Below are 53016 nucleotides of genomic sequence, written 5' to 3' on the forward strand. Positions count from 1 at the left end.
AGGCGAACAGGGTCATTTTAAGTAACATAGCGGGATGAAAGGCTGGACGACCTGTGTGAGAAGTTTCTTCCAATAGAACGGATGAAGGAATAGTATCCACAAACTGACTAATCAGACGAGCCTCATGAGTAGCAGGTAAGTCCCAAGCAATATTTAATTCCAAACTAAGCTGATTTGTGTTATACTGTTTATACATTTTCATGCCTTTCTAGTTGTTTTGTGGTTATTATAATTATAAAGCATGAAATGGAAAACGAGCAACTCCTAAGTGGAATTGCTCGTTTTTTATATGTGAGAAGCTAGTTTTTGCCCAGCCTCTTTTTGATTATATGATACTTGTCCCTAACACATTAAATCTTTTTCGCATCAATCTCCGACCTCTTCACTATTATCCCTTAATTCTATTCAAGTACTCCTGATAGGTTTCTGTCTCCATCAATGCCTTTGCATTTTCCACTCGAGCCTTCGTTGGGGGCTTAGTCCCCTCTAGTGGATAGGGTCTGCCCAGCTCACGCCACTTAAATTCGCCAAGGTTGTGATAAGGTAACACCTCAAAACGTTCGACATTTTTTAATGTTTTAACAAACTTACCAAGTTCAATCAAATCCTCATCTCGGTCAGTCAAATTTGGTACCAGGACATGACGAATCCAAACAGGCTTACCAATGTCTGATAGATATTGAGCACATTCTAAAATAGTCTTGTTACTATGACCTGTCACAATGCGGTGTTGCTCAGGATTCATTTCCTTAATATCAAGGAGCACCAAGTCTGTTACTTCCATAAGCTGACTATATTTTTCCAAGTAGCGCTCTGTCTTACGGAAAGTCAACGCACAGGTATCCAAAGTAGTGTGAATCCCTTTTTCTTTTGCAAGGGTAAACAGAGCAATTAAAAAATCAATCTGGATGGTTGCTTCACCACCTGAAACGGTAATACCCCCTTCTTTTCCCCAAAACATACGAAAACGCAGGGCTTCATTCAAGACATCTTCTGCTGTTCTCTCAGTCGCTGCTGGATTGACCAGATCCCAAGTATCTGGGTTATGGCAATACTGGCAACGCATGTGACAGCCCTGCATAAAGACTACAAAACGTACCCCTGGGCCATCAACCGAACCAAAACTCTCTGTTGAATGAACCAAACCTGTCACTTTACGATAATCAATTTCTGTCATCATCTCATCCTCATCATTTTATAAGACTAGTATATCACAAAAATGAAAACGCTTCTATCATTTACTTTCTTTCTTTCATAACTATCACCTTCCTTAAGAAGAAAGCTAAAAGACTAGGTTGCCCTAGTCCTTATCAGTTTCTTCTTTCTCCAGTGGTGTAATCAAGAGTTTTAATTTTGTTACGCGACCATTTTTTACCTTATCGTTAATAAGAACTAGATGGTGATCTTTACTATCTACTTCAAAGGAAACCTTCTCGTCTTGGCTCGGAATGGTACCGACCCCTGTCAGATAATAACCAGCAATCGTATCAACGTTATCACTTTCCAACTCCATCTCAAAATGCTCATTGAAGTCATTTAAGGTCATATTTCCTTGAACGATATAAGTGTTGTCAGCAATTTCTCGGACAAAAATTTCTGTCTTATCGGTCTCATCATCGATTTCCCCGACAATTTCTTCCAGCAAATCTTCCAAGGTAACGAGACCTGCAACTCCACCATACTCATCTAACAAGATGGCCATTTGATTTTGGGTATTTCTCAATGATGTCAACAAATCATCCACGAAAATCGTTTCTGGAACGAAGAGAGGCTCCTGCATAATGCGGCGGATGTTGAGATTGTCAAAGCCATTACTGAAAGCTTCTGACAAGATTTTCTTGGTATGAATCAGACCAATGATATTGTCCTTATCGCCATCATAAACAGGGATACGTGAAAAATTCTGCTTGAGGATAGCTGCTATAATGGTTGCTGTATCATCCTCAATATCCACCATGAAAGCATCCGTACGGGGAACCATTACTTCACGTGCCATCAGCTCATCTAAAGAGAACACACCTTGAAGCATTTCGATTTCTTCGGCATCTAAGGTTTTCTCACTCTTTGTCAAAATATATTCAATTTCATCCCGTGTCATCTGCTCATCCGCATCATCAAAATTCATAGGAGTAATACGGCTGATAAGATTCGTTGCAGCTGATAATAACCACACGAACGGACTCACAATTTTTCCAAGGAAAATAATCACAGGTGCAGTGACTACTGCCAGATTTTCCTTCATATTCATGGCAATCCGCTTAGGGTACAATTCACCAAGAACGATTGAAACGAAAGTCAACATAGCCAGTGCAAGCCAGTATCCTGCGGTTTGCGCTGTTGTTGAATTCCCCATCCATTTGGCAAATACAGCTCCCAAATCATTAGCCAAGCTGGCACCTGAAAGGATGGAGATGAAGGTAATACCAACCTGAATGGTTGATAGAAAATTGTTAGGATTTTCTAAAACTTGAAGCAAGCGAATATATTTCTTCTCACCGTCTGCGGCCTTTTGTTCTACTCTTGAACGATTTAGAGAAACAAGCGCCATTTCAGAGGCTGAAAAGAAGGCATTGAACAGGGTCAATAAGAATAAAATTAACAGTTGTAAATAGATGGTCTGACTACCAGGGTCTTCCATGATGTTCTCCTATAATAAAATTTATAACATTTCCATTATACCATAAATTCTAAAAATTAACATATTTCTTGTTATAAATAGTCCCTCATGTCTGTTTATGTTACAATAATCAAAAGGAATAGGAGAACAACTATGATTATTTCGATGAAGAATGTCCACTATAAACGACAAGGTAAAACTATTTTAGAAGACATCAACTGGGAATTTAGGAAGGGAGAGCGTTGGGCTATTTTAGGGCTAAATGGGGCTGGAAAGTCAACCCTCCTTCGTATTTTAATGGCTGAGTTTTGGAAGACCTCTGGTGACTTGACAGTTCTTGGAGTGGAGTTTGGCAAGGGAGATATTCCTAGCCTTCGCACTAAGATTGGGGTCGTCGGCTCTTTCCTTGCCGAACGCTTTCCCATCGATTTGACAGCTGAGCAGATTGTTCTGACTGGAAAGTACAAATCCTCCATACTCTACCGTGAATACGGTCAAACTGAATTGGATGAAGCCATAGACATGCTCAAAACCATTAAGGCTGAGCACTTGATTGGTCGGACCTATGCTAGTTTGTCACAAGGTGAACGCCAACTCCTGCTGATCGCCCGCAGTTTGATGGAAGAGCCGGCTATTTTGATTTTGGACGAGGCTACTGTGGGCTTGGACCTTTTGGCTCGCGAGCGCCTGCTCCATCACATCGACCATATCTGCCAACTCCCAACGGCTCCTGCCATTATCTACGTCACCCATCACGCCGAGGAAATCACTGATAATTTCACCCATGTCCTCCTGCTCAAAGATGGCATGGTCTTGGCTCAAGGACCCAAAGAAGACATCCTGACACCTGAGCTCCTCAGCGATTTTTATGGCAATCAGGTGGAATTGATTGACTTGGGTGAGGGAAGATTGTTCATTAAGCCGATATTATAAAAAACAAATCCAGCCCTAGTTTGAGCTGGATTTTAATCGTTCCACCATCACCAAGAACGGTGGGGTATTGACTTGGTTGAGTGGTTTGTAGAGCATGGCTGTAAAGACAGTCTGGTCTAACTGGCTGATAAAGTCTAAAACTGCATCCTTCTCAAGAGCTCCACCCTCGTGACCATAGTAAACCATGATGGCTAGGCGACCACCCACCACCAGTCGGTCAAGAACTTTTTCAATAGCTTGAAGGGTGGTTGCAGGCAGGGTGATGACTGACTTATACGCCGAAGGAAGATAGCCCAGATTGAAAATTGCTGCCTTGCACTCCTCCACATACTGGTCTAGGTTTTCGTGTCCTGTCAAAACCAATTGGGCATTGGTCAAGCCAGCTTTTTCTAGTTTTTCAGCCGTTGTGGTCAGGGCTTGTTCCTGAATATCAAAGGCCACAACTTTTCCTGCTCGCTGGGCTAAAAATAGCGTGTCATGGCCATTTCCCATAGTCGCATCGACCGCTAGGTCCTGGTCTGTTAATATCTCATCTAAAAAGGCATGGGCCATGTGTAAAGGTCTAAGCATTTTCTCTCCTAATGTACTCTATTTTCATAAAATGTATCACACTTAGTATAGCATATTTTCTATCTTCAAAAAAATTTAAAAAAATATCTCATTTTCCTCCACCCATTTGCGAATAAATAGGTATGAAGACAATTATCCTATTTTTCCTTGGAGCTTCTATCGGCTCCTTCTTGGGATTGGTCATCGACCGTTTCCCTAAACAGTCCATTATCTCCCCCTCTAGTCACTGCAATGCCTGCAAGCGACGGCTCAAGGCTTGGGACCTAATTCCAATCCTATCCCAACTTTCGACAAAATCCAAATGCCGTTACTGCAAGGCGAAGATACCTTATTGGTATCTAGGATTGGAATTCTTAGCTGGTCTAGTTGTCCTGCTCTGCCATTTTCAAGTCCTAAACCTAACCGAAACCATTCTCAGCTTAGCAGGGCTAGTTTTAACCATTTACGACATCAAGCATCAGGAATATCCTTTTGCTGTCTGGCTCGTTTTTACTTTTATAGCTCTGGTACTCTCCCAGCTCAACTGGCTTTTCTGTGGCTTTTTACTCTTAGCCTATCTGACTGAAAAATGGCAATTCAATATTGGTTCTGGTGACTTTCTCTATCTGGCAAGTTTGGCCTTAATATGTGGATTTACAGAACTCCTCTGGATTATCCAAATTAGTTCCCTCCTAGGGCTTCTTGTCTTCACTATTTTCAAACCCAAGTCTATTCCCTACGTACCACTCCTTTTTCTTTCAAGTATTCCTATCATTCTGTGCATCTAAATCGAGTTTTTCTCGATTTTTTTGTTATAATAGAAGGCATATTAGAGTTCAACTCCATCAAAATAATTGGAGTGCCTTCTTGATCGGAAGGCAAAAGGAGAAACGTTATGACACTATTTAAGGATGACAGTTTAACCCTGCATACCGACCTTTATCAAATCAACATGATGCAGGTCTATTTTGACCAAAACATCCACAATAAACACGCTGTATTTGAAGTCTATTTCCGTTCACAACCTTTTAAAAATGGCTACGCTGTATTTGCCGGTTTGGAACGCGTTGTAAACTACCTCAACAATCTCAGCTTTAGCCAGACAGACATTGACTATCTGACAGAACTGGGGTATCCGCAGGATTTCCTTGATTACTTGTCCCAATTGGAAATGACGCTCACTGTCCGTTCGGCTAAGGAGGGCGACCTGGTCTATGCTAACGAACCCATTCTTCAAATCGAAGGACCATTGGCACAATGCCAACTAATCGAAACTGCCCTCTTAAACATCGTCAACTACCAAACCCTGATTGCTACAAAAGCTCGCCGTATCAAGGCCGTCATTGAAGATGAGCCCTTGATGGAATTTGGCACTCGCCGTGCCCAAGAAATGGATGCTGCTATCTGGGGTACACGGGCAGCCTTTATTGGTGGAGCATCTGCGACTTCCAATGTTCGAGCTGGCAAAATCTTCGGTATCCCTGTCGCTGGTACCCATGCCCACGCCTTGGTTCAAACATACGGAGATGATTACAAGGCTTTCAAAGCCTACGCTGAAACCCATCATGACTGTGTCTTCCTCGTTGATACCTATGATACGCTTCGTATTGGTGTTCCAGCAGCCATCAAGGTTGCCAAGGAAATGGGAGATAAGATTAACTTCAAAGGGGTTCGGATTGATTCAGGCGATATGGCCTATATTTCCAAGAAAGTTCGTCAGCAATTAGATGATGCAGGTTTTACAGATGCGAAGATTTACGCATCTAATGACCTGGATGAAAATACCATCCTCAACCTCAAAATGCAAAAGGCAAAAATTGATGTCTGGGGAGTTGGTACCAAACTCATCACCGCCTACGACCAACCTGCCTTGGGCGCTGTCTACAAGATTGTATCCATCGAAGATGAAGATGGAAATATGCGTGACACCATCAAGCTGTCTTCTAATGCGGAAAAAGTCTCCACTCCTGGTAAGAAACAGGTTTGGCGCATCACCTCCAAAGAAAAAGGAAAATCAGAAGGGGACTACATCACCTTTGCGGACACTGATGTCACACAGATGGATAGTATCTATATGTTCCATCCAACTTACACCTACATCAATAAAACCATCGAGAACTTTGATGCACGTCCTCTCCTAGTTCCTATTTTCGAAAAAGGAAAACAGGTCTATAAACTTCCAAGCCTAGCGGAAATTCAAACCTATGCCAATCAAGAATTTGATAGGCTCTGGGATGAATACAAACGTGTACTCAACCCACAGCTCTATCCAGTCGACTTGGCACAAGATGTTTGGGATAATAAGATGAACCTCATCAATCGTATTCGCAAACAAACTCAGACCAAATCCATCTAAGAAAGGTATGTTATGACCCTACAGGAAACAATCATCAAAGAATTAGGTGTCAAGCCAAGCATTGACCCCAAAGAAGAAATCCGTCGCTCCATCGACTTTCTCAAAGACTACCTGAAAAAACACCCATTTTTGAAAACCTATGTCTTAGGGATTTCTGGTGGACAAGATTCGACCTTGGCTGGTCGTTTGGCTCAGCTGACTATGGAAGAAATGCGGGCGGAAACAGGTGACGACTCCTACCAATTTATCGCTATCCGCCTCCCTTACGGCGTGCAAGCTGACGAGTCCGACGCCCAAGCAGCCCTAGCCTTTATTCAACCAGATGTCAGCTTAACCATCAACATCAAGGAATCAACAGATGCCATGGTGGCTGCAGTCAATGCAAATGGGCTTGCTATGTCTGATTTTAATAAGGGAAATGCTAAAGCCCGCATGCGCATGATTGCCCAATACGCTATCGCTGGGGAACGCAAGGGGGCGGTTATCGGAACCGACCATGCCGCTGAAAATATCACTGGTTTCTTTACCAAGCACGGCGACGGCGGTGCAGACATTCTCCCCCTCTTCCGCCTCAATAAACGCCAAGGAAAACAGCTTCTAGCTGAACTGGGGGCAGATGAAAAACTCTACCTCAAAGTTCCTACTGCAGACTTGGAAGAAGACAAACCAGGCCTTGCTGACGAAGTCGCACTCGGTGTTACCTATAACCAAATCGACGACTATCTCGAAGGTAAAACCATCGACCCTCAAGCCCAAACCATTATCGAAGGCTGGTGGAACAAAACAGCCCACAAACGCCACCTGCCAATCACGATTTTTGATGACTTTTGGAAATAATACTCTTCGAAAATCAGACGTTGTTGACTTGATTTGATGACTGAAAAGCTCCTGTGGAGGTTTTCAGCCTGTTCCCTTGAAATATAAAAGGAACAGTGTTCTATCTACATCATATCGATACGAACTAGGTTCGCTCTATCTCCAACCTCCAAAGGTTCCCCAAACCTTTGGAGCTAGTCTGATTTTGATTTTCATCGAATATAAAAAATGGAGCCCTGACAGTTGAACCGTCAGGGGTTTTGTTTTTTATTATAGCTTCAAACCATAATGAAAAAAAGCCCAAGCAGGAAAAAACATCCTGCGTGGGCGTCAATGGACACGGTGCCACCTCACTATGGACTCGACTAGAAAAGTCCATAACTTTTTCTCCTCTAACAAGGAGGCGCACGATAAGGGGTGCGGACCGAACTCTCATTGTTTCGAATTCATCGAACCAAACTCGCTTTACTAAACCAGACAATCCATAAAACGGATACGAATGCTTGTTTGGTATCAGCCCATTTCATAAACCTCTATCATCTATTCACACCAACCATAGACTCTCTAAAGACAAAGTGTTTATTACTTTTTCTGATTACTTGTAATTATACGTTACAAAATCGAAATGGTCAAGTAATTTTTAGAAATTTTCTAAACAATTTGAAAATTCAGTCTCCATTGCCTGAATCCATTAAAAACTAACAAAAAGCCACTCTGCTTAAGTGACTTTCTAAAAAACTGTACTCACGAGGCTAGGCTCAAGCCCAGCACCACTTCTCAAAGTTAGTGTCAACATCTCAGCACAGTGGTTGATTGGGTTTAACAGTCCAGTGGAGTGAAACAGTTCGAGGAACTGTTTCAGCTGGTCACCTTAAAACTAGAAAGTGACCATAGAAGCCGAACCTAAATGTCTTTCCCACTCCCATATCAAAGATAGTTTTAACTAGTCAAGGTTATTTTTAAGGGAATACTGACTGTATTTCAAAAAAATAACGATGTGTAACTTAAACAATAGCCTTAGATGGACATTCTGAACCTGTGACGATAGGTTCTAAGACTCCTGTTTGGAAAGGATTATCCCTCTCTTTATCAATGAATAGGTAAAATAGGCTAGTATTCCCCCCATTGTATTGGTCCATAAATCATCGATTTCAAAGACGCGCTGGGCATCAATCAGCAAATCCAGTAGTAATTGTGTGCATTCAATAAAAAGACTGATACAAAAACTATAACGAATCACCGCTCGAAGGCTCCGCCATTCTTCCCTAAGAAACAAAAGAAGAAAAATCAGAGGGAAAAGTAGAAAAATGTTAGTGATGTTTTGCAAGAAAATCCATCCTAGGTCCGCCAAACTATCTACCTTGTCCCCGTTGACGATGCTGTTGAAAGGCGTTGGTAAAAGATAGAGACGGCCGATTTGAATAATTCCTGGGGTCGAGAAATCCTTATACTGAGGGTACCAAGTCTGAGGTAGAAAACAAAGTAAAACAATAGCCAGAGCATAGGCTCCAGCTAAGGTCTTACAAATCTGTCTTCCTAGCTTGGTCAAGTTTCCATCTGCTTGGAAGAATGTTCTCATGCTCGAATACCTGCCTTTGCTTTTGCGGCTGCAATACGAGCACGTGCTTTTTCACGGTCTTTCTTGAGCGTATTGGAGCGCAATTGACCACAGGCAGCATCAATATCTGTACCATGTTCCTGACGAACGACACAGTTAACACCATTTTTCTTCAAAACATCAAAGAAAGCAAGAGTACGTTCCTTGGTTGAACGACTGTACTGGTCATGTTCACTAACTGGGTTATAAGGAATCAGGTTGATATAAGACAATTTACGGATGTTCTTGGTCAAGTCAGCCAATTCCTGTGCCTGTTCCACTCCATCGTTGACCTCATTGAGCATAATATACTCAAAAGTCACACGGCGGTTGGTCACTTTGATATAGTCTTCGATTGCTTCAAAAAGAACTTCTATAGGGAATTTGCGGTTAATCCGCATAATGCTCGAACGAAGGTCATTATTTGGCGCATGTAGAGATACTGCCAAATTAACTTGGACTCCTTCACGTGCAAACTCACGAATTTTAGGTGCTAAACCTGACGTCGAAACAGTGATGTGACGGGCACCAATTGCCAAGCCCTTGTCGTCATTAACCACTCGCAAGAAGGTCATAACATTATCGTAGTTATCAAGCGGCTCACCAATCCCCATCACAACGATATGGCTAACACGCTCATTCTGATTGCGCTCATCCAAGTACTTTTGTACCAACATAATCTGAGCCACAATCTCACCGCTAGTCAAGTCACGTTGCTTAGGAATCAATCCAGATGCACAGAATGTACAGCCGATATTACAGCCAACTTGTGTCGTTACACAGACAGAAAGACCATAGTGCTGGTGCATAAGAACTGTCTCAATCAACATGCCATCTGGCAGTTCAAAGAGGTATTTGATAGTGCCGTCCTTAGACTCCTGTACAATCCGTTGTTTGAGCGGGTTAACTACAAAATGTTCTTCCAACTTTTCAATCAAAGATTTTGGCAAGTTGGTCATTTCCGCAAAGGATTGAACACGAGAACGGTAAAGCCATTCCCAAATTTGAGTGGCACGGAACTTCTTCTCTCCGTTTTCTAAAATCCAATCAACCAGATTGGCTTGACTAAATGCATAAATTGATGGTTTCATATTTCTCCCTATTTCTGGCGGATAACAAAGTTACGCTTCACTTCATTCATCTCACGCTTGCTCTGCTTACGCTCACGTTTTTGAGAACGCTCCGTTTGACTCGCCTTAACACCAGCATTCTTCATAGTAAAATGACGCTGTTCCGACTGTTTGTTTTGCTGCTTCCCTTTTTTCTGACGGTCATTGCGATTATTTTTGTTTTCTTTTGGCGCAATAGGCTCCGTCCGCTGTTGATTTCTGTTGCGATTGCGTGATCGACTCCGCTTGCGACGCGGTCTGTCCTCCTCCTCAGCAGGCAAGTCTTGTGGATTCGGATTGGCTAAGACGAAATAAGCACAACCAAAATTACAATACTCCGTCAAATAGTCATCCAAGCGGCTGATTTTTAAGTCTGATTTAACATTTTTATCGTCTGTATAAAATCCCCTTAATCTCAGCTGCTCATTGCCCCAGTCTCCCACGATATAATCAAATTTGAGCATGAGTTGTGAAAAACGTTGACCAAAAATTGTCTGGTCAAAAGCATTCTTGTAATCTTCCAAAAGGTCCAATTCAATATTTTCAGATACAACCTTATCTCCGACACGAGCAAAACTCGGACCAGGGTATTTATTATAGTTATACATTTCAGGTGAAATTTGTTTTTTCATTTGTCCTCCTATCTTATAAAATCTTCATACGTAAAAATCATTTGATTAATAATCTATCTGGTCAGAATCTAAATTCTCACACTTAACCTTATCATTATAACACGATTTATCTGGAAATTCTTCTACTTTACTATTTCGGAGAAATTTCTGACAATTATAATATTATTCTCTAACAAAAAAGGACGATTTACTCGCCCTTTGTTTTCTTCAAATAATCAATAGCCTCTTGAACAGTTTTCACAGGAACTACCTCAATATCTAATCCTGCTTTCTCCGCGGCTTCCTTAGCTTCTTCATAGTTCGTTTTAGCCTTTGGGTTTTTCTTCAAAACTTCTACATCAACTGGATTGTTTGGTACAAAAAAGATACTTGCACCTGACTTAGCTGCCGAAATAACCTTCTTATCAGCACCACCAATGTCACCTACTTTTCCATCCTGCTCGATAGTCCCCGTACCAGCAATAATCCGACCACCACGTAAGTCAGGCTCTGCGAGTTGAGTATAGATGGCAAGTGTAAACATCAGACCAGCACTTGGACCACCAATATCTCCCGTTTGGAAATCAATCGGAACCGAACTTTGAACCTCTGTATGGTCTACGAGAGTGATGCCTATTCCGTTTTTGCCATTAGACAATTTGATAATCTTACCGTCCGCAGATTTCTCCTGACCAGCGCTAATATAACCAACTGTTACATCACTTCCAACCTCCAAGCCACTCACATATTTAATCAAATCAGGAGAAGACTCAAATGTTTTTCCATTAACACTCACAACGGTATCTGCAATATTAAGGACTTTTTTAAAGGTTGAATCATCCGTCAAGGCAAGCACATAGACACCAAAGAAATCAAGATTGACTTCTTTTCCTGCCAAGGTCAATCCTTGATACTTCGCCATATTTTGCGAAGTCTCCATGTAAAACCGTGCTATACGGAAATACTCTTCGTTGTCGGCCCCTCCTGTCATCTCTTCAGAGGAACGAACTGTCGTATAAGGATCAAACTGAGCAGCGAATAGTTGTAAAGCTGTAGCTTGTTGGACTGATACATAGGTGAAGTTGTAAGAGCCACCCTCTTGGTCTATTTGATTGTTCACCGTTAGTACCTGACGAATATCGGCAGCTCCACCTGGACTTTCCAGATAATAAGGCAGACGAACAAAAACGGCAAACCAAATCAAAAGAGTTCCTAAAACAATAGATGCAATTAAGGTTAACTTCCTATTTTTCTTCATTCTTTCTAATCTCCTCACTAACAATTTCTGGAACATAAGGGCCTATGTCCTGTTTGAAATACAGCAATTCTCGAACCTGGCTGGATGATACGAACTTAAGCTCTGGCTTGGCGATTAAATAAATGGTTTCCAAATCTGGCGCCAACTGACGATTGTAAAAATCAAAACTTGACTCGTATTCCAAATCGGTCGCATTACGCAATCCTCGGACCAAATGTGTTACTCCATAGCGCTTAGCTACATCGACTACCAATTCATTTTCAGACAGAACGACCTCGATATTCTCCATTCCTACAAAAAGCTTCTCCAAAATGGCTTTTCTCTCCAAGCCCGTCAAGAGTCCTGCCTTTTTAGGATTGGTAAAAACTCCCACATATAATTTAGTAAATAGTCCACTCGCTCGTTCAATTAAGTCCAAGTGTCCATTGGTAATGGGGTCAAATGAGCCCGTAAATAATCCAATCTTATCTGACATATACTGTTACCTTACTAATTCCGTAGAGTTTCTCTTTCCATATCCCCAGCTCTGCTATTTCTTCCGGAAGAGAGACCGCCTTATCCGTTTCGCAGACTACCATAACATCATCTGCTAGTAAGTCACGGCGACAAAGTTCTGTTATCACATCTTCAATTTCCTGCTCTGCATAAGGAGGGTCCAAGAATACCAGGTCGAAAGGACCTTCCACACTGTTCAAAGCCTGTCTAGCTTCCATTGCTAGAAGCTGAAATTTATCTGCTTCCTTAGTCATTGCAATATTTTCACGGATAATGGCTTGTGCTCGTCGATCTCGCTCAACCAGAACTGCTGACTCCATGCCACGAGATATAGCCTCGATAGATAAACCACCACTGCCGGCGTACAAGTCAAGAACTCTACCACCCTCAAAATAGGGACCAATCATATTGAACATGGCTCCACGGACCTTATCCGATGTCGGTCTGGTTGTTTTTCCATCTAACGTTTTCAGTGGTCTTCCACCATAGCTTCCCGATACAATTCTCATAAGGTATATTATAGCAAAAAATGAAGCTCGTTGCTGAAACCAAGTGCACTTCCTGCTTTCCTTTTTGCACCAACTTTTTCAACCTTCTACCAAATACACTCTCAACCGCTATAGCAGGAAATCATTCTCGCGCTATTCAACAAAATGATAAAAATAAAAAGCAAGGAAATTCTGTTTTACGCGAAATTCCTCACTCTTATCGTATGTATTTAAACTAGATCGTTACAAGAAAAAATTAGTGTTGAAATACAAATAGCTATTTTTCCAGTATGCTAATACACCATAAAGAACCAGTAGCAAAAAAGCCTACGGATTATCTGGTGAACTCTCGTCAGCTGTTGGAACTGTTTCCACTGACTCAACCAGGCTAGTTGTTGAATCTGTCGTTTCCGCCGGGGCTTCAGAAACTGTTGGAGTTTCTACCACAGGTGCTCCTTCACTAGTCGGAGGGACTGAAGTGCTTGTACTAGTTGACGCCACGCTGCCTGTATACTGGCTTGTTGAAGTCACACTTTGGTTTCCATATATATTTTGATTAGGTACTACATAAGATTCTTGTGAGGTCTCACTAGCTTCAGCAAGGTCCGTTGACTGACTGGTCCCTGTTTCAGATATTTTTTTCTCATCAGCTACTTTTTGGGCTGCTTCCGCCCTGACCAACTCCGCTTTTAGCTTAGCCTGTGTTTGAGCATCTGTCTGCTGTCCTACTTGCTCTTTTACTTGGTCAATCCGTTTCTGTAATGCTGCTTTTTTAGTCGCATCCGTAACCTTGTTTACTGCAGATTGTGCCTCTGCAAGTTTCTCTTCAGTATGTGTTCCTTCCAATACAATGACAGCATTCTCAGCATCCTGAAATACTGTATCAACCGTTTTTTTCTGATTGGGCACTTGCTGTACTGTCTTTGTATCACTTGTTTCGCTTTGAGCATTTTTATACCAACTAGCGCCTAAGCTAATCAATAAAATAAGTCCCATAAAAGAAATAATGCTAATTTCTGCCAATGACAACTTTTCAAATTTCTTTTCCATATTTTTGCCCTTATCCGTCTTATTGCATAAGAAAATACTCTAGCCTACTGACAATGTTACTTAGTCGTTTTTACCTTACCATTCCATCCATTTAGACCATAGCTTAAAATATAGATTTCGTTAAAGCCCTGTTTCTTCAGATGAAGGGCTGCAGGCGTTACCAACTGACCACGATCATTCTCATAGATTAAGACAGGTCTGTCCTTACGCAAAGCAGCTGTAGACTGGCGTAATTGCTGGTAAGGAATATTTCTCGCACCTAAGATATGCTTACGATTAAACTCACTCGGGTCTCGCAGGTCAATCAACTGACCTCCGTGTATCTTTTCTGCAAATTCTGCATTATCAATCACCGTCGCCGCACGGCGCAATCTCCAGTAATTAAAACCCATCCAGGCTCCCAATACTGCCAAAAATACTAAAAATACCCAAAATGTTTCCATCACTCATTCTCCCTTGATTTCTGATACTCTAATTCCAAACGATGTTCACGCCTCAAAACAAGCTCTGCTTCCATATATTCCAACCGATCTAAGACACCTGCCTGATAGATTCTATTTAATTCTATCTGCATCATTTCAATATCGTAGAGACGGTTGCCCATATAGACAATTATACCAAACCGTTTGAGTAATTGTTGCACATCATAAAGTCTTTTCATAAAAAAATTGTAGCAGAATTTTAGGTGTTTTTCAATATAAAAAATCAGTTGGAATTTATGAAATGCTTAAAAAGGATTGGAAATACCACCAATCCTCTATAATTTCATAACCAACCCTTTTCCTGTGCCACCTTAACAGCAGCCGTGCGGTTTTCAGCACCAAGCTTGGCCAAGATAGTGGTCATGTAGTTGCGGACCGTCCCGTCAGACAGATAGAGCTGGCTGGCAATTTCCTTATTGGACAAGCCGTCAGCAACCAGCTTGAGCAGCTGACTTTCCTGGTCCGTCAAGGGACTACGTTGGGTCAGGAGAATGTCCATCAACTCTGGCGAGTACTCCTTCCGCCCCGCCAAGACCGTTTCAATGGTCCGCATAAGGTCCGAAATGGAGCGTTCTTTGAGCACGTAGGCATCCACATCTGCCTTGACCGCCCGCTCAAAATAGCCTGGTCGCTTGAAGGTAGTCATGATGACAACCTTGACGGGCAAGGATTTCGCTCGTACCCATTCCAAGACATCCAGCCCTGTCTTCTCAGGCATTTCAATGTCTAGCAGTACCACATCTACTTGCTCTTTTTCCAAAAGAGAAAGGGCCTGACTGCCGTTTTCTGCCTGTAAAACAGCCTCAACCGCATCTTGAAAGGCCAAGAGCTGACAGAGGGCGTCCCGCAGCATGGCCTGGTCTTCTGCGACTAAGATTCTCATTCTACCACCTCCTCAAGCAGAATTCGTATGGACAGGCGGGTAGGCTGTGCCAGAGAAAGAAATTCCAAACTCCCCTGCACCGTTACCAGTCTATCCTTTATGGTATGCAATTCTTGACCGGTTAACTGGGCAAAGCCCACACCATTGTCTTCGTAGTGCAAGACTAATTCTTGCTGGTCTTCTTCAAATATCAAACGGCACTTACTAGCCCGGCTATGTTTGAGCAGGTTATTGGCCAACTCTCTCAGCACCATGGCCAGTTTGTTCTGGACAGGCAAGCTGAGCTGCTCTGCTATTTCCCCACCCAAAACGACCAAATCCACTCCTGCTAAATCCAACATCTGCTGCAAAATCTGGAGTTCCTCTGCCACGGTATGCTGCTTGAGGGACTGGACAATCTGGCGGACATCCTGCATGGAGTCCTTGGCTAAGGTCTGGAGCTCCTGCACTTCCTTCTTGGCCTGATCTATCTGGTCGTGGTCCAAAAGGGTCTGGACCAGCTCGGCCTTGACAGACAGCATGGCAAAGACATGCCCCAGGGTGTCGTGCAAATCCTGACCGATACGGTTGCGTTCATTCTCAGCCAGCAGGAGATTGATGGAAGCATTCTGCTCCTGTAGGCGTTGCTGAAGGGCTTCCCGCTTGGTTTCAATCCAACTGAAAATCAGCAAGGCCAAGCCGAAAAAGTGGATAACAAGTGCAAAGGCTCTCATCTCAAAGGGGACAGGGCCAAAGAGAGCCCATAGGATAATAGCCAGCAACAAAAGCCCGTAGGACACCGTCCGATAGGTCGGTCGATTCTCTTTATAATACCAGCCCAACATATTGGACAGGTTAAAGATGAAGAGGGAAAATTGCAGATTGCCCCAAAAACTCATGACGGCGATATAGCCAATCAGGTAAAACCAAGCCAGCATGGAATAGAGCTTGTGGTCGGTGTAAAAGAGAGAACAATAGACCATGGCAAAGAGAATGGTTGCTAGAATAACCGCCGTCGGATTTGGACTATACTGGGCGTAATAAAGTGGAAAATAGAGAAAGACCATGCCCACGAAGAACATGAGTGGTATCTTTCTTTTTTCAAAAATCATGGGTCACCTCACTGCTGTTCAGATTTTCTATGAATAGCCAGAGCAATTCCTAAGAAAATTATGGCATATCCTAGGACAATTAGCAAGGATTTCCAGAGAAAAACTCCCTCTTGGGCATAGGTGGTTACCAGCTGATTGACATGGTAGCTGGGCATAAGTTTGCAAATTCGCTGTACCCAGTCAGGAAAGAGGGAGACAGGCATCCAAGAGCCACCCATGATAGCCAGAACAAAGTAGAGCAAGTTGGCCACCACCGACATGGTTTGTTCCGACTGGATTTGCACCAAAAGCAAGCCAATGGCTAGAAATACGATAGAAGTTACTAAAAGTAAGAGAGCCGAAATCACCCATTCTTGAGCTGTCATCTCAACTCCCTTGAGCAAGCCTCCGACCGCAAAGACAATGGCAATGGAAGACACAAAGCAGAGCAAGACCCGCACGAGTTTGGAAAGATAGTATTGCCAGATTGGCAGGGGCGAATGCTGGATAAAGGTCAACCAGCTATTGTTTCGATCCTCAGCCAGCATCATAGGAAAGGTAAAGAGGGCAAAGCCCGACATGGAAAAACCTGTCATAGTCAGCATATAGGACTGGATAAAGGCCTTTTGCGTGGCTGTATCATCAAACTGGACCGTTGATGAAAAAATCAGGAAAAAGATAAGAGGCATCCCGATTGACAGGAGAAAAACTCCCAAACTTCTAGATAATTTGACAGCTTCTACTTTCACCAATGCTTTCATGATTCTTCCTCCCTTGTCTTGTCAAATAGGCTGTTGAGCAGGGTTTTGTTCTGCACCTCTAAGTCTGAAATCCGACAGCCTGCTTCCTGCAAACAAGCCCAAACCTGCTCAATGGCACGGGTCTTGAAGCTGACCGTGTCCTGCTTATAGCTGATGTTATCAATTGCGTCCAAAGCCTCCACCACTGTCGCAAAGTGGATTGGCAGTGCTACTTCTTTTTCCTGCTCCTCACTCCGCATGGCAAACGGCGTCGTATCCCGCAAGAGCCTACCCTGGTGCAAGACCAAAATCCGCTCCGCCGTATGCTCCACTTCCTCGATATAATGGCTGGTATAAAAAATGGTCACACCCTTTTCCTTCAAGTCATGGACAATCTCCCAAAAACGCTGACGGGTCGACGTATCCATGCCCGCCGTCGGCTCGTCCAAAAAGAGCAACTTAGGCTTGCCAATCAAGCAGATGACAAAGGCCAAGAGCCGCTTCTGACCACCTGATAGCTTGCCCGCCAGCTGATTTTTTTGCTCTGGGGAAAAGCGGAGCAGGCTGTCGATTTCCACATCTGTCAGACTATCCTTGTAGATAGCTTGGAAAAAGCGGAGCAATTCCCTGACCTTCAAGTCCGTTGGAATAGCATTTTCTTGTGGCAAGACTGCCACTGTTTCTTTATTGGACCGAGCCTGCGGAGCCAGACCGTCCAACAATACCTGCCCTTTCGTCACCTTTCTATCGCCCAACAAACAGGACATGAGAGTTGTCTTCCCAGCCCCGTTGGGACCAATCAAGGCCACACATTCCCCAGACTGTATCTCAAAGGAAATATCCGATAAAATGGTCCGTCCTTTGATGATTTTTTCTAACTGATTGACTTGAATCATCCTTGCTCTCCTTTCTGACATATCACCGCTCCAACAATCCCGATAATTATACTTGCTGGCAAGGACAAAGCCAAGTAGGTCATTACTTCTAATCCTTGACCAAACAAAATGCAGGAAGCATAGAGAAACACAAAGGCTATAGTGAAATAAGATATACCTGTTTGAACAAATGATTTCATACCATTCTCCTTACTAATTACTGACTGAATTTCTTTTACACACTCAGTATAACTTATCACCCACACCCCTACCAGAAGCCTTTGTCATGGACTTATGTGACAAATGTCATATTATACTCAATGAAAATCAAAAGTAGCCTAGGAAACGAAGTTGAAGATAGAACTCTGTTACTATCTTGTTTCAAGGTAACAGGCTGAAAAGCTCCACCGGAGCTTTTCACTCATCAAGGCTCTTGACAACGGATAATGTTGATTTTCAAAGAGTATTAAATAATGCAGCAAAAAAGAGTCCTACTGTGGACCCTTCAACTATTTACAACTTAGGCGCTTGACCAAGTTCTGCCTGCAGCATCCAAATATGTTTTTCAATACTAGCCTTAGCCACATTGAAAATGTCGTTGGTTACGCTGTCACCTTCTTCATCACTGACATCAAATCCCTTTTGGAAAAGAGCAGCCAGATAGCGGAACACCTCTACCACACGCGCCAATTGCTCTTCAATCGTTACATTGTAATCACCAGGAACTTCCTTGAGCTGACTATTTTCACTAAACTCTTTAAGGGTAGAAAATGGTGCCCCACCTAAGGTGATTAAACGCTCACTCATCTCATCCAAATAGCCATCAATTTCTTCCATATATTCATCCATCTTTGGATGCCAAATCATAAAGCCACGACCACGCATATACCAATGAACTTGATGGAGGATAGAATGGGCTACTGATAGATCGGCCACCGCTTGATTCAAAACAGCCTTAGAATCAGCCAGTGATGGACGCGGGCTGAAAGACGCAATTTCTGCTGGAGATTGATAATATTTTTGTTTCATCATATATCACCCTTTCTTTTATTTATAATAATTATAAATAAAAGAAGGAAAAATTGCAAGAATTATCCCTCATCCTCCTCTGACCTATTGACAAACAAATCCCTTGCTATATTAACTTATATACGTTAGACTAGTAAGTAAGAATAGTATGTGATTTTCTTTTTAGAAAATCATCACCCCCATATGTGTATATCAAGGAGGGATTTTATGTCAGAAGAAAAATTTGACGCAAAACTAGAACAGCTATCTGGCTCTGCAAAAGAGGTAATTGGTAAGCTGACCGGCGACAAGGAAATCGAAGTTGAAGGACTTGTTGAGAAAGGAATTGGCAAAGCAAAAGAGCTAGTCGAAGATGCAAAAGATGGGATTGAAGGTGCCATTAACGGCATCAAAAATGCTTTCGACAAAGAAGAGAAATAAACAAAGAGTTCAATATAGGTAGGATTGCTCGTGCACTGTTTGATAATGAACATTACACTCAATTTGGTCTTTTACCTGTAACCCGAACAAAAATATGCAAGAGAGGGGAACTCAGACATTTACCTGTCGAGTCTGCCCTCTCTTTTCTTATGCCACGAAAGGAGAATCTATGAAAAAAATCGTTTTTGTCTGTCTTGGAAATATTTGTCGTAGCCCTATGGCTGAATTTGTCATGAAAGATTTGACAAATCAATTTCATATTGAAAGCCGTGCTACTTCAAACTGGGAACATGGTAATCCTATCTACCCTGGAACTCAGAAAATTTTCCAAAAGCACAATATTCCCTATGACCAAAATAAATCATCACAGCAAATGAGCCAGGCAGATTTCGAAGCATTTGATGTCATCATTGGTATGGACAGCAATAATGTCCGAGATTTACAGAAAATGGCACCAGCACATGCCCAAAATAAGATTTTTCAATTCGCAGAAAAATCCGTACCAGACCCTTGGTATACTGGAGATTTTGACGAAACCTACGACATGGTAAAGAAAGGTTGCCAAGACTGGTTGGACAGGTTACAGGCATTTGACCAAGAATAAGATTTTTTATGTAATATTTTTGTAATATTTGTAAAAAAATGGTAAACTATTTCTGACTGAACTGATAATTTCTTACTGTATCCTAGAAAGAACTGATTAGCGTCGGTCAAATCCTATGAAAGAGTAAAACGATGAAAGAGTTCAAATTACCTAGTATAAAATGGCATGATATAACAAGTCATTTCACCCGTCCAAAACTTGAAATCCTCTCCCTTATTATCATCCTCATCTGTGCCCTCTCTGTATTTACAGGACGAATTGCCAGCAAGCAAGCCATGACTTTCAATAATGGCGCCCTGCAGTACAACGGTTATGTGGTTGCAAATAAAATGAATGGTCAAGGAAAATTGACCTTTGATAATGGAGATGTCTACGAAGGACAATTTACAAATGGAATTTTCCACGGTCAAGGAACCTACACATCTGCAAGTGGGTGGGTTTATACCGGGCAATTTAAAAACGGCTATGCCGATGGAAAAGGAAAATTGACCACCGAAGGACAAGCTACCTACGAAGGAACTTTTAAACAGGGGATTTATCAATATGAAAATTAAATGGTTATCCGTTATACGTGTGATTGGATTAGTCTTTGTCCTACTCTATCATTTCTTTATCAAATATTTCCCAGGTGGCTTTGTAGGGGTTGACCTCTTCTTTACCCTATCTGGATATTTGACAACCGCCCTTTTGATTGATGAGTTTGCAAAACATAAAAAATTAGATCTTGTCAGCTTTTTCAGAAGAAGGTTCTATCGGATTCTCCCCCCTCTGGTTTTAACGATTCTTTTGGTTCTTCCACTTGCTCTGCTTGTCCGCAATGATTTCATTGCCAATATCGGCAATCAGATAGCCGCTGCGCTCGGATTCATGACAAACTTCTTTGAAATTCTATCTGGTGGTAGTTACGAGAATCAATTTTCACCTCATCTATTTGTGCATACTTGGACCCTGGCTATAGAAGTTCAGTATTACCTTGTCTGGGCTGGTTTGGTTTGGTATCTGACTCGCATCTCAAAAAGTGTGGGCCAACTACGTGGATCAATTTTTCTAACATCTATAAGCCTCTTCTCGCTAAGTTTTTTAGCAATGTCTATCTCAAGTTTCTTTGTGAATAATTTCTCAACCATTTATTACTCGAGCTTCACACATACCTTCCCATTCTTCCTCGGAAGCGTTCTCGCAACCATCGCTGGTATCGGAAATACAACAACTGCCTTCCAGCAACAAGTGAATACATTGAGTATCAAACAAGCTATTGGTCTGTTTCTTGGAGGACTAGGAGTAGAACTTCTTCTTCTCTTTACTCTTCAATTCAGTTCCATCTGGACCTATCTAATTGGTTTTCTTCTATCCAGTTTAGCTACAGCAACTATGATTTTTGCTGCTCGGGTACTCCACGAGAAAACCGAAGATGTCAAAGAACCTGCAATTATCCTCTTCTTTGCAAGTATTTCTTATGGTATCTACCTCTTCCATTGGCCCTTGCTCATTATCTTTACACAACTGACAAATGCCTCTATCGCTGCGGGATTATCCTTTGTTTTTTCTACTATCCTATCAACTATTTCCTTCTATATTCTAGAACCATATATTGCTGGTAAAGTAGGAAGTTTGTTTGGATTACCAATGGACTTGAAACCCTATAAAAAATGGCTTCTTAGCAGCTTTGCTTGCTTGACCATAATTGGCTTAGGTATCTGTCTGTTTGCACCAAAATTAGGAAGTTTTGAACAAGAGAGCATGGTTAGCAATCTTTATCAAGCTCAGACCCAACTAAATACAACACGATCTGCTGCTGAAAATGCTAAAGCTACTAGTTTTGAAATTCAAAAAGGAGTTATCATCTTTGGCGATTCTGTTACTGTTCGCGCAAGTTCTGCCATACAGACCGCGCTACCAGATGCACAGATTGATGGAACTGTCAGTCGAAATCTCTCTGAAATTGCTAAATTGATAAATCTTTATCAGCAAAATAATAGTTTGAAAGAGACTGTAGTTGTAGCCCTAGGTACAAATACTACGGATAATTATCAGGAACTACTAGACCAACTAGTCAAAGATTTTCCTAAAGGACGTCGCCTTATTTTTGTCACTCCTTACGATGGAAACTTCACTCCAAGCGAATCCATTTCCTATCAAACAGGTCAATACGAGAAAGAATTGGCTGAAAAATATGATTACATTTCCATTGCAGACTGGTATCAAGTTGCAAAGGATAATCCACCAATTTGGTACAATACCGACCTTGTTCATTTCAATCTTGAAAGTAATGGAGGCGAAGTCTTCGCCCAAACGATAAAAAATGCTGTCGAAGCCGTTGCTGATGGCCCAATCAAAAACTAGATTTATACATCATCATCCTCTGAGAATTTCTCGGAGGATTTTTGCACTATTTTCCGATAAGTCCAGTGCGAACTCTAAGAAATGGCGCTGTGCCTAAGCTCAGTCTCAATAAATCTTGCGAAATAAGGCACTTCTACAAAGGATGACAAATTAAAACTCCTACCTTTTACAGTAGGAGTTGGTGTCAAATTGACTATTTTTGCTTACTTTGGAAACGCCATTCAAAGCGTTTCTGATCGTAAAATGGATACATCATTTGTAAAAGAGTGACGGCAAGTAGCCAACCGCCGATAATATCTGTCGGATAGTGAACCCCAATATAGATACGGGATACAGCTACCAGGACAGCAAGTAGAATCAACACAGCTTGTAGCACAAGTCTAGCTATGCCTTTCTTCATCCTCTGGTGAATAATAATAACAACTGCTCCTGCAATCATCATAGCTGATGCAGTATGCCAGCTAGGAAATGAATAACCGATGGTATCAATCAACCATTCAATACTTGGACGCGGACGTTGGTAGACATATTTCAGGGCTGTGGATGCCACACCCATCGCCGCAAAACTAGCAAGTAGGAAATAAGCTTCTATCTTCCATTTTTTATAGTAGTAAAAGATAGCAGCTAAAATCAAGGTAATAGCTAAAATAATAACCGTATTTCCTAAAACAGTAATAGAGGTCCAAAATTGACTGGCTCCACTTGGTAAATTTCCACGAATGGCAGACTGGACAGTCGAGTCAAAACCTGCTAGGGTAATAGGATAAAATTTTACTACATAGCCCAATATCACAAAGGCCAGAGCAAAAAAAGATGCGTTTCGTAAATGGATTTGTTTATTCTTCATACAATATAGTTTACCTTATAAAGGTTAAACTTTCTTTAAAATAGGTTGGGCTGCTTTGTAACAGATATAAAATATTGCTGAAAGCACAATCCCTTGTAAAAGATTAAAAGGAAGTACCATCATCAAAAGATAGTTAGTCAGACCCAAGATTTCTTTAATATCAAAGTTTGCAAAGGCTGCATAGACAGGCACCGCATAAACGTAATTTAATACCAGCATCACTGCTGTCGAACCAATTGTCGCAACAGAGGCTGCTTTTAAATAATTTTTTATCGCTTGGTCATTTTTCCAGAAATAAGCTACTGCTAAAATGAAAACTGACATAGCTGCAATATTCATCGGTAAACCAATAATTGTCGATGGTCCCTGATTATTTAAAATCAGTTTGAGAAAAGTTCGTACCAAAAGGATAGCAAAACTAGACTTCATATCTAGAATAAGCAGACCAAATAAAATCGGTACGAGAGAAAAATCCACTTCCAGGAAACTGGCTGTTGGAATCAGCGGAAATTTCAAATACATGAGCAGAAAGGATACTGCTGAGAGAATGGCGATAATCGTCATTTTGCGTGTGTTTGTCATAAGGTTCCTCCAATTTTTGAAAATTGAAGAAGCGTGGAAGAGCAGGCAAAAAGCCTCCACTTCGTCTTCTCCCATCCAGACTTTACTGTCGGTTGTGGAATTGCACCACATCAGCTTTCGCTCGCAGACTACCAACGGTCTATTTTGTTCTAATACTGCGTTAGCTCATCTCGACATACATTCAGTATGGTCTTCGATTCGCTGCCTAGTCTTAAAATAAGATAGCCACGTTTTACACTGCCGGTCGGGAATTTCACCCTGCCCTGAAGACTATTTCATCATACCAAAAAAGCCTTGCATTTGCAAGAGCTTGGTAAGTTTTCACTATTTTAACTTGTCCCCATCATAGGTGTGAACCAAATCTAGACCAGCGAACTGTTGCTGCCGAAGAGCCTCATATACAATCATACACGCTGTATTAGAGACATTAAGACTACGCACATGCTTATCATTCATTGGAATACGGATAGCCTTCTCTGGATGTTCACGCATAAAATCTTCTGGCAAGCCCTTATCTTCACGGCCAAATAAGAAATAATGAACGTTCCCATCATTATAGTCTTCATCCGAATAGGTTTTATCAGCAAATTTAGATACTAAGTGAACACGTCCTTGTTTGCTGGCATAATCCATGAATTCTGCTAAATTGTCATAGAAGCGAACATCTAACTTATCCCAATAATCTAGTCCTGCACGTTTCATCTTACGGTCATCAATTGGAAATCCCATAGGCTTAATGATATGGAGAGGACTATTGGTTGCAGCACAAGTTCGAGCAATATTGCCTGTATTCTGTGGAATCTGTGGTTCAAATAAGACAATGTGGTTTTTGGCTGTTTCTTCTATATACTCTAATGTTTCAATATTCATAAGGACCTCTCTGGTGACATTTCACTAAATACGAATACCCTTCGAAAATCAAATCCAAACCATGTCAGCTTCATTTTGCCGTATACCATGCTTGTTTTCTAGTTTCTTTTTTTTGATTTTCATTGAGTAAAAAGACTCGACTGTCTCCTATGGCAAGAAAGACAAAAAAATAGCCACACTGCCCGGAGTCAAGCTCAGCAAACAGCATGGTGAATGATGATTCATTCACTTAACTCACAACAGGTTTGAGTTAAATCAATGAAATCGTGATACTATTGTAGCTTAAAGAAGGCTGAAAATCAAGAGTTTTGCCCCATTTTTTTCAAATTTTCATAGAAAATCATAGAGGCTGGGCAAAAAAACCAACCTTGCTTCTCAGAGTGCGTGTCAACATCTCAGCGCAGTGGTTGATTGGCTTTAACAGTCCAGTGGACTCTTAATATTGAGGTGAACTTGTTTCGGCCTATCTCCAGCCTTCAAAAGTTCCCGAACCTTTGAAGCGAGTACTAAAAACAAACTAATACTCAATGAAAATCAAAAGTAGCCTAGAAAACGAAGTCGAAGATAGAACTCTGTTACTTTCTTATTTCAAGGTAACAGGCTGAAAACTTCCACTGGAGCTTTTCACTCATCAAGGCTCTTGACAACGGATAATTTTGATTTTCGAAGAGTATAAACAACTATAAATAACAAAAAAGTAGGTTGCCCTACTTCTGCCTATTTCTTTTCAGACTAAACCTGTCCGGCACAGGATCTTCCCCACCTTCCACAAAGGGATGGCAGCGACCAATTCGAGCCAATCCCATCAAAAAGCCCTTGAGTCCATGTTTTTGTAAGGCCTCGATCATATAAGCCGAACAAGTCGGACGGTAGCGACAAGAGGGCGGAAAAAGGGGAGAAATAAATTTCTGATAGAATCGGACCAAGCCGATCAAGAGTCTAGTCATTATTTTTTAACTGGCTTAGTAACAGCCAGGGTATGTAGCTTACTGATGTCTTTCTTGTTGAGCTTGCGGTATTCTCCTGGACGTAGGCCGGTCAAGTCAAGATTACCAAAGCGAGTACGAGACAGCTTATCTACCTGCAAGCCGACAGCCTCAAACATCTTCTTAACCTGGTGGTTTCGACCTTCATGGATTGTTAATTCTACAACTGAGCGGTTCTTAACAGGGTCCACCTTGATAATCTCATACACCGCAGGCTTGGTCTTTTTGCCATCAATGACAACACCACGGGTCAAGGGACGCAAGACTTCCTTGTTGGCAACCCCTTTGACACGCGCCAAGTAAACCTTATCAATCTCGTTACGTGGGTGAATCATCTCATCTGTAAAATCACCGTCATTGGTCAAAATCAAGACTCCAGATGTATCCCAGTCCAAACGACCAACAGGATAAATCCGCTCCTTAACTGTTGGCAACAAGTCCACAACCGTCTTTCTTCCCTTGTCGTCTGACACACTAGAAATAACACCTCGTGGTTTATTGAGGAGATAGTAGACCTTCTCTTCGTTATAAATTGGTTGTCCCTCAACCTCTACCTTATCACCCGATTTGATAACTGTCCCTAACTCACGAACAACCTGACCATTTACAGTAACTAGTCCTTGTTTGATTAGTTCTTCTGCCTTACGACGACTGGCAACTCCAGCATGGGCAATGTATTTATTAATTCTCATTTTCTAACTCATTTCTTTCTACGAATAGCTCTGTTTCTTCTTGAATCAAATCTATTTCAGACACATCAGGCAATTCTTCTAGACTATTAATTCCCATGTAATCCAGGAAATAATCCGTCGTCACATAGAGATTTGGTCTACCAAGAACCTCTTTCTTACCGTTCTCACGAATGAGGTCAAAGGCCTGCAACTTACTGATGGCACCGCTGGAATTGACCCCACGAATATCATCAACTTCAATCCGAGTAATAGGTTGCTTATAGGCTACGATTGATAAGGTTTCCAAAAGAGCCCGTGACATAGTCTGATTGATTGGTGTTTTGGCATAGATTCGCAAAAGATTTGCATATTCTTTTTTAGTAACCAACTTGTAGCGGTTGGAGGATTCTAAGATGGCTAAGCCTGAGGCTTTGTCTGCCATATATTTCTCACTAAGTTTCTCTAACTGCTGGCTGACAGCTGTCGGCTGCATTTCCAACATCTCTGCCAAATTTCGTAACGTCAAGCCATCCTCACCTGCCACAAAGAGCAGGACTTCGATTTCAGCTAAGCGATTCATCTTCACTCCTTACTAGATAAATATCTCCAAAAGTCTCTGTCTGTTCCAAGACGATTTCATGAACCTTGACCAATTCCAAAGTCGCAAGGAAGATCGTAATCATTTCATTGACATCTTGACTTTCTTGAAAAAGCTGACGGAGTTCAAGGCGTGGACCAGTCTCGAAACGACTGCGAACAAAGTCCATCATATCTTCGATTTTATATTCATCACGGGCAATGGTCGCATGAGACTGACGGAGGCTTGCCTGTTTTTCAGCCATTACTTTAGAAAAAGCTAGGAAAATGTCAATGACGGTCTTATCCTTGGCTAATTGTACATCATCATAAATCAAATCTAATTTAGGTTTTGAAAAATAGTTCGCCCGTTCATCATGTTGCTCCCCTAATTTCTCACTGAGAAGCTTGAACTTGCGGTATTCTTCCAACTGGTCCAAGAGGTCCATTTCAGGATCATCTTCGGGATCAATTTGCTCAACAACCTTCGGTAATAACCGACGACTTTTGATGACCATCAATTGACTAGCCATGAGCATATATTCTCCCGCTACCTCTAAACGCATGGCTTGCAAGGTAGCAATGTAGGCTAAATATTGCTCGATAACCTCTGTAATCGGAACCTCGTAAATATCTACTTGATACTTGGACACCAGGTGTAGCAGGAGATCAAGTGGCCCTTCAAAATCTTTTAATTTTATATCCATTATCTAAATTTTTCCAAACTCATGCTTGTTTTCAGTCCCAACTGCTTGGCGATTTGGTCCAAGGATTTTCCTTCGTCTATCTGTTTTAGAATATACTGCTCCCGCAACTTTTGAGCTGTCCAATCAGGCTTGCCGATGGACTGGACAAATTCTGTCAGACGATTAAAGAACCATTGACGAGAATAGGTCTGTCCCTTCTTATCGAAGACATAGCTTCCAGACAGATGAGGCTCCATATAGGGTATCAATTCCTTGGGCAGACTGAGCACCCGCTTAGTCGTCCCTTTCTCAACTGTCAGGACTTGAAAATCCAGATTGACCTGCTGACTAGTCAGCTCTGCTATTTCACTAGGAGTCAGCCCTAGCAAGGCAATCAAAAGAGCAATCAGTTGCCCATCAAGCCAAGGATTTTCTTGAAAGAGGTGAGTTAAATCCTCACGCTCCAGTTCCTTTTTGAGGCTGGCTGGACCTGACATCGTTTGCAATTTATAAAAACGATCCAGGAGATTATTTTCATAAAGAAAGTAGAGAAATTGATTGACCGCTGACATTTTTCTTTTCTGAGCAGCAGGTTTCAAGTCTAGAAGAGACTGCTGATAGACCAAAAGAGACTGTTGGCTAATCTCCCCCTTTGTTACTGTCACAAATTGCTGCAGGTCGTAGGTATAGGACTTTTGGCTGTTGACACTGACCTTTTTGCTCTGGATAAAAGATTCAATCGCCTGCTTCATTTCTTGCCTTCTTTTGATGCTAGGGGGAAATTATGCAAGAGAGCATTGATTGCCTTTAAGATGGATTTTCGTGTAATGATTCCCATAAATTCTCTATTTTCCCCAAGGACGGGTAAGAAAGATTGATCTACTAGCTTGCGCATCACTTCTGTCAAATCATAATCCAGACCAACAGTCTCTTCATCTGTCTTTACAATCACAGAAATATCTCTGTTTAACTCATCATCCGATAGTTCATTTTCAGCTTGATATTTAATGATTTCCGTCAAGCCGATGGTGCCGAAGAAACGACCGTCTTCTGTTACCACAGGTACGCGTGAATAGGTCATGTGACTGAGTAACAGTTTTGCATGGTCAATATTATGCGTATCAATAATTACTGCCAATTTATCCGCTGGTGTCAAGAAAGTTTCTTCCTGGTCCAATAAAAAGGCTTCAAATTCTCTTGCAATCATCTTGAAATATCCTTTGTCAATGCTGGGTAAAGTTGGTGCTGTCGATCGTAGTAATCCACATGGAAGTGATCATCATAGATGGTCACAAGAGCATAGAGGCATTCTCTGACCAAACCACGAGGTTGACTAACGGAGCCAGGATTGAGGAAGAGGGTCTTGCCACGCACTTCGGCATCAGGCACATGCAGATGCCCATACAAACAAATATCCGCATCAACTTCCTGAGCCCAATAATCCAACCGTTGCCAGCCGTAATTAATGCCATAGAGATGACCATGGGTCTGAGCGATAGTCACACCATCCAATTGAGTAATGAGCTGGTCAGGGTAACCACCAAAATAGTCGCAGTTTCCATTGACCACTTGAATGCCGTCCCACAAACTATCTTGACTATCCAGCTCCGAATCACCATTGTGAAAGATGGCATCGACCTTGCCAAGATAATGATGTTTAATATCCTCTACAATCTGTCTATCCCCATGAGAGTCGCTCATGACTAGGATTGTTTTGCTTGCTCCTGCCATACTGGAAATGCCTCCACTAATTTTTCTAGTGCTTGTGCACGGTGGGAAATCTTATTTTTTTCTTCTAAGGTCAATTCTGCCGAAGTCTTGCCTGTTTCGCCTACGAGGAAAAGTGGATCATATCCAAACCCATTTTCCCCACGGAGGTCCATACCGATAAAGCCTTCCCAGTCCGCTTCGACAACCAAACTCTCACGATTTGGAGCAGCCATAACTAGGGTACAATGGAATTGTGCCGAACGATCTTTCAGTTCAAATACCATGGCCAATTCGTGCAAGAGTTTGGCATTATTGAGCTCATCTGTGGCATCTGGACCTGAAAAACGTGCAGACCAAACTCCTGGCAAACCACCTAAAGCATCAACCTTCAAACCAGAATCATCTGCCAAGACCATCTTGCCTGTCAGCTCTGCTATGGTTTCAGCCTTGAGCCGTGCATTTTCCTCAAAGGTCATACCTGTTTCTGCTACATCTGGCAGGTCAGGATAATTGTTGAGGTTCTCGACCTGGTAGCCAAAGCGCTCAAAAAACTTACGGAATTCCTTGGTCTTACCTTCATTTTTAGTGGCAATCAAGATGGTATCTCCCACGCTTGCCAAGCCCTTGTCTTGACCGAAGAAATCTGCCGTGCTAACCCCTGCTTGGGGCAGATGAACCAAGAGAAGCTTGTCATTTTCTGTTACCAGAATAGCTCCTTGATGTTGGAGAACTTTGAACTGGCGATTGTTTAACTCATTCAAAATATCACAGGCAAATTGAAAGAGGGCAAATTCAGACTGAAGTTTGATCACTTCAATGTTAACACACTGGTTGAAGTTGTCATCTTCATAATTACCAGCAATCAGTTTGTCAAACAACTGACCAATCTGGTAAATTTCCTGCTCTCTTCCATTTTCTCCAAAGGAACCAAATAGGTTAGCAAAACTAGCCTTTCCGATAAACCAATTGTGTTCATCTCTGTATTCGTATATCTTGTCTGTCATAGTTCTACATGCTCCACATGAATATCAATGCCCATCCAGCTTTCAGCTATTTCTTTAAAAGCTGCCGGACTAGCTGTTGTGTAAAATCTGTGCTGAATATCCTTTTCGGTTCGGCTGCGGTTGATTTGAAAATAATTTAATAAAACAGAAATATCTCGCGCACACTCTGCACCACTATCGATCAACTTGACATCCTTGCCCATGGCATTCTGGATGATAGGGCGAAGCAGGGGATAATGGGTGCAGCCCAAAACCAAGGCATCCACTTTCCCAACAAGTGGGCGAAGTGTCTCATAAACAACCTTTTTAGCAAGACTGGATTGGTGGCTATTGGACTCAACCAGAGGGGCAAACTTGGGACAGGCCAGACTGTCTACCTGCGTTTCCGGAGAAAGGGCCTGAATTTTTTCACGATAGATATCGGATTGAATAGTCATAGCCGTTCCTAAGACACCAACCTTACCAGTTTGCGTTGCCTTGATAGCTGCCGAAGCACCTGGTAAAATAACACCCAAAACAGGAATATCCAACTTTTCCTTGACTTCTTCCCAGGCTACCGCTGTTGCCGTATTGCAGGCAAAGACAATCATTTTTACATTTTTTGTCAAAAGGAAATTGACCAACTGCCAAGTATATTCTCTGATTTGTTCTGCTGGACGGGGTCCATAAGGTGCCCGTGCCGAGTCCCCGATATAAACGATTTCTTCATGGGGAAGTTGGCGCATTAACTCACGCGCAACCGTTAATCCCCCCACACCTGAATCTAAAAAACCTATTGGTCGATTATCCATAATACTGAGAATAGCCAGAAAATCTGACTAGCCTTTCTTTTCTACTCAAAAAATGGGATCTGGGAATGAATATCCCAGTCCCAGTTTGATTATTTTTTCTTGCTTGCCACTTTTTGTTGGCTCTTGATTTGGCGAAGCACTTGTTGTACTTTTGCTTCGCTTGGTTTTTGACCCATTTGACTCATCATCAAACGCAAAGCATTTTCATCCAAAATTGGTTTATCAGCAATATAGTTTTCCACCTGTCTACGTGACAAGTAAATACCCAAGGCTACACCACCTGCAAATGCCAACACAATCAATAAAATAGCTAAACCTAAGTTCATTTGTCAATCTCCTGACTCTTCTAAAAATAATTCATTCGGAATTGCCCTGCGACAATCTCTTAATGAATCTATTATACCAAATTCAGCAGGCTTTTCCAAGACTTACCTGTCAAATTCAAAACCGTAAATGGTTGCGAAATAGTCCTCAGGTGTTTCAGCACGACGAATCATACGTGCTGTGCCATCTTCCTGTAAAAGAATTTCAGAGGAACGCAGACGACCGTTGTAGTTGTAGCCCATAGAGAAGCCATGGGCACCACTGTCATGGATGATCAAGGTGTCGCCTACCTCTGCACGTGGTAATTCACGATTAACTGCAAACTTGTCGTTGTTTTCACAGAGGGAACCTGCCACATCCACCACTTCGATTGGGGCATCTGGGTGCGTAATATTGGTGATATGGTGGTAGGCCCCATAGAAGGCTGGGCGCATGAGGTTGGCTGCCGATGCATCGACACCGATATAAGTCCGATAGGTTTCCTTACGATGGAGGACCTTTGTAATCAAGTGTCCGTGTGGCGCCAACATAAAGCGACCCAATTCTGTAAAAATTTTAACATGTCCCATACCAGCTGGCGTGAGAATTTCCTCGTAAACCTTGCGAACACCCTCACCAATGATAGCAATATCGTTTGGTTCTTGCTCAGGACGATAGTTGACCCCAATCCCACCTGATAGGTTGATGAAGTCCAAGGTCACACCTGTTTCCTCACGAATTTCCAAGGCCAATTCAAAGAGTTGACGAGCTAAGACAGGATAGTAGTCATTGGTAACAGTATTTGAAGCCAGAAAAGCATGGATTCCAAATTCCTTGACACCTAACTCTTTTAGCTCCTTATAGCCGTTCATGAGCTGGTCTTTGGTCATCCCAAACTTAGACTCTTCTGGGTGGTCCATAATGTCCGTTCCCAGCGAGAAGACTCCTCCAGGATTGTAACGGAGGCAAACCGTTTCTGGAATCCCAGCAACATTTTTCAAAAATTCAATATGCTCATAGGCATCAAGGTTAATGGTCGCCCCAACTTTTCGAGCATAGACAAATTCTTGTGCTTGGGTATCATTGGATGTAAACATGATGTCTTTAAAGCCCAATTTTTCACTCATCAGCACTTCTACATCTGTTGCACAGTCCACTCCACAGCCTTCTTCTTGAAGAATTTTTAAAATAGCTGGAGTTGGAGTAGCCTTGACCGCAAAATATTCCTTAAAGCCCTTGTTCCATGAAAAAGCTGTATTTAGGGCACGTGCCTTCTCACGAATGCCTTTTTCATCATACAAATGAAAAGGAGTCGGAAATTGCTCCGTAATGGTATCCAAAATTTCTTTACTAACAAATGGTGTCTTGGTCATGTCGCTACCTCATCAAATATTTTTCCTATTATATCACAAATATGTGAGGAACTATAGCTCTCAACTCCACCAAATACTTGCAAAATAAATTACGAGCGTTATAATGTGAATATCATTAAAAAAAGGAGTAATATATGTCAACATTAGATTTTGATTTTACAGAACGCTTGTATGCCAACTATCTAGCTAATCCAAGCCTACAGGCAACCGAAAATGCCGTGAGCCACAACGGACTTTTGAAATCCTTAGAAACACGCCAAAGCGCCATCGACAATGACTATGTCTTTTCAATCGACTTGACCAAGGACGCTGTTTCAAACCAAAAGGCTTCTGGACGTTGCTGGATGTTTGCTGCATTGAATACCTTCCGCCACAAGCTCATCTCTGACTTCAAACTGGAAAATTTTGAGCTATCACAGGCCCATACCTTCTTTTGGGATAAATATGAAAAGTCCAACTGGTTCCTCGAACAAATCATTGCTACAGCTGACCAAGAAATTGGTAGCCGTAAGGTAAAATTCTTATTGGATACCCCGCAACAAGATGGCGGTCAATGGGATATGGTTGTTGCTCTATTTGAAAAATATGGTGTGGTACCAAAATCCGTCTATCCAGAATCTATCTCATCCAGTGCCAGCCGTGAGCTCAATCAGTACCTTAACAAATTGCTCCGTCAAGATGCACAAATCTTACGAGACCTCCTTGCCAAAGGAGCTTCCTCGGAAGAAGTTCAAATACAAAAAGAAAACTTACTTCAAGAAATCTTTAACTTCCTAGCCGTCAACCTTGGGCTCCCTCCACGCAGCTTTGATTTTGCATATAGAGATAAAGACAATGTCTATCACCGTGATACAAATGTAACACCTCAGGCATTCTACGAGAAATACGTTGGTTTGAAACTATCTGACTATGTCTCTATTATCAACGCTCCTACAACTGACAAACCTTACAATAAATCTTATACAGTCGAATTGTTGGGGAACGTTGTTGGCGCCCCTGCTGTCCGCTACCTCAATGTAGAAATGAACCGTTTTAAAGAACTGGCTATTGCCCAACTCAAAGCTGGTGAATCCGTTTGGTTTGGTTCCGATGTCGGTCAAAGTAGCAATCGTCAAACTGGTATTATGGCAACCAACACCTACGACTTCTCTTCAGGTCTGGGTATCCATTTCCATCAAGACAAGGCCGGAAGATTAGACTACTCCGAAAGTTTGATGACCCACGCTATGGTCTTAACTGGTGTTGATTTAGACGATAATGAGCAACCTCTCAAATGGAAAGTAGAAAACTCTTGGGGTGACAAGGTTGGTGACAAGGGATACTTCGTCGCATCAGATAGCTGGATGGACGAGTACACTTATCAGATTGTTGTCCGAAAAGAATTCCTCACACCAGAAGAACTAGCAGCTTATCAAGCTCAACCACAAGTCCTTGCCCCATGGGATCCAATGGGAGCTCTAGCATAACAAACGACATATAAAAAAAAGAGGGCAACCCTCTTTTTTATATGTCATAATTAGTCTCTACTCAAACCACCAAAGATACGGAGTAAGTTGAGGAAGAGGTTGATGAAGTCAAGATAGAGCTGAAGCGCCATGGATACGACCCAACCTTGGCCAACATTACCACCAGTTTGTTCGAAAACATTGCGGATACGTTGGTTGTCATAAGCAATCAAACCTGAGAATACCAAAACAGAAATGATAGACATCATAAAGCTTAGACCTGAGCTACGAAGGAAGATATTAATAACACTTGCAATAATAATTCCCCATAGAGCTGCACGCAATGCCTGAGCCATACCAGAAAGATCCTTCTTCGTTGTCATCCCAATTACAGCCATGATAGCAAACATGAGAGCCGCTGACACGAAGGCGAGTACAACTGTTTCGCTAGTATAGAACATCAAAATCATGCTGATGGTAATCCCGTTTGTTACTGAGTAGGCAAGAAACATTGGTAGAGCCATTGGGCTATTTTTAGCTGCCATTGCTGAAGCAGAAACAACCAAGGCAATCTGACCAATCATAATCAGCATCATGATGATGGAACCTGCACTCAGCAGACTAAGCAATAAAGATTGAAAGACGGTCACAGCCAAGAAAGAAACTAAAGCTGATAGACCAATTCCCATGGCAACCACACCATAAATTTTACCGAAGAAACGGTTGAGGGCGGTATTATCCACCTGATTAATAATAAATGAATCGTTATTCATACTATTCTCCTTTAAATCATTTTATTGAAACCGAAAGACCTTACGATTTTTCCACTTGTGTTGCAAGGGCAGACTCCACTCTCTCACAGCCCAATACTTATCCACACATGTCACAATCCAAGATTCCTTGTAGCGAGGAGGAGCGATTGTCGCACCAAACATATGCTTCACAATGATGTCTTCTTCTAGTTTATTGAGTTGAATGAGTTTCTGAGCATTGCGTTTAGCAATTCGTGGATGAACCCAAGCATGGCTCTTGTTGAATTTGGTATCTCTCCAATCATAGAAGAATAAATCATGCAATAGACCACCACGAGCTGTTGACTTAGCATCCCAACCAAATTTTTTCGCAATCTTATAGCTTGTATAAGAGACATTGATGGAATGTTCCAAGCGCGTGGAGTAATAATGATGAGGAATTTTCCCCAATTTTTGCACCTTGGGTGTGGCAATCAAGTGCCCCACATAATGCATGTATTCTTTATCTTGTTTATATGCAACCATTCGTTAACCTCGTTGGAATATTATACCACACTATAGTACACTTGGCTTAAATAAAGCTAAACAATAGAATGCCCGCCGCAATGGCTACATTGAGGCTTTCCGCCTGCCCTGGCATGGTAATATGGACAAGTTGATCCGCCTCATCGGCTACAAAAGTTGAAATTCCTTGACCTTCATTTCCCATAACCAAGGCAAAACTCGGGTTTGGTGTAACTTCCTTATAGTCAACCGACTGACTAGAGAGGGTTGTTGCCAAGATTTGTATCTGATTGCTTTTTAAAGCAGAAAAAATAGCGGTCATCGGCATCCGATAAACTGGCAAGTGGAAATGACTCCCTTGCATGGAACGCAGAACTTTCATATTGTAAATATCTGCCGACTTATCCGATAGGAATACTCCATCAAAACCAGCTGCATCAGCTGTACGAATCATGGTACCAACATTTCCAGGGTCCTGCACATCCTCCAGAACCAAAAATTTTCCTGTTAAGACATCAGGTAAGGTCTGATTTGGTAAGGACAGTTGAGCTACTACCCCTTGTGGTGTCCGTGAGTCTGCTAAATCCTGCATAATATCTGAACTAACAACTGTTACATTGGATAAGCCAGCAACCCGATGAACATGTTCTTCTGATACCAAGATATGTTCAATAGGTACTTTGGCTGCCAAAGCTTCCTCCAACAAATGCCAACCTTCAATCAAATAAGAAGAAGTACGGTATTTTTTCTGTTGTAATTTCTTAACCTGCTTGACCAAATGATTGGCCTTTGAGCGAATGATCTCCATGAATGCCCCTTTTTCTTTTACTGCTCAGCAACTTCAATTTCCCAACGGCTAAATCAATTATCTTGATTTTTGAACAGTCTTACCCAACCATGATATAATAAAGTAAATGTCTTGTCAAAAGGAGAAACTTATGCGAAAGGTAAAAATGATTGCATCTGGTCGTGTGCAAGGAGTCGGCTTTCGTTGGTCTGTTCAATTTTTAGCTGTGGAAATAGGCGACATCTACGGCAGAGTTTGGAATAATGATGATGGAACTGTCACCATTTTAGCTCAGTCAGATAATGCTGAGAAGCTCAGCCATTTTATCCATGAAATTCGGAAAGGGCCTTCTCGTATGGCCAAAGTCACCTATCTCGATGTCACCCTAGCCAACTTCGAAGACTATAAGGATTTTCAGGTGGCTTATAGATAAAACTTGTATATTTTGAACAAAAAAAGTAAAATAGAATGTATCTTGTAAAAAAAGGAATGTATCATTTTGAAAAAGAATAAACGAATTTTATTAACAAGTCTAGCCCTGTCTACGCTAGTATTTCTATCAGGATGTGTGCAGACAAAGAACGGTGTTCCTACTGGTGAAGGTTGGGTCTACAACTTCCTTGTTGCCCCAATGGGAAACCTGATTAAATTCTTCGCAGAAAACCAAGGACTCGGTTTCGGTGTTGCTATCATTATCGTGACATTGATTGTTCGTCTCTTCATCATGCCACTAGGTATTTACCAATCTTGGAAATCAACCTATCAGTCTGAGAAAATGAATTACCTCAAACCAATTTTAGGTCCAATCCAAGAACGCATGAAAAATGCAAGTTCCCAAGAAGAGCAATTGGCTGCCCAACAGGAATACTTTGCTGCTCAAAAACAATATGGTGTCAGCGTGTTTGGTGGAATGGGCTGCCTTCCTATCTTGATTCAAATGCCATTCTTTACGGCACTCTTCTATGCAGCTCGTTACACGGAAGGAATCTCAGAAGCAACCTTCCTTGGCATTGATCTCGGTTCTGCAAGTCTCATTCTAACAGCTATTGCTGGTATCCTCTACTACGCTCAATCACTTCTGATGCAAGTCGGTATGGACGAAGAACAGAAGAAACAAATGAGAGCTGTGGCAATCATGAACCCATTGATGATTGTTATGTTCTCTTGGTCTTCACCTGCTGGTGTTACCCTCTACTGGGTAGTCGGTGGATTTATCGGTCTTGTTCAACAAGCTCTTACAAACTTCATCTTGAAACCACGTATCCGTGCTAAGGTTGAAGAAGAATTTAAAAATAATCCTCCAAAACCATATAAATCAACTATCAAGGATGTAACTCCTAAAGCATCCGCTATCATCGAAGAAAAAACGTCTAAGAAATCAAACCGTAACGCCGGTAAACAACGTTCTAGATAAAAAATCGCAACCATCTGTTTCAGATGGTTTTTTCTTATATAGTTTTTTGAACTTGCTCCAACTATCTGGGAAATAGTTGGAGGTTGGAAATAGGGAGTGGGAAAGAGCTCAACCATTCATAGAAGAGTTCGTCAACAATTTTTCGTTTTAAGTTGTTGAGCTGAATCGAACTCTGTTCGCCTCAGTACTCGTCGAAGAAATCAAAGATATACTAAACGACTATATAAAAAGAGAGAATCTTTCGACTCTCTCCACACCTTATTTCGTTTTTTCAACCTTCAAGATTTTTACATCATAGCTACCAGCAGGCGTTTCAATTGTTGCAACATCTCCTGTTTTTTTACCAATCAAAGCATGACCAATTGGGCTTTCATTTGAAATCTTGTTTGCAAAGGCATCTGCACCTGCAGCACCAACGATATGATAGACTTCTTCTTCGGTCTCACCAACTTCTTGAACAGTCACAGTCTTACCAATTGCCACTTCATCCGCCGCAACTGCATCACTGTTTACGATTTCAGCATAGCGAATTTTTGTTTCGATGGTTGAGATTTGACCTTCAACAAATGCCTGTTCATCTTTAGCTGCTTCGTACTCAGAGTTTTCTGAAAGGTCTCCGTAAGAACGAGCAATTTTAATACGTTCAACAATTTCTGGTCGACGAACTAGCTTTAGTTCCTCTAGTTCTTTTTCTAGTTTTTCCTTTTCTTCCAAGGTCATTGGATATGTTTTTTCTGCCATTTGTCTTTCCTTTTCTTTTATTTTTCATGAAAACAAAATTATGTGGAAAACCACATAATTTTGTTGTAAGAATTTACTCATTATTAAGATGTGCATTTACATACTTAGCAACGTTTTGGTTATGTTCATCAATATTATTTGTAAAGTAAACATTTCCAGTTGTAACATCTGCTACAAAGTAAAGATAGTCTGTCGTGTTGGCATTAATCACTGCCTCGATAGCCGAAAGGCTTGGACTATCCACTGGTCCAGGCATCAATCCTGGTGTCCAATAAATGTTGTATGGTGACTCAATTGATGTATCAATCGCGGCATCTTCTGCTAGAGTTGTTTCTTGACCAAGTTTACCCTGAGCATACAAGATTGCAATATTGGATTGTAGAGGCATTGCTGCATTCAAGCGGTTAAAGAAGACACTTGCAATGTTTCGACGATCTTCATCAGTAGAACCTTCTTTTTCAACCAAAGATGCCAAGGTAAGAACTTCATTTACAGTCAAATTCTTAGCAGCAATTGTTTCATAATATGGTTGTAAACGATTATCCATCGCAGCAATCATTTGCTCAACGAGCTCTTCGATAGTTGTTTCATCACTGTATTCATAAACCGCTGGGAATAGGTAACCTTCCAACTGATAAATAACTCCACTATCAGCAGCTGGTAGGCTGGCAAACAATTTTGGATAGGTAGCAACCATTCGATTAATAAAATCTTGGTTGGTTACAGTAGCCATAAACTGTTCTGCAGTAAATGGTGTTTTATCGTTCTTATCTTTTGTATTAGTATTGTCTGTAATAGCCTGAGCAATTTGTGTTAACGTATACCCTTCAACAATCAAAACCTTCCCTGCGGCTTCTTTTTGAGCTGTCGGAGTTCCGCTTTCTTGAAGTGCTTTGGCGATGTCATCCACAGACATATTTTGTTTCAAATTATAAAAACCACTTTGGAAATTATTATAACTCTTAATTTTAGAGTAGTAATTAAAAATAGTAGCATTCTTAATCAACTTGTTGTCAACTAAAATTTTACCAATTTCTAAAGTTGAAGATCCTTCTGGAATCTCTACCTGAATAGTTTCTGTAGCTTTTGCATTAACTGGTTCCAGACTAGATTTTACCCACATATAACCAGTAACACCTGTCACTAGAACTGCCACTACAACAATTGACATGATAACAGAGACAATGTGTTTAGCGGCGTTATCTTGTTTTTTACGACGTTGCTTGCTTGTTCTGTGGGTTGTTCTTCTTCTGGGTTGTGTTTCCTGCATCTGCTTGTCCACTTCTGGAACAATAGCCGTTGTCTTTGGAGCAATAATAGTTTCCTCTAGTGAGATGATTTCTGTATCACCAGTCACAGCTGACACGTCTTCCGTTGGAAATTCCAAAAATGTATCTTCTAAAGGAGAATTTCCCGGAAGGACAGACTCTACTGGCTCAGAAACTGACGAGCTTGATGGTACTTCATCAAATCCTGCCGTATTAGCAGCCACAAGATTCCTTAATTTCTCCAAGTTTCGTTCAACAGTATCTTGTGGAACTGGACTTGAAACGACTTCTTTTTCAATCACAAAAGTCTCTGGAGTGGCCAAAGTTTCTGATGTTGGCTCTTCGATACTTTCCGTCATCACTTCTGATTCTTGCTGTTCTTCTGACAAGTATGAATCAGGAAAGGCAATCCCTTCTACTTTTACAATTTCAGTCTCTCTATGGGGGGCTTTTTCTTCGGCAAGACTAGGCTGGAGCTCGTTGATAACTTCATTACGCTTATCAACAAGAACATCCGCTGATTGTTCCGCCAAACGTTTCACCTTCAATTCTTCCAAATCTCGTAAAATTTGATCGCGGAAGCTTGAAGACTGCGTGTTTTTTTCATTCGTATCCTTTGTCACGCTGTTACTCCTTTCACACAGTTACTATACATTATATCTTAAAGGCTTATGAATTGCAAGAACTTCCCTTTCTACAAGGCTTTCCAGTACATATCACTCCACATTTGTCCTCCAAATTGCGACAAGGAGGGGCCAAAGTCTTCAAACTGGTTCATTTCATAGTAGCCAACCAAATACTCCTTACAGGTCAGGGAAACTCCTTCAAATCCTCCCGCTAAAGCCACTTCTTTTATGGCTGCCAACAAGAGAGTTCCCACTCCCTGTCCCTTATAGGTATCCGCTACGGATAGACTGGCAATAGCTAGGTGACTGCCTGTCGGCATGTCACTCTCTGTCAAGTAAAAAATATCGTCCGTAACAGTCTGCGAAACAGAAGGACAGGATAATAAATATCCTGCTATTTCCCCATCGTGTTCCATTATTAAACAGGTTTTACTCAAAGCATTCAGATAAATGGCAAGAACAGACTCAGCTATTTGTTCTTCTTTGGAAAAATTGGCATTTTCAATCAAAACAACTTGTTCTAAATCCGAAGGAGTAGCAAAACGAATTTCCATAATTTTCTCCCTTATATAGCGGAAAAACAGGGGCCATAGGCCTCCGTCTTTCTTTTTATTGGACGTTATTTGTAAGATTTGACAAGAGTCTTTCGAAGGAATATTCATAGGACTGAATATCACCAGCTCCCATAAATACATATACTGCATTGTCATGGTCTAAAAGCGGTGAAGTATTTTCAACTGTAACAAGTCCACCTTTTTTGTTGATTTTAGCCACCAAATCTTCTACCTTAACCTGACCATTGTCTGTTTCACGCGCTGATCCATAAATTTGAGCAAGGTAAACTGCATCTGCTCCATTCAAAGCATCTGCGAACTCATCAAGAAGCGCAATGGTACGAGTGAATGTATGTGGTTGGAAGATGGCTACCAACTCCTTGCTAGGATACTTCTGACGTGCCGCATCAATGGTTGCAATGATTTCCGTTGGATGGTGAGCAAAGTCATCAATGATAACAGTATCATTGACAATTTTCTCCGTAAAGCGACGTTTGACACCTCCGAACGTCTTCATGTGCTCTGCAACCAGTTGCAAATCAAATCCAGCAATATAAAGATTGGCAATAACAGCTGTTGCATTCATCACATTATGCTTACCAAAGGTTGGAATTTGGAATTCTCCCAACTCTTCTTCACCATGGCGAACTTTGAATTGTGAACCATTAGTAGAAGGCTTCAAGTCATAGGCAACAAAATCATTATTGTCTTCCAAGCCATAATAGTAGATTGGAGCATTTGCCGTGATACGACGAAGTTGCTCATCTTCACCAAAAACGAAGAGAGCTTTTTTTACTTGCTTCGCATAATCATTGAAAGCATTGAAAACATCCTCTAGACTAGTGAAATAATCTGGATGGTCAAAATCAATATTGGTAATGATGCTGTACTCAGGATGGTATGGGGCAAAGTGACGTTCGTATTCATCGGATTCGAACACAAAATACTGAGCATTTGCCGAACCGCGACCAGTACCATCACCAATCAGGAAGGAAGTATCTGTGATATTGCGCATAACATGTGCCAATAATCCCGTTGTAGAGGTCTTACCATGGGCACCAGCAACACCGAGGCTCGTAAAACCTTTCATAAATTCACCTAGAAATTCATGGTAACGTTTGTAGGTATAGCCCTGGGCATCAGCATAAGCGATTTCCACATTGTTATCTGGACGAAAAGCATTACCAGCAATCAATTCAACATCTGCTGTAATATTTTTCTCATCAAATGGTAAAATCTGAATCCCAGCTTGTTCAAGCCCGCGTTGTGTAAAGTAGTATTTCTCTACATCACTACCTTGAACCTTATGCCCCATTTGATGCAACATAAGAGCAAGTGCGCTCATACCTGATCCCTTAATTCCGATAAAATGATAGGTTTTTGTCATGTTATTCCTCTTCTATATGTGTCAAATTCAATTCTTGTGCCACTTGGCGATCTCGTTGTTGTCTGCGCTCAGGATAATTGTAAACCTGACTCTTTCTTAAAAAGTCATACGAATTTTTCTTTATAACCTGCTCCTGTTCTCTATCTTCTTTCTTCAAAGAATAGACAGCGGGCATATCAGCGAGAATATAGTCTGTCTGACGTAAGTTGTCCGCCAAACGTGTCAACCGACCTGCCTTAGATTCAGTTGTTACAACGACAGGAGGTTTCACCACAACTTTAGCTGGTGCTGGTTTCTCATCTCTTAAATAGGTTGCTGATCGTTTTTTCTTCAAGTCTTCTCTAGCCTGTTCACGAGCCAACTGCCCCTGTGTTTTCACTGGAGAAGGCTTCGTTTTAGTCAGTTGCTGAAGGCGTTCCTTGCGAGAATAATGGCTTGGCTTAGCTTCAAACAGAGGAGGCAGGAGCTCATCTTCCGTTTGTGCTACTGGTTTTGCCGACGCAACTCGCTGTGAATCGGTAGACCAGCTAAATTCCTTTTCTTGATAAGGTCCCCTGATATTGCTAATCAGGTCGCTCTCATCATATAAACTCATAATTGGATTTTCTCCAACTAGTACCTCATCATCTGCGACTAGTGGAAATCTTTTTTCATGTCTAATCATAAGTCATCCTTTCGAACCCTTATTATACCATACTTAGGCCTTATTTCCTAATTCTACGCTGAGTCAACTGATTCCGTATCACTCAATCCCTAAAATCTCGCGAATGTCCTCAACCGTCAAATTCGCTCGGCTTTCATTGCCATCAAGGACTGTTTTGACAAGGTTCTTTTTATTTTCTTGCAATTCTTGAATCTTCTCTTCGATTGTCCCTCTAGTAATCAGGCGATAGCATTCAACCTTTTCAGTCTGCCCCATGCGATGAGCCCGACTGATAGCCTGAGCTTCCACGGCAGGATTCCACCAAAGATCGACTAGGATGACTGTGTCTGCACCTGTCAAATTCAAGCCAACACCACCTGCTTTCAAGGAAATGAGAAAGGCATCTCGACTCCCTGCATTGAAGGCCTGTGTCATTTCTTGGCGTTGGTTAGCAGGGGTTGAACCAGTCAGAGTATAGGATGTCATCCCAATTTCTTTCAGCTGTTCTTCTATTTTTTCCAGCATATTTCTGAATTGGGAGAATATCAAGACCCTGTGTTCACCTTCTTTTAGCTGCAAGAGTAATTCTTTCAAACTATTAAGTTTGCCACTCTCACCACTAAACTCTTCCATGAAAAGGCTGGGTGTATCGCAGATTTGACGTAAGCGAGTAATTCCTGATAGGATTTCTATCTTGCTACGATTGATTTGAGCATCATCTGCGCCAGCTATTTGAGTCCGCATTTGTTGAAGCTGGGCTAGGTAGATGGCTTTTTGTTCATCTGTCAGTTCATTAAGTACATTGACTTCTATCAAATCAGGCAATTCCTGAAGAACGTCTTCCTTATGACGTCTGAGAACGAAGGGTTGAATGGTCCGCGCAATGTCCTTTGCTGCTAATTTACCGAAGTCTTGTTTGCCTGGCAATAAACCTGGTAAGACAATTTGGAAAATGGACCAGAGTTCCGTCAAATGGTTTTCAATCGGCGTACCTGAGAGGGCAAAGCAATTTCCAACCTCAAACTCACGCAGTAGTTGTGCAATCTTAGATTGGGCATTTTTCATGACCTGCGCCTCATCTAAAATGAGGTAGTCAAAGCGTTCCTGTCTATAGAGCGCGACATCCTGTCTGAAGGATGGATAGGAGGTAACTAAGACTTGGTGACCATTGGCAATGATCTCTTCACGCTGTTCCTTGTTTCCATGGACAACTGCCACATCTAAACTTGGAGCAAACCGCTTGCACTCATCTAACCAGTTATAAATTAAGCTGGACGGTGCCAATATTAAAACTTTGGAATCTTTTGTCATCCGACTGGACAGAAAGGCGATAGTTTGCAAGGTTTTGCCAAGCCCCATGTCGTCAGCTAAAATTCCACCAAAACCATACGTATCCAGCATAGTCAACCACTTAAGCCCTGTCTGCTGATAATCCCTAAGCGACGTTGTTACTTCCACATCAGGAAGAGGGAACAAATCTGGCTGAGCTAGATAGCTTGCCATTTCCTCAAATTCCTTGGAGAAACTGACTTGGTTGAATTGTGACAAGGATTGAGCCAATTGGTAACCGGAAAGAGCATGGACTTGTACCTGCCCCTCCTTACCATGACGGGCCCGAAGATAGATTAGGGTTTGACTGATTTTCTTGGTTTCCTCATCAAAAACAAATACCTTACCACTCGGGCTAGTATAGTGGTCCTCTTGATTCAGCAAGGCTGTAATCGCCTGATCGATTTCAGATTGTTCAATACCTGATAAGTCAAACGAAATATCCAAAAGTGAGCCGTTACGCACAATTTCTAATTGAGGTTTGGCTTCAATATACAAAGCCTGGAGCCTTTCTGCTAGATGAACCTGCCCCATTTTTTGTAATATAGGCAATTGTTGTTGGAAAAATGGATAGAGCTCCTGCTGACTAAGAGCCGCTCTCTGGGCATGATATGTCCCCCTAAAGCCAGCTAGACGAATAGCCTGATAGACCCTCTCCAAATGTTGGAAATGGCTGGCAAAAGGCAGGAGAGCCAAATCCTCCTCACTCCTTACCTTACGTCCATCAAAATCCAAAACCATTTGGAGTGATAAACTTTCATTTGCCTCCATCTGAATATGAAATTCTGGCTTGAAATCATGAATGATGAAGCGTTTAGGTGCCTTAACAGTCCCAATTGTCTGCAAATCCAGCAAGCTTAAAGCCAGACGATTTTGGTCAGGGAAATCCACCTGCACTTTTCTCAAACCTGATTCAGTTGGAACAAGTTCGGAAATTTGGTAAATCAGATGTTCTTGATGGCGATTGACACTATAAACCGTGCCATTTACTAAGAGATAACGCCCATGAAAAAGAGGTCGGACCGTTTTTTCGTGAATAACCATTTCAATCATCTGCGTGTGAACGGTCACCTCAAAATGATAGAGCCCTTCCTCCCCTGTCAACGGAAGAACCATCAAGGAGGAATAGGACTGCTGTTGATAGGAAAAGTTAAAATGTTCTAGCTGATTTAACAGCTCCAACCCCTCCTCAAAATAGGCTTGTGGCAGACGAAAATGTCGTCCAAAATGAGTAAGAATATCCGAATCTATACCAACTTTCTCTGGTACCAAGGCCCAGAGAAAATCCAGTAGAGCCTGACTTGGTTCATCAAAATTTTCATAAGTAACTTGCTCATAATAATTTTTACCTATCTGATAGTGACCGTTGGCTTTCACAATGCGCAAAAAAGCTCCGATGTCCCGCACAATGTACGAACGTGTATCTGGCAAGCGGGTAATTTTCAAGGTCCAATCTATCTGACGATCATAGGGCAATAAGCTCCCTTCAACTGATAACTGATACTTAAGCCCCAGTTCTGGTTCTGGCCGCAAAATTTCATCTAAAAAGAGACCGCCAAAATAAGTCCGACGGACGGTTTCCTTATGTTGTTCACCATCTTCTTTCAAAGACTGCTTCATATCCTTGCCTGAGGCATCATTTTTTAAAAAATACTCCGTGGCAGCTAGGTGTTGACAGTAGCCCTTACTTTGAAATAACTGGCAACTACACTGTAAATCGCTATCTGCATCGCCGTAAGTGAAGCGCTCACCAGCAATATCCAGCACCATCTTTCCATTCTCACTATGAAGAACAGTCAGTTTTCCAGCCTCGTACAAATCAATTCCTTCTTGGCGAATCCGCCCTGGCATCATGCGACCCATTCTAACTCCTTTATCCTTCAACCAATCATCAGCTCTTCTGTAAAATATATCTAATACTCTTCGAAAATCAAAATTATCCGTTGTCAACTTGCCTTGATGAACTCCAGTTCTATCTTCGACTTCGTTTCCTAGGCTACTTTTGATTTTCATTGAGTATAAAATATTATCTTTTCATTATAGCATATTTTCAATTTGAATTGTTTAAATAGGTATCAAAACAACACCAGCTGGTAAACTGGTGTCTCTAATGAATAGCTAAATAATAAATCGTTGCCTGCCGCATTTTCAAGATTGTTTTTCCGCTTTTCCAAAGCCAAAATAGAGCAAATAGCAGGAAAACAACTGCCACTACTACGTTAATCAAACCTTTTCCATCCAAGAAAAACTTGAAAAAGAAGACAATCACACAAGTAAGCAAGGCAAGGAGTAAGACATGAATCAGAACTCCCAACCAACCTAGCCAATAGCGAAGGCCAAAAGGAGGGTGTTTCTTTTCATCGAAGTCTGCTAGACCAGTCAAAAACTCAACCAAGATTTCACCGATTATTTCCATATGGTCGGTCCCCCTATTTCATCTGCTGATAATACTTAGTCCGTCGAATTAAGGTTTTGATAGCCCTAGCCAGTAGAATCGTCAACACACTTGCTCCAAATACCAAGAAAAGAAAGATGCCAACCAAGAACCTGTCAAAATGGTTGAAAACCATGATGGATCCAGCTGCGTAGGTTACAAAATAAACCAAAAGAGTCACTAAAAATACCAATATACACGCAAAGACTCCAAACCAGTAACGAAGACCAAAGGGCTTGTACTGCTTATCTTCATAGTCTACTAGTAGAAGAACAGGAACTGTTAGAAATGCAAACAACATTAGAATGACATTGCCCGCTATCATGGAATCACCTCCTTTTTTTTCATTGTAGCATTTTTTACATGGCATGCAAAGAAAAAAGAGGTTGCCCTCTTTTCATTTCTTACTTCCGTTTCCGTGCAATCAAGTGAATCGGTGTTCCTTCAAATACAAAGGCTTTGCGGATTTGATTTTCCAAGAAACGCATATAGGAGAAGTGCATGAGCTCTTCTTCGTTGACAAAGACCACAAAGGTCGGTGGCTTGGTCGCAACCTGAGTCGCGTAGAAAATCTTGAGACGTTTACCTTTATCAGTCGGTGTTGGATTGATGGCAATAGCATCCATGATGACATCGTTAAGCACAGCCGACGGAATGCGGGTATTCTGACTTTCACTAATAGCCTTGATCATCTCAGGCAATTTGTGCAAACGTTGCTTGGTCAAGGCTGATACAAAGATAATCGGTGCGTATGACAAATACTGGAATTGGTCACGAATATCGTCTTCCCACTGCTTCATGGTATGGTTGTCTTTTTCAAGCGTGTCCCACTTGTTGACTACGATAATCATTCCCTTACCAGCCTCATGGGCAAAACCAGCGATGCGTTTGTCATACTCACGAATACCCTCTTCAGCATTGATGACCATCAATATGACATCCGAACGTTCAATGGCACGCATGGCACGCATAACGGAATATTTCTCCGTATTTTCATAGACCTTACCAGACTTGCGCATCCCTGCGGTATCAATCATGGTAAATTCTTGACCTTCTGGGTCTGTAAAGTGCGTATCAATGGCATCACGAGTCGTTCCAGCAACAGGCGACGCAATCACGCGCTCTTCACCCAAAATAGCGTTAATCAAACTTGATTTACCAACGTTTGGACGACCAATCAAGCTGAACTTGATAATATCTGGATTTTCTTCTACTTCCTGAGCTGGTAGGTTTTCAATGATTGCATCCAAGACATCCCCTGTTCCGATACCATGTACAGAAGATACTGGATAAGGATCGCCAAGACCGAGTGAATAGAAATCGTAGATGTCATTACGCATTTCAGGGTTATCAACTTTATTGACAACCAAAATAACTGGTTTGTTTGTCTTATAAAGGATACGCGATACATACTCGTCAGCATCCGTCACACCTTCTTTGCCTGATACGACAAAGACGATAACGTCCGCTTCATCCATGGCAATCTCAGCCTGATGCTTGATTTGCTCCATGAAAGGTGCATCCACATCATCAATACCGCCTGTATCAATCAAGGAAAACTTACGGTTGAGCCACTCACCAGTAGCATAAATACGGTCGCGGGTCACACCTTCAACGTCTTCTACGATAGAAATACGTTCCCCCGCAATACGGTTAAATAAGGTTGATTTACCAACATTGGGACGTCCAACGATGGCGATAGTTGGTAGAGCCATAGCTCCTCCTCTTCTACTTACAATAGTTTATTTTTTTCTAATACAGCCCTCGTTTCAGGCTGCTCTGGCTGACCAAACTGGGCAACCATACGCTCCGACCAAGTTTCTGTCTGACGGGCACCTGCATAGTCTGTCTGAACTTGGTCGTAGGCTTGGATGACTTCCACGCCTTGCTCCACATATTCTTCCTGAAAGACAATGGTTTCACTTGCCAAACGTGGTTTGACAGGATGGTTTTGGGCTGGTCGACCCAAGGCAATACAGAAAATGGGATAGGTATAATCTGGCAAGTTGAACAGCTCTGCTATTGCCAAGGCCTTATGGCGAATCATACCGATAAAGACGCCACCGTAACCTAAGCTTTCCGCTGCCAAGAGGGCATTTTGCCCTGCTAGGCTCGCGTCAACAGAAGAAATCAGGAGATTCTCTGTTCCTTTGGCCTCAAAGTCTGAACCATGGAGTTGAGCCGCCTTGCTGGCACGATTATGGTCGCCCACAAAAACCAGAATGGCCTGAGCCTGTAAAATAGCTGGCTGGGGCACCAAATCATAGAGAGCCTGTTTTTTCTCCGCTGACTGCACCACAATGATGGAATAAGACTGGAAATTCTTCCAGCTAGACGCAGCTCGCCCAGCTGAAATAATAGCTTGCAGATGTTCCGCCTCAACGGGCTCTTCCGTAAAACGACGGACGGAAGTATGGTTCAGCATTAAATCAATGGTTTCATTCATCGGTGGTTATTTCCTTTCAAATGCAAATCGCGAGCCAGATAGCGAATCCGCTCCATAACCCGTTTGGCCTGCCAGGTCTCATCACCAGACTTGCCAGAGGCGAAATGACGCTCCAAATCATCAAAGGAGAAATTGGACGTAAAGAAGGTCGGCAGATTTTCCTGCATACGGTATTGAAGAATGACCTGTAGAACATCGTCACGTACCCACGGACTATGTTGCTCCGCTCCAATGTCATCTAGCACCAAGACCTGAGCCATCTTGATTTCATCAATTCGCTCCTTGACAGAACCATCTTTGATAGCATTTTTTATATCGACAACAAAGGTCGGATAGTGGAGCATGGTGGTTGATTGAAGATGAGTTTTGGATAACAAATTGGCTAAATAAGCCATCAAATAACTTTTTCCAATACCGAAGTTACCATAGATATAGAGACCTTTTGGTTTTTCTTCAAAGCGTTTAACAAAATCCGCAATGGCTAACATGACTTCCACACGATTTTCATCGCTCTTATCAATATCCGCCACGGTTACATTTTTCAAACTTGCCGGCATATTAATAAGCTGGATACGGTTCTTGATAGCTTCCAAGCGACGGTATTCGACCAATTCTTCTGTCTCAAGATAAGAAACATCCGCGTAGCCCTCATTCATAACCAAAACTGGTTGATACCCCTTAGCAATATAGGATTCAGCCTGTTTGACAAAGAGGTCCCGCTGACTGATATATTCCAAAAACTTAGAAATGGAGAGAGTGATTTCCTGCTGGGTCAAACCTTCTTTTTTGATAAAAGCAGCGACTTCAGGATCACTCACTATCTCCTGATAGAGTTGCTGATAAGATTTTGGACTTGGATTGGTTGTTTGCGACAACCTGTCTTGTACTGATTTCATCAGCTACCTCCTTTGTTTTCCATTTCTTCTAATTCGCGATAAAGGGCAGCTAATCTAGCTTGACCTTCCGCCGTTTGTCCTTGTTGAACCTCTTCCTTACTCCACTCAGGCACATTGCTTTTCTGTGGCTGGCTCGGCTTGGTGACAGCTTGACCTGTCTTCAACTCTCTTAGGTAAAGAACAGCCGCCTCTGCACTGCCAATTCCCTTGTAGGAAAAATCATTGCCCAGCTTCATAGCGTATTTTTCATTCAGATTGGCTGAGTCCACCTTGTTAAAGGTATAGAGGACCAAGACATTGATAACTTCATCAAGCAGACCCAAATTTGCCAAATCCGTCAAGCATTTTCGTTCTGTTCCTGTCACAGCTGCCTTCCGTTGCTCCTTGATAAAGGACAAGAAGGTTAGGCTGGATTTTGATTTCGCTTCACGAACAATGGCTTGTTCTTGGGCAGTGAGGTTGGCACTTTCTGTTGGCAATGACTGACGTGACTGCTGCAAGCGTTTGGTCGAGATCGTCTGTCCAATAGCTGTTGCTTTAGCCTGACGATAGGTTTCCAACCAGGTCCAGCCTGCCTGCTCTGCTATGTAACTAAGCGCAATAATATCCTCAGCTTCATCCTGAAAAAGAAGCTTATCCTTGGCCATCAAGGCCTTGAAGGCAGACCAGTCAAAATCATGTTTCGGTTCAAAAACAACTGGAGCCTGCCCATCCATGGTAAAGACCTGAGAAAATGTTTTTGAGATATTCTGTTCCTGATTGGGTAGGTGAACAAGCAGATTCTCCATGCTTGACTCCCCAATCTTCCTCGCCAACAAGTTCTTATACAAGGGTTTCGCTAGAAAACTTTTTACGGTCAGAGGGGCTTGTAGCGCCAAACCTGTTAATTCATCTGCACGATAGAGTTCTAGGAGCCCCATGGCAGTCAGAACATCCAGAGCTTTCTCCAAACGATTCATCCCAAAATCCATGTGATTGAGAATGACAGTCCATTTGTAACGTCCTTGCCCTTGATCGGCAAAACTATAAAAGTAATAATAAAGCGCTAATGCATCAAAACCGATAATCGGCTGGTAGCATTGGCTAAGACTGACAATATCAGGTGTAAACGGGCTGATTTTTATATAGGCAAATAAATCATTTGGTTTCATCTTTTTTTCCCGGTTTTACCTTACTTCCTTTGGAAATCATCTGCTTAAGCAAATTTTCTAGCTCTCCAACATCTTTGAAAGAACGATAAACCGATGCAAAACGCACATAGGTGATTTCATCCAATTCGACCAATTCTTCCATTACCAAATTCCCAATGACATCGGATTCTATTTCACTATCACCTTGTGCTCGCACCTTCTGTTCAATCCGATTCACCACTTCATCAATATCATCGGTTGACACAGGGCGCTTTTGAGCAGAACGAATAATCCCATTGAAAATCTTTTCACGTGAAAACTGCTCTCTAGTTCCGTCTTTTTTCACAACGACTAGAGTTTTCTCTTCAATCCGTTCATAGGTGGTAAAACGTTGACCACATTGGTCGCAGGAACGACGACGACGGATGGTATTGCCATCTTCAGCCTGACGACTATCAATGACACTTGATTTCAAACTCTGACATTTTGGACAACGCATACTCTTTCTCCTACATAAACTTTATCACTTCAGTATAGCATAAAAATGACAAAAATAAAAGAAAGCGAGAATTACTCACTTTCTACCAATAATTCATCTTGCTTCTTCAATCGACTGGCAACCCATTCACGAACCAGGCGGTAGACAACCGCAAAAATTGGGGTAAAGAAGACCATACCAAGTAGGCCAAACAAATTACCACCAATCAAGGCTGCAGCCAGGGTAAATAGGGTCGGAAGACCAACTGATTGACCAACCACGCGCGGATAGATAACATTTCCTTCTATCAGCTGAATAATCTGGAAAAGGGCGATAGACCAGAGTGCCAAGAGCGGATTTTGTACCGCCACAAAGAGAGCACTAATCAAACACGCTGAAAAGGGACCGATATAAGGTACAAATGATAGGACCCCAGCCAAAATACCAGCCATGCTGGCATAAGGAATTCCTGAGAGCGAATAACTAACAAAGACAAGTGTCCCAATGATACACGCTTCAACAATTTGACTCATCAAGAATCGGTCATAGGTATCAACAATAACTTCTCCAATATAGTTCACTACTCTGACAGCCTTCTCCGGCAAGGTAGCCTGCAAGAACTTTCTCGTCATCGCCTGCAAGTGTTCCTTGCTCCCTAAAATCGCTAGAGTAAAGAAGAAAGCCATTATCAACGTCATAGTGTTCGAAAAAATCCCCGTCACATTGGACACCAAGCCAGATAAAATCGGTGTGACCAAACTTGAAATAAGTGTTAAATTCTTCAACTGATCCAAAAAGCTGGCAATCTGGTCTCCGATTTGTCCCGACAAAAGGCCATTTGATTCAAGAAAATTAGTTAGGGCATTTACCGATTTTGGAATGGCTGTGCTGCTAACCGAAACCAGCTCTGAAACAGTCGTCACCAATGTAGGAAGAACAATCACCACCAGTCCTGTCACAATTAAAGCAAATCCAATTAATACTCCAACAATTGCCAAAGACCGCTTGGATTTCTTTAAAAAAGAAATCTTTTCAAACTGATCTTCTAATTTTTTCATGGGAACATTGAGAATAAAGGCAAAAATAGCTCCAATAAAAAGCGAGTTCATACTGCCTAATAATTGTTGAATAGCCCCATAAATACTAGACCAGTTGAGAACAGCTAACAATGTCGCTCCAGATAAGAGTATCAATATGACTTTTTCTTTAAATGATGTATTCATAACTTTTCCATTCTTACTTATTGGCTATTATTTTATCACACGCTTATAGAAAAAGAAAGAGGGAAAGCTTCCCAATGTCATTAAGTTAACTAACCTATCACATTTTGAGGTGGGTTAGTTTTTATGTTACACTAAAAATAAAAGGGGAAAAGTCATGCTAGATCAGATTAAAGCTCATTTACTTGATAGTATTAACGACATCGTTTCCATCGCAAACCAGTTTGTGCTTCATCCT

The 53016-nt window shown here is 41.8% G+C and carries 60 protein-coding genes, 1 pseudogene and 1 riboswitch; of the genes and pseudogenes, 11 read left to right on the plus strand and 50 right to left on the minus strand.

Going from position 1 to position 53016, the window contains the following annotated elements; genetic code table 11:
* From ODU45_RS05445 to ODU45_RS05455, 3 genes and pseudogenes are all read right to left on the minus strand, one after another.
* Positions 1-196: pseudogene (locus tag ODU45_RS05445) on the minus strand (IS5/IS1182 family transposase); the annotation flags it as partial.
* 192 nt (positions 197-388) lie between these two features.
* On the minus strand, positions 389-1180 hold the full coding sequence (pflA, locus tag ODU45_RS05450) for a pyruvate formate-lyase-activating protein (protein WP_024401711.1): 792 nt from the start codon (positions 1178-1180) through the stop codon (positions 389-391).
* 120 nt (positions 1181-1300) lie between these two features.
* Positions 1301-2638 carry a hemolysin family protein gene (locus ODU45_RS05455; RefSeq protein ID WP_029171497.1) on the minus strand — a complete coding sequence of 446 codons (1338 nt, stop codon included), beginning with the start codon at positions 2636-2638 and terminating at the stop codon, positions 1301-1303.
* Between the two features lie 132 nt (positions 2639-2770).
* On the opposite strand from ODU45_RS05455, the gene ODU45_RS05460 reads away from it, so the two are divergent.
* On the plus strand, positions 2771-3550 hold the full coding sequence (locus ODU45_RS05460; protein WP_398580919.1) for an ABC transporter ATP-binding protein: 780 nt from the start codon (positions 2771-2773) through the stop codon (positions 3548-3550).
* Between the two features lie 15 nt (positions 3551-3565).
* Here the strand turns inward: ODU45_RS05460 and ODU45_RS05465 are convergent, their stop codons facing one another.
* Entirely contained in the window at positions 3566-4120 is a 555-nt protein-coding gene (locus ODU45_RS05465) for a class I SAM-dependent methyltransferase (protein WP_398580920.1), read from the minus strand.
* A gap of 122 nt (positions 4121-4242) precedes the next feature.
* Between ODU45_RS05465 and ODU45_RS05470 the strand changes: the two genes are divergently transcribed.
* From ODU45_RS05470 to nadE, 3 genes are all read left to right on the plus strand, one after another.
* Complete coding sequence (locus ODU45_RS05470; protein ID WP_398580921.1) at positions 4243-4887, plus strand: prepilin peptidase; 645 nt, start codon at positions 4243-4245, stop codon at positions 4885-4887.
* A gap of 107 nt (positions 4888-4994) precedes the next feature.
* Positions 4995-6455, plus strand: a complete 1461-nt coding sequence (locus tag ODU45_RS05475) for a nicotinate phosphoribosyltransferase (protein WP_398580922.1) — start codon at positions 4995-4997, stop codon at positions 6453-6455.
* A gap of 12 nt (positions 6456-6467) precedes the next feature.
* Positions 6468-7292: an ammonia-dependent NAD(+) synthetase gene (gene nadE / locus ODU45_RS05480; RefSeq protein ID WP_024382384.1), complete on the plus strand. Its 825-nt coding sequence runs from the start codon at positions 6468-6470 to the stop codon at positions 7290-7292.
* 1030 nt (positions 7293-8322) lie between these two features.
* Here nadE and ODU45_RS05485 read toward each other — a convergent pair.
* The 15 genes from ODU45_RS05485 to ODU45_RS05555 all read right to left on the minus strand — a co-directional run bounded on the left by ODU45_RS05485 (position 8323) and on the right by ODU45_RS05555 (position 18961).
* Positions 8323-8850, minus strand: coding sequence for a VanZ family protein (locus tag ODU45_RS05485; RefSeq protein WP_024388286.1), 528 nt, complete (start codon positions 8848-8850; stop codon positions 8323-8325).
* Positions 8847-9959: a 23S rRNA (adenine(2503)-C(2))-methyltransferase RlmN gene (rlmN, locus tag ODU45_RS05490; protein WP_012028433.1), complete on the minus strand. Its 1113-nt coding sequence runs from the start codon at positions 9957-9959 to the stop codon at positions 8847-8849. Before rlmN ends, ODU45_RS05485 begins: the two co-directional genes overlap by 4 nt.
* Before the next feature lie 8 nt (positions 9960-9967).
* Positions 9968-10609, minus strand: a complete 642-nt coding sequence (locus tag ODU45_RS05495; protein ID WP_136671522.1) for a YutD-like domain-containing protein — start codon at positions 10607-10609, stop codon at positions 9968-9970.
* A 187-nt stretch (positions 10610-10796) separates the two neighbouring features.
* Positions 10797-11846 carry a SepM family pheromone-processing serine protease gene (locus tag ODU45_RS05500; protein WP_105139621.1) on the minus strand — a complete coding sequence of 350 codons (1050 nt, stop codon included), beginning with the start codon at positions 11844-11846 and terminating at the stop codon, positions 10797-10799.
* Positions 11833-12321: a pantetheine-phosphate adenylyltransferase gene (gene coaD, locus ODU45_RS05505; RefSeq protein ID WP_398580923.1), complete on the minus strand. Its 489-nt coding sequence runs from the start codon at positions 12319-12321 to the stop codon at positions 11833-11835. Before coaD ends, ODU45_RS05500 begins: the two co-directional genes overlap by 14 nt.
* Entirely contained in the window at positions 12311-12850 is a 540-nt protein-coding gene (gene rsmD / locus ODU45_RS05510) for a 16S rRNA (guanine(966)-N(2))-methyltransferase RsmD (protein WP_014638485.1), read from the minus strand. The genes coaD and rsmD overlap by 11 nt, the downstream gene beginning before the upstream one ends.
* A gap of 306 nt (positions 12851-13156) precedes the next feature.
* Positions 13157-13879, minus strand: a complete 723-nt coding sequence (locus ODU45_RS05515) for a serine protease (protein WP_398580924.1) — start codon at positions 13877-13879, stop codon at positions 13157-13159.
* Positions 13880-13935: 56 nt separating this feature from the next.
* The gene (locus tag ODU45_RS05520; protein WP_004194735.1) at positions 13936-14322 is read right to left on the minus strand and encodes a rhodanese-like domain-containing protein; all 387 of its coding nucleotides are present in this window, start codon (positions 14320-14322) and stop codon (positions 13936-13938) included.
* Positions 14322-14540 (minus strand): YqgQ family protein, encoded by a 219-nt coding sequence (locus ODU45_RS05525; RefSeq protein WP_004194736.1) that lies wholly within the window; start codon positions 14538-14540, stop codon positions 14322-14324. The genes ODU45_RS05520 and ODU45_RS05525 overlap by 1 nt, the downstream gene beginning before the upstream one ends.
* A gap of 104 nt (positions 14541-14644) precedes the next feature.
* Positions 14645-15244: a response regulator transcription factor gene (locus tag ODU45_RS05530; protein WP_105139618.1), complete on the minus strand. Its 600-nt coding sequence runs from the start codon at positions 15242-15244 to the stop codon at positions 14645-14647.
* A complete protein-coding gene (locus ODU45_RS05535) occupies positions 15241-16335 on the minus strand; it encodes a sensor histidine kinase (protein ID WP_398580925.1) in 1095 nt (364 codons plus the stop codon). Before ODU45_RS05535 ends, ODU45_RS05530 begins: the two co-directional genes overlap by 4 nt.
* A gap of 8 nt (positions 16336-16343) precedes the next feature.
* Positions 16344-17075, minus strand: a complete 732-nt coding sequence (locus ODU45_RS05540) for an ABC transporter permease (RefSeq protein ID WP_398580926.1) — start codon at positions 17073-17075, stop codon at positions 16344-16346.
* Entirely contained in the window at positions 17072-17950 is an 879-nt protein-coding gene (locus ODU45_RS05545; RefSeq protein ID WP_398580927.1) for an ABC transporter ATP-binding protein, read from the minus strand. The genes ODU45_RS05540 and ODU45_RS05545 overlap by 4 nt, the downstream gene beginning before the upstream one ends.
* A complete protein-coding gene (locus ODU45_RS05550) occupies positions 17947-18129 on the minus strand; it encodes a hypothetical protein (RefSeq protein ID WP_105105994.1) in 183 nt (60 codons plus the stop codon). Before ODU45_RS05550 ends, ODU45_RS05545 begins: the two co-directional genes overlap by 4 nt.
* A gap of 313 nt (positions 18130-18442) precedes the next feature.
* Entirely contained in the window at positions 18443-18961 is a 519-nt protein-coding gene (locus tag ODU45_RS05555; protein WP_024385928.1) for a DNA starvation/stationary phase protection protein, read from the minus strand.
* A 204-nt stretch (positions 18962-19165) separates the two neighbouring features.
* On the opposite strand from ODU45_RS05555, the gene ODU45_RS05560 reads away from it, so the two are divergent.
* The 4 genes from ODU45_RS05560 to ODU45_RS05575 all read left to right on the plus strand — a co-directional run bounded on the left by ODU45_RS05560 (position 19166) and on the right by ODU45_RS05575 (position 22325).
* Positions 19166-19378, plus strand: coding sequence for a CsbD family protein (locus tag ODU45_RS05560; RefSeq protein ID WP_024384586.1), 213 nt, complete (start codon positions 19166-19168; stop codon positions 19376-19378).
* A gap of 169 nt (positions 19379-19547) precedes the next feature.
* Complete coding sequence (locus ODU45_RS05565) at positions 19548-19982, plus strand: low molecular weight protein-tyrosine-phosphatase (protein WP_105179393.1); 435 nt, start codon at positions 19548-19550, stop codon at positions 19980-19982.
* Positions 19983-20113: 131 nt separating this feature from the next.
* A complete protein-coding gene (locus tag ODU45_RS05570) occupies positions 20114-20536 on the plus strand; it encodes a membrane protein (protein WP_012027608.1) in 423 nt (140 codons plus the stop codon).
* Complete coding sequence (locus ODU45_RS05575; RefSeq protein ID WP_398580928.1) at positions 20526-22325, plus strand: acyltransferase family protein; 1800 nt, start codon at positions 20526-20528, stop codon at positions 22323-22325. The genes ODU45_RS05570 and ODU45_RS05575 overlap by 11 nt, the downstream gene beginning before the upstream one ends.
* Positions 22326-22518: 193 nt before the next feature.
* Here ODU45_RS05575 and ODU45_RS05580 read toward each other — a convergent pair whose 3' ends face one another.
* From ODU45_RS05580 to ODU45_RS05645, 14 genes are all read right to left on the minus strand, one after another.
* Positions 22519-23172 (minus strand): phosphatase PAP2 family protein, encoded by a 654-nt coding sequence (locus ODU45_RS05580; RefSeq protein WP_136670853.1) that lies wholly within the window; start codon positions 23170-23172, stop codon positions 22519-22521.
* A gap of 24 nt (positions 23173-23196) precedes the next feature.
* Positions 23197-23754, minus strand: a complete 558-nt coding sequence (locus tag ODU45_RS05585; RefSeq protein ID WP_024384582.1) for an ECF transporter S component — start codon at positions 23752-23754, stop codon at positions 23197-23199.
* Positions 23755-23813: 59 nt separating this feature from the next.
* Positions 23814-24029, minus strand: a riboswitch (FMN riboswitch).
* 49 nt (positions 24030-24078) lie between these two features.
* A complete protein-coding gene (locus ODU45_RS05590; protein ID WP_136670854.1) occupies positions 24079-24624 on the minus strand; it encodes a tRNA (cytidine(34)-2'-O)-methyltransferase in 546 nt (181 codons plus the stop codon).
* Between the two features lie 707 nt (positions 24625-25331).
* On the minus strand, positions 25332-25571 hold the full coding sequence (gene yidD, locus ODU45_RS05595; RefSeq protein WP_024406654.1) for a membrane protein insertion efficiency factor YidD: 240 nt from the start codon (positions 25569-25571) through the stop codon (positions 25332-25334).
* Positions 25571-26302, minus strand: coding sequence for a pseudouridine synthase (locus tag ODU45_RS05600; RefSeq protein WP_012027615.1), 732 nt, complete (start codon positions 26300-26302; stop codon positions 25571-25573). Before ODU45_RS05600 ends, yidD begins: the two co-directional genes overlap by 1 nt.
* Positions 26292-26861, minus strand: coding sequence for an SMC-Scp complex subunit ScpB (gene scpB / locus ODU45_RS05605; protein ID WP_002939233.1), 570 nt, complete (start codon positions 26859-26861; stop codon positions 26292-26294). The genes ODU45_RS05600 and scpB overlap by 11 nt, the downstream gene beginning before the upstream one ends.
* Positions 26845-27564: a segregation/condensation protein A gene (locus ODU45_RS05610; RefSeq protein ID WP_002942755.1), complete on the minus strand. Its 720-nt coding sequence runs from the start codon at positions 27562-27564 to the stop codon at positions 26845-26847. The genes scpB and ODU45_RS05610 overlap by 17 nt, the downstream gene beginning before the upstream one ends.
* Positions 27564-28295, minus strand: a complete 732-nt coding sequence (xerD, locus tag ODU45_RS05615) for a site-specific tyrosine recombinase XerD (RefSeq protein WP_172030007.1) — start codon at positions 28293-28295, stop codon at positions 27564-27566. Before xerD ends, ODU45_RS05610 begins: the two co-directional genes overlap by 1 nt.
* Entirely contained in the window at positions 28292-28750 is a 459-nt protein-coding gene (cbpB, locus tag ODU45_RS05620; RefSeq protein WP_012027618.1) for a cyclic-di-AMP-binding protein CbpB, read from the minus strand. The genes xerD and cbpB overlap by 4 nt, the downstream gene beginning before the upstream one ends.
* Entirely contained in the window at positions 28747-29274 is a 528-nt protein-coding gene (locus ODU45_RS05625; RefSeq protein ID WP_398580929.1) for a metallophosphoesterase, read from the minus strand. Before ODU45_RS05625 ends, cbpB begins: the two co-directional genes overlap by 4 nt.
* Positions 29247-30257 (minus strand): nucleoside-triphosphate diphosphatase, encoded by a 1011-nt coding sequence (locus tag ODU45_RS05630; protein WP_398580930.1) that lies wholly within the window; start codon positions 30255-30257, stop codon positions 29247-29249. Before ODU45_RS05630 ends, ODU45_RS05625 begins: the two co-directional genes overlap by 28 nt.
* Complete coding sequence (racE, locus tag ODU45_RS05635) at positions 30254-31048, minus strand: glutamate racemase (RefSeq protein WP_105179401.1); 795 nt, start codon at positions 31046-31048, stop codon at positions 30254-30256. Before racE ends, ODU45_RS05630 begins: the two co-directional genes overlap by 4 nt.
* Positions 31049-31137: 89 nt before the next feature.
* Positions 31138-31374: a YneF family protein gene (locus ODU45_RS05640; protein ID WP_012027622.1), complete on the minus strand. Its 237-nt coding sequence runs from the start codon at positions 31372-31374 to the stop codon at positions 31138-31140.
* Between the two features lie 102 nt (positions 31375-31476).
* Positions 31477-32724, minus strand: a complete 1248-nt coding sequence (locus ODU45_RS05645; protein WP_398580931.1) for a diaminopimelate decarboxylase — start codon at positions 32722-32724, stop codon at positions 31477-31479.
* Between the two features lie 134 nt (positions 32725-32858).
* Here ODU45_RS05645 and pepC point away from each other — a divergent pair, with 134 nt between their 5' ends.
* A complete protein-coding gene (gene pepC / locus ODU45_RS05650; RefSeq protein ID WP_015647257.1) occupies positions 32859-34190 on the plus strand; it encodes an aminopeptidase C in 1332 nt (443 codons plus the stop codon).
* A gap of 50 nt (positions 34191-34240) precedes the next feature.
* Here pepC and ODU45_RS05655 read toward each other — a convergent pair whose 3' ends face one another.
* From ODU45_RS05655 to ODU45_RS05665, 3 genes are read right to left on the minus strand one after another with little or no spacing between them, the layout of a single operon-like run.
* Positions 34241-34942 (minus strand): Bax inhibitor-1/YccA family protein, encoded by a 702-nt coding sequence (locus tag ODU45_RS05655; protein WP_009910586.1) that lies wholly within the window; start codon positions 34940-34942, stop codon positions 34241-34243.
* Positions 34943-34963: 21 nt separating this feature from the next.
* The gene (locus tag ODU45_RS05660; protein WP_002942738.1) at positions 34964-35446 is read right to left on the minus strand and encodes an HD domain-containing protein; all 483 of its coding nucleotides are present in this window, start codon (positions 35444-35446) and stop codon (positions 34964-34966) included.
* A gap of 46 nt (positions 35447-35492) precedes the next feature.
* On the minus strand, positions 35493-36233 hold the full coding sequence (locus tag ODU45_RS05665) for an RNA methyltransferase (protein WP_024380299.1): 741 nt from the start codon (positions 36231-36233) through the stop codon (positions 35493-35495).
* 130 nt (positions 36234-36363) lie between these two features.
* Between ODU45_RS05665 and ODU45_RS05670 the strand changes: the two genes are divergently transcribed.
* Together ODU45_RS05670 and yidC are read left to right on the plus strand one after the other, a co-directional pair.
* Positions 36364-36645, plus strand: a complete 282-nt coding sequence (locus ODU45_RS05670; protein WP_002942735.1) for an acylphosphatase — start codon at positions 36364-36366, stop codon at positions 36643-36645.
* A gap of 66 nt (positions 36646-36711) precedes the next feature.
* Complete coding sequence (yidC, locus tag ODU45_RS05675; protein ID WP_105248722.1) at positions 36712-37626, plus strand: membrane protein insertase YidC; 915 nt, start codon at positions 36712-36714, stop codon at positions 37624-37626.
* 258 nt (positions 37627-37884) lie between these two features.
* On the opposite strand, the gene greA is transcribed toward yidC, so the two are convergent.
* The 14 genes from greA to ODU45_RS05745 form a co-directional block, all read right to left on the minus strand.
* Positions 37885-38367 carry a transcription elongation factor GreA gene (gene greA / locus ODU45_RS05680; protein WP_002938298.1) on the minus strand — a complete coding sequence of 161 codons (483 nt, stop codon included), beginning with the start codon at positions 38365-38367 and terminating at the stop codon, positions 37885-37887.
* A 73-nt stretch (positions 38368-38440) separates the two neighbouring features.
* Positions 38441-40258, minus strand: coding sequence for an endolytic transglycosylase MltG (gene mltG, locus ODU45_RS05685; RefSeq protein WP_105148180.1), 1818 nt, complete (start codon positions 40256-40258; stop codon positions 38441-38443).
* 71 nt (positions 40259-40329) lie between these two features.
* Positions 40330-40815 carry a GNAT family N-acetyltransferase gene (locus tag ODU45_RS05690; protein WP_174853463.1) on the minus strand — a complete coding sequence of 162 codons (486 nt, stop codon included), beginning with the start codon at positions 40813-40815 and terminating at the stop codon, positions 40330-40332.
* Between the two features lie 55 nt (positions 40816-40870).
* Positions 40871-42202 carry a UDP-N-acetylmuramate--L-alanine ligase gene (gene murC, locus ODU45_RS05695; protein WP_398580932.1) on the minus strand — a complete coding sequence of 444 codons (1332 nt, stop codon included), beginning with the start codon at positions 42200-42202 and terminating at the stop codon, positions 40871-40873.
* Position 42203: 1 nt separating this feature from the next.
* Positions 42204-42866 (minus strand): hypothetical protein, encoded by a 663-nt coding sequence (locus ODU45_RS05700; protein WP_024415265.1) that lies wholly within the window; start codon positions 42864-42866, stop codon positions 42204-42206.
* A gap of 78 nt (positions 42867-42944) precedes the next feature.
* On the minus strand, positions 42945-46037 hold the full coding sequence (locus ODU45_RS05705; RefSeq protein WP_398580936.1) for an SNF2-related protein: 3093 nt from the start codon (positions 46035-46037) through the stop codon (positions 42945-42947).
* Between the two features lie 244 nt (positions 46038-46281).
* A complete protein-coding gene (locus tag ODU45_RS05710; RefSeq protein WP_398580933.1) occupies positions 46282-46590 on the minus strand; it encodes a hypothetical protein in 309 nt (102 codons plus the stop codon).
* A gap of 13 nt (positions 46591-46603) precedes the next feature.
* On the minus strand, positions 46604-46933 hold the full coding sequence (locus ODU45_RS05715; protein ID WP_044684117.1) for a hypothetical protein: 330 nt from the start codon (positions 46931-46933) through the stop codon (positions 46604-46606).
* 79 nt (positions 46934-47012) lie between these two features.
* Entirely contained in the window at positions 47013-48323 is a 1311-nt protein-coding gene (der, locus tag ODU45_RS05720) for a ribosome biogenesis GTPase Der (protein WP_002942705.1), read from the minus strand.
* 17 nt (positions 48324-48340) lie between these two features.
* Positions 48341-49054: an NADPH-dependent oxidoreductase gene (locus tag ODU45_RS05725; protein ID WP_398580934.1), complete on the minus strand. Its 714-nt coding sequence runs from the start codon at positions 49052-49054 to the stop codon at positions 48341-48343.
* Positions 49051-49950 (minus strand): primosomal protein DnaI, encoded by a 900-nt coding sequence (gene dnaI, locus ODU45_RS05730; RefSeq protein WP_398580935.1) that lies wholly within the window; start codon positions 49948-49950, stop codon positions 49051-49053. Before dnaI ends, ODU45_RS05725 begins: the two co-directional genes overlap by 4 nt.
* Entirely contained in the window at positions 49950-51101 is a 1152-nt protein-coding gene (locus tag ODU45_RS05735) for a replication initiation/membrane attachment protein (RefSeq protein WP_332443178.1), read from the minus strand. Before ODU45_RS05735 ends, dnaI begins: the two co-directional genes overlap by 1 nt.
* Positions 51088-51579 carry a transcriptional regulator NrdR gene (gene nrdR / locus ODU45_RS05740; RefSeq protein WP_002938341.1) on the minus strand — a complete coding sequence of 164 codons (492 nt, stop codon included), beginning with the start codon at positions 51577-51579 and terminating at the stop codon, positions 51088-51090. The genes ODU45_RS05735 and nrdR overlap by 14 nt, the downstream gene beginning before the upstream one ends.
* Before the next feature lie 71 nt (positions 51580-51650).
* A complete protein-coding gene (locus ODU45_RS05745; protein ID WP_012027644.1) occupies positions 51651-52781 on the minus strand; it encodes an AI-2E family transporter in 1131 nt (376 codons plus the stop codon).
* Positions 52782-53016: the final 235 nt, after the last annotated feature.

The sequence above is a fragment of the Streptococcus sp. 2022WUSS135 genome, from assembly GCF_044427045.1.
GTDB lineage: Bacteria > Bacillota > Bacilli > Lactobacillales > Streptococcaceae > Streptococcus > Streptococcus hashimotonensis.

Excerpts from the sequence above, each read along its gene's own strand:
- ODU45_RS05475 (WP_398580922.1), top strand. The coding sequence starts at position 4,995 with ATGACACTATTTAAGGATGACAGTTTAACCCTGCATACCGACCTTTAT.
- ODU45_RS05590 (WP_136670854.1), bottom strand. The coding sequence starts at position 24,624 with ATGAATATTGAAACATTAGAGTATATAGAAGAAACAGCCAAAAACCAC.
- ODU45_RS05460 (WP_398580919.1), top strand. The coding sequence starts at position 2,771 with ATGATTATTTCGATGAAGAATGTCCACTATAAACGACAAGGTAAAACT.
- ODU45_RS05665 (WP_024380299.1), bottom strand. The coding sequence starts at position 36,233 with ATGGAGATCATTCGCTCAAAGGCCAATCATTTGGTCAAGCAGGTTAAG.
- ODU45_RS05670 (WP_002942735.1), top strand. The coding sequence starts at position 36,364 with ATGCGAAAGGTAAAAATGATTGCATCTGGTCGTGTGCAAGGAGTCGGC.
- pepC (WP_015647257.1), top strand. The coding sequence starts at position 32,859 with ATGTCAACATTAGATTTTGATTTTACAGAACGCTTGTATGCCAACTAT.
- ODU45_RS05715 (WP_044684117.1), bottom strand. The coding sequence starts at position 46,933 with ATGATAGCGGGCAATGTCATTCTAATGTTGTTTGCATTTCTAACAGTT.
- nrdR (WP_002938341.1), bottom strand. The coding sequence starts at position 51,579 with ATGCGTTGTCCAAAATGTCAGAGTTTGAAATCAAGTGTCATTGATAGT.
- ODU45_RS05625 (WP_398580929.1), bottom strand. The coding sequence starts at position 29,274 with ATGGCAGGAGCAAGCAAAACAATCCTAGTCATGAGCGACTCTCATGGG.
- ODU45_RS05535 (WP_398580925.1), bottom strand. The coding sequence starts at position 16,335 with ATGATTTTTGAAAAAAGAAAGATACCACTCATGTTCTTCGTGGGCATG.
- ODU45_RS05700 (WP_024415265.1), bottom strand. The coding sequence starts at position 42,866 with ATGATTAGACATGAAAAAAGATTTCCACTAGTCGCAGATGATGAGGTA.
- ODU45_RS05640 (WP_012027622.1), bottom strand. The coding sequence starts at position 31,374 with ATGAACTTAGGTTTAGCTATTTTATTGATTGTGTTGGCATTTGCAGGT.
- der (WP_002942705.1), bottom strand. The coding sequence starts at position 48,323 with ATGGCTCTACCAACTATCGCCATCGTTGGACGTCCCAATGTTGGTAAA.
- cbpB (WP_012027618.1), bottom strand. The coding sequence starts at position 28,750 with ATGATTGCAAGAGAATTTGAAGCCTTTTTATTGGACCAGGAAGAAACT.
- ODU45_RS05580 (WP_136670853.1), bottom strand. The coding sequence starts at position 23,172 with ATGAAGAATAAACAAATCCATTTACGAAACGCATCTTTTTTTGCTCTG.
- ODU45_RS05560 (WP_024384586.1), top strand. The coding sequence starts at position 19,166 with ATGTCAGAAGAAAAATTTGACGCAAAACTAGAACAGCTATCTGGCTCT.
- ODU45_RS05655 (WP_009910586.1), bottom strand. The coding sequence starts at position 34,942 with ATGAATAACGATTCATTTATTATTAATCAGGTGGATAATACCGCCCTC.
- ODU45_RS05470 (WP_398580921.1), top strand. The coding sequence starts at position 4,243 with ATGAAGACAATTATCCTATTTTTCCTTGGAGCTTCTATCGGCTCCTTC.
- ODU45_RS05570 (WP_012027608.1), top strand. The coding sequence starts at position 20,114 with ATGAAAGAGTTCAAATTACCTAGTATAAAATGGCATGATATAACAAGT.
- ODU45_RS05485 (WP_024388286.1), bottom strand. The coding sequence starts at position 8,850 with ATGAGAACATTCTTCCAAGCAGATGGAAACTTGACCAAGCTAGGAAGA.
- ODU45_RS05710 (WP_398580933.1), bottom strand. The coding sequence starts at position 46,590 with ATGGAAATAATCGGTGAAATCTTGGTTGAGTTTTTGACTGGTCTAGCA.
- ODU45_RS05725 (WP_398580934.1), bottom strand. The coding sequence starts at position 49,054 with ATGAATGAAACCATTGATTTAATGCTGAACCATACTTCCGTCCGTCGT.
- ODU45_RS05690 (WP_174853463.1), bottom strand. The coding sequence starts at position 40,815 with ATGGAAATTCGTTTTGCTACTCCTTCGGATTTAGAACAAGTTGTTTTG.
- ODU45_RS05705 (WP_398580936.1), bottom strand. The coding sequence starts at position 46,037 with ATGGGTCGCATGATGCCAGGGCGGATTCGCCAAGAAGGAATTGATTTG.
- ODU45_RS05610 (WP_002942755.1), bottom strand. The coding sequence starts at position 27,564 with ATGGATATAAAATTAAAAGATTTTGAAGGGCCACTTGATCTCCTGCTA.
- dnaI (WP_398580935.1), bottom strand. The coding sequence starts at position 49,950 with ATGAAATCAGTACAAGACAGGTTGTCGCAAACAACCAATCCAAGTCCA.
- ODU45_RS05530 (WP_105139618.1), bottom strand. The coding sequence starts at position 15,244 with ATGAGAATCTTAGTCGCAGAAGACCAGGCCATGCTGCGGGACGCCCTC.
- ODU45_RS05500 (WP_105139621.1), bottom strand. The coding sequence starts at position 11,846 with ATGAAGAAAAATAGGAAGTTAACCTTAATTGCATCTATTGTTTTAGGA.
- ODU45_RS05600 (WP_012027615.1), bottom strand. The coding sequence starts at position 26,302 with ATGAGAATTAATAAATACATTGCCCATGCTGGAGTTGCCAGTCGTCGT.
- greA (WP_002938298.1), bottom strand. The coding sequence starts at position 38,367 with ATGGCAGAAAAAACATATCCAATGACCTTGGAAGAAAAGGAAAAACTA.
- ODU45_RS05465 (WP_398580920.1), bottom strand. The coding sequence starts at position 4,120 with ATGCTTAGACCTTTACACATGGCCCATGCCTTTTTAGATGAGATATTA.
- ODU45_RS05540 (WP_398580926.1), bottom strand. The coding sequence starts at position 17,075 with ATGAAAGCATTGGTGAAAGTAGAAGCTGTCAAATTATCTAGAAGTTTG.
- coaD (WP_398580923.1), bottom strand. The coding sequence starts at position 12,321 with ATGTCAGATAAGATTGGATTATTTACGGGCTCATTTGACCCCATTACC.
- xerD (WP_172030007.1), bottom strand. The coding sequence starts at position 28,295 with ATGAAGCAGGCGATTGAATCTTTTATCCAGAGCAAAAAGGTCAGTGTC.
- racE (WP_105179401.1), bottom strand. The coding sequence starts at position 31,048 with ATGGATAATCGACCAATAGGTTTTTTAGATTCAGGTGTGGGGGGATTA.
- ODU45_RS05575 (WP_398580928.1), top strand. The coding sequence starts at position 20,526 with ATGAAAATTAAATGGTTATCCGTTATACGTGTGATTGGATTAGTCTTT.
- ODU45_RS05455 (WP_029171497.1), bottom strand. The coding sequence starts at position 2,638 with ATGGAAGACCCTGGTAGTCAGACCATCTATTTACAACTGTTAATTTTA.
- ODU45_RS05515 (WP_398580924.1), bottom strand. The coding sequence starts at position 13,879 with ATGGAAAAGAAATTTGAAAAGTTGTCATTGGCAGAAATTAGCATTATT.
- ODU45_RS05660 (WP_002942738.1), bottom strand. The coding sequence starts at position 35,446 with ATGGTTGCATATAAACAAGATAAAGAATACATGCATTATGTGGGGCAC.
- rsmD (WP_014638485.1), bottom strand. The coding sequence starts at position 12,850 with ATGAGAATTGTATCGGGAAGCTATGGTGGAAGACCACTGAAAACGTTA.
- ODU45_RS05645 (WP_398580931.1), bottom strand. The coding sequence starts at position 32,724 with ATGACCAAGACACCATTTGTTAGTAAAGAAATTTTGGATACCATTACG.
- murC (WP_398580932.1), bottom strand. The coding sequence starts at position 42,202 with ATGACAAAAACCTATCATTTTATCGGAATTAAGGGATCAGGTATGAGC.
- scpB (WP_002939233.1), bottom strand. The coding sequence starts at position 26,861 with ATGAATCGCTTAGCTGAAATCGAAGTCCTGCTCTTTGTGGCAGGTGAG.
- ODU45_RS05565 (WP_105179393.1), top strand. The coding sequence starts at position 19,548 with ATGAAAAAAATCGTTTTTGTCTGTCTTGGAAATATTTGTCGTAGCCCT.
- ODU45_RS05525 (WP_004194736.1), bottom strand. The coding sequence starts at position 14,540 with ATGAAAAGACTTTATGATGTGCAACAATTACTCAAACGGTTTGGTATA.
- ODU45_RS05555 (WP_024385928.1), bottom strand. The coding sequence starts at position 18,961 with ATGATGAAACAAAAATATTATCAATCTCCAGCAGAAATTGCGTCTTTC.
- ODU45_RS05495 (WP_136671522.1), bottom strand. The coding sequence starts at position 10,609 with ATGAAAAAACAAATTTCACCTGAAATGTATAACTATAATAAATACCCT.
- ODU45_RS05545 (WP_398580927.1), bottom strand. The coding sequence starts at position 17,950 with ATGATTCAAGTCAATCAGTTAGAAAAAATCATCAAAGGACGGACCATT.
- pflA (WP_024401711.1), bottom strand. The coding sequence starts at position 1,180 with ATGATGACAGAAATTGATTATCGTAAAGTGACAGGTTTGGTTCATTCA.
- ODU45_RS05735 (WP_332443178.1), bottom strand. The coding sequence starts at position 51,101 with ATGAAACCAAATGATTTATTTGCCTATATAAAAATCAGCCCGTTTACA.
- rlmN (WP_012028433.1), bottom strand. The coding sequence starts at position 9,959 with ATGAAACCATCAATTTATGCATTTAGTCAAGCCAATCTGGTTGATTGG.
- ODU45_RS05520 (WP_004194735.1), bottom strand. The coding sequence starts at position 14,322 with ATGGAAACATTTTGGGTATTTTTAGTATTTTTGGCAGTATTGGGAGCC.
- yidD (WP_024406654.1), bottom strand. The coding sequence starts at position 25,571 with ATGACTAGACTCTTGATCGGCTTGGTCCGATTCTATCAGAAATTTATT.
- ODU45_RS05585 (WP_024384582.1), bottom strand. The coding sequence starts at position 23,754 with ATGACAAACACACGCAAAATGACGATTATCGCCATTCTCTCAGCAGTA.
- ODU45_RS05745 (WP_012027644.1), bottom strand. The coding sequence starts at position 52,781 with ATGAATACATCATTTAAAGAAAAAGTCATATTGATACTCTTATCTGGA.
- nadE (WP_024382384.1), top strand. The coding sequence starts at position 6,468 with ATGACCCTACAGGAAACAATCATCAAAGAATTAGGTGTCAAGCCAAGC.
- ODU45_RS05630 (WP_398580930.1), bottom strand. The coding sequence starts at position 30,257 with ATGACAGACAAGATATACGAATACAGAGATGAACACAATTGGTTTATC.
- ODU45_RS05550 (WP_105105994.1), bottom strand. The coding sequence starts at position 18,129 with ATGAAATCATTTGTTCAAACAGGTATATCTTATTTCACTATAGCCTTT.